Annotated in this window: 52 protein-coding genes, 1 pseudogene and 1 riboswitch (2 of these 54 only partly in view); of the genes and pseudogenes, 28 read left to right on the top strand and 25 right to left on the bottom strand. The window is 61.8% G+C overall.

What is annotated here, in order from left to right; translation table 11 throughout:
- On the bottom strand, positions 1-69 hold the 5' portion of the coding sequence (locus PYR71_RS08875) for an ABC transporter permease (protein WP_275619040.1). Its footprint begins 1,059 nt before the window's first position; 69 of the gene's 1,128 nt are visible here — the first part of the coding sequence; it begins with the start codon at positions 67-69; its stop codon lies off the left edge, out of view.
- A 20-nt stretch (positions 70-89) separates the two neighbouring features.
- Positions 90-1,217, bottom strand: coding sequence for a BMP family ABC transporter substrate-binding protein (locus tag PYR71_RS08870; protein WP_183916650.1), 1,128 nt, complete (start codon positions 1,215-1,217; stop codon positions 90-92).
- A gap of 313 nt (positions 1,218-1,530) precedes the next feature.
- Between PYR71_RS08870 and PYR71_RS08865 the strand changes: the two genes are divergently transcribed.
- On the top strand, positions 1,531-2,244 hold the full coding sequence (locus tag PYR71_RS08865) for a GntR family transcriptional regulator (protein ID WP_275619039.1): 714 nt from the start codon (positions 1,531-1,533) through the stop codon (positions 2,242-2,244).
- Between the two features lie 164 nt (positions 2,245-2,408).
- Here the strand turns inward: PYR71_RS08865 and atzF are convergent, their stop codons facing one another.
- The 9 genes from atzF to PYR71_RS08820 all read right to left on the bottom strand — a co-directional run bounded on the left by atzF (position 2,409) and on the right by PYR71_RS08820 (position 13,123).
- Positions 2,409-4,220, bottom strand: coding sequence for an allophanate hydrolase (gene atzF, locus PYR71_RS08860; RefSeq protein ID WP_275619038.1), 1,812 nt, complete (start codon positions 4,218-4,220; stop codon positions 2,409-2,411).
- Positions 4,220-7,759 (bottom strand): urea carboxylase, encoded by a 3,540-nt coding sequence (gene uca / locus PYR71_RS08855; protein ID WP_275619037.1) that lies wholly within the window; start codon positions 7,757-7,759, stop codon positions 4,220-4,222. Before uca ends, atzF begins: the two co-directional genes overlap by 1 nt.
- A gap of 2 nt (positions 7,760-7,761) precedes the next feature.
- Positions 7,762-8,412, bottom strand: coding sequence for an urea amidolyase associated protein UAAP2 (locus tag PYR71_RS08850; protein WP_275619036.1), 651 nt, complete (start codon positions 8,410-8,412; stop codon positions 7,762-7,764).
- 10 nt (positions 8,413-8,422) lie between these two features.
- A complete protein-coding gene (locus PYR71_RS08845) occupies positions 8,423-9,244 on the bottom strand; it encodes an urea amidolyase associated protein UAAP1 (protein ID WP_275619035.1) in 822 nt (273 codons plus the stop codon).
- Entirely contained in the window at positions 9,241-10,065 is an 825-nt protein-coding gene (locus PYR71_RS08840) for an ABC transporter ATP-binding protein (protein WP_275619034.1), read from the bottom strand. Before PYR71_RS08840 ends, PYR71_RS08845 begins: the two co-directional genes overlap by 4 nt.
- Positions 10,062-10,880: an ABC transporter permease gene (locus PYR71_RS08835; protein ID WP_275619033.1), complete on the bottom strand. Its 819-nt coding sequence runs from the start codon at positions 10,878-10,880 to the stop codon at positions 10,062-10,064. Before PYR71_RS08835 ends, PYR71_RS08840 begins: the two co-directional genes overlap by 4 nt.
- 56 nt (positions 10,881-10,936) lie before the next feature.
- On the bottom strand, positions 10,937-12,010 hold the full coding sequence (locus PYR71_RS08830; protein ID WP_275619032.1) for a putative urea ABC transporter substrate-binding protein: 1,074 nt from the start codon (positions 12,008-12,010) through the stop codon (positions 10,937-10,939).
- Between the two features lie 73 nt (positions 12,011-12,083).
- A riboswitch (guanidine-I (ykkC/yxkD leader) is annotated at positions 12,084-12,197 on the bottom strand.
- 156 nt (positions 12,198-12,353) lie between these two features.
- Positions 12,354-12,584, bottom strand: a complete 231-nt coding sequence (locus tag PYR71_RS08825; protein ID WP_275619031.1) for a hypothetical protein — start codon at positions 12,582-12,584, stop codon at positions 12,354-12,356.
- A gap of 80 nt (positions 12,585-12,664) precedes the next feature.
- Positions 12,665-13,123: a helix-turn-helix domain-containing protein gene (locus tag PYR71_RS08820; protein ID WP_275619074.1), complete on the bottom strand. Its 459-nt coding sequence runs from the start codon at positions 13,121-13,123 to the stop codon at positions 12,665-12,667.
- 350 nt (positions 13,124-13,473) lie between these two features.
- On the opposite strand from PYR71_RS08820, the gene PYR71_RS08815 reads away from it, so the two are divergent.
- The 5 genes from PYR71_RS08815 to scpA all read left to right on the top strand — a co-directional run bounded on the left by PYR71_RS08815 (position 13,474) and on the right by scpA (position 19,942).
- A complete protein-coding gene (locus PYR71_RS08815; RefSeq protein ID WP_183916672.1) occupies positions 13,474-14,676 on the top strand; it encodes an MFS transporter in 1,203 nt (400 codons plus the stop codon).
- Positions 14,677-15,020: 344 nt separating this feature from the next.
- A complete protein-coding gene (locus tag PYR71_RS08810) occupies positions 15,021-15,860 on the top strand; it encodes a MetQ/NlpA family lipoprotein (RefSeq protein WP_275619030.1) in 840 nt (279 codons plus the stop codon).
- Between the two features lie 90 nt (positions 15,861-15,950).
- Positions 15,951-17,039 (top strand): methionine ABC transporter ATP-binding protein, encoded by a 1,089-nt coding sequence (locus tag PYR71_RS08805; RefSeq protein ID WP_275619029.1) that lies wholly within the window; start codon positions 15,951-15,953, stop codon positions 17,037-17,039.
- A complete protein-coding gene (locus tag PYR71_RS08800; protein ID WP_183916678.1) occupies positions 17,020-17,673 on the top strand; it encodes a methionine ABC transporter permease in 654 nt (217 codons plus the stop codon). The genes PYR71_RS08805 and PYR71_RS08800 overlap by 20 nt, the downstream gene beginning before the upstream one ends.
- Before the next feature lie 130 nt (positions 17,674-17,803).
- On the top strand, positions 17,804-19,942 hold the full coding sequence (gene scpA, locus PYR71_RS08795) for a methylmalonyl-CoA mutase (protein ID WP_275619028.1): 2,139 nt from the start codon (positions 17,804-17,806) through the stop codon (positions 19,940-19,942).
- Here the strand turns inward: scpA and PYR71_RS08790 are convergent, their stop codons facing one another.
- Positions 19,943-21,103 carry a fumarylacetoacetate hydrolase family protein gene (locus PYR71_RS08790; RefSeq protein WP_275619027.1) on the bottom strand — a complete coding sequence of 387 codons (1,161 nt, stop codon included), beginning with the start codon at positions 21,101-21,103 and terminating at the stop codon, positions 19,943-19,945. It lies immediately after the preceding gene.
- A 365-nt stretch (positions 21,104-21,468) separates the two neighbouring features.
- Here PYR71_RS08790 and PYR71_RS08785 point away from each other — a divergent pair, with 365 nt between their 5' ends.
- Both PYR71_RS08785 and PYR71_RS08780 read left to right on the top strand, forming a co-directional pair.
- The gene (locus PYR71_RS08785; RefSeq protein WP_275619026.1) at positions 21,469-22,479 is read left to right on the top strand and encodes a Gfo/Idh/MocA family protein; all 1,011 of its coding nucleotides are present in this window, start codon (positions 21,469-21,471) and stop codon (positions 22,477-22,479) included.
- Positions 22,480-22,489: 10 nt separating this feature from the next.
- Entirely contained in the window at positions 22,490-23,584 is a 1,095-nt protein-coding gene (locus tag PYR71_RS08780; protein ID WP_275619025.1) for a Gfo/Idh/MocA family protein, read from the top strand.
- 66 nt (positions 23,585-23,650) lie between these two features.
- On the opposite strand, the gene PYR71_RS08775 is transcribed toward PYR71_RS08780, so the two are convergent.
- Positions 23,651-24,160, bottom strand: coding sequence for a GNAT family N-acetyltransferase (locus PYR71_RS08775; protein WP_275619024.1), 510 nt, complete (start codon positions 24,158-24,160; stop codon positions 23,651-23,653).
- 153 nt (positions 24,161-24,313) lie between these two features.
- On the opposite strand from PYR71_RS08775, the pseudogene PYR71_RS08770 reads away from it, so the two are divergent.
- Positions 24,314-24,474, top strand: a pseudogene (locus tag PYR71_RS08770) (VOC family protein); the annotation flags it as partial.
- Between the two features lie 8 nt (positions 24,475-24,482).
- On the opposite strand, the gene PYR71_RS08765 reads toward PYR71_RS08770, so the two are convergent.
- Complete coding sequence (locus PYR71_RS08765; RefSeq protein ID WP_275619023.1) at positions 24,483-25,403, bottom strand: helix-turn-helix domain-containing protein; 921 nt, start codon at positions 25,401-25,403, stop codon at positions 24,483-24,485.
- A gap of 86 nt (positions 25,404-25,489) precedes the next feature.
- Between PYR71_RS08765 and PYR71_RS08760 the strand changes: the two genes are divergently transcribed.
- From PYR71_RS08760 to PYR71_RS08740, 5 genes are all read left to right on the top strand, one after another.
- Positions 25,490-26,764, top strand: coding sequence for an extracellular solute-binding protein (locus PYR71_RS08760; protein WP_097599593.1), 1,275 nt, complete (start codon positions 25,490-25,492; stop codon positions 26,762-26,764).
- A gap of 86 nt (positions 26,765-26,850) precedes the next feature.
- Positions 26,851-27,711, top strand: a complete 861-nt coding sequence (locus PYR71_RS08755) for a carbohydrate ABC transporter permease (RefSeq protein ID WP_183916694.1) — start codon at positions 26,851-26,853, stop codon at positions 27,709-27,711.
- Positions 27,708-28,544 carry a carbohydrate ABC transporter permease gene (locus PYR71_RS08750; protein ID WP_183916696.1) on the top strand — a complete coding sequence of 279 codons (837 nt, stop codon included), beginning with the start codon at positions 27,708-27,710 and terminating at the stop codon, positions 28,542-28,544. The genes PYR71_RS08755 and PYR71_RS08750 overlap by 4 nt, the downstream gene beginning before the upstream one ends.
- A 13-nt stretch (positions 28,545-28,557) precedes the next feature.
- Positions 28,558-29,640, top strand: a complete 1,083-nt coding sequence (locus PYR71_RS08745) for an ABC transporter ATP-binding protein (RefSeq protein WP_275619022.1) — start codon at positions 28,558-28,560, stop codon at positions 29,638-29,640.
- Between the two features lie 35 nt (positions 29,641-29,675).
- Positions 29,676-31,679 carry an aldo/keto reductase gene (locus tag PYR71_RS08740; protein WP_275619021.1) on the top strand — a complete coding sequence of 668 codons (2,004 nt, stop codon included), beginning with the start codon at positions 29,676-29,678 and terminating at the stop codon, positions 31,677-31,679.
- Positions 31,680-31,783: 104 nt separating this feature from the next.
- Here PYR71_RS08740 and PYR71_RS08735 read toward each other — a convergent pair whose 3' ends face one another.
- A complete protein-coding gene (locus tag PYR71_RS08735) occupies positions 31,784-32,383 on the bottom strand; it encodes a HupE/UreJ family protein (protein ID WP_275619020.1) in 600 nt (199 codons plus the stop codon).
- Positions 32,384-32,677: 294 nt separating this feature from the next.
- Between PYR71_RS08735 and PYR71_RS08730 the strand changes: the two genes are divergently transcribed.
- Entirely contained in the window at positions 32,678-33,709 is a 1,032-nt protein-coding gene (locus PYR71_RS08730; RefSeq protein WP_275619019.1) for a hydroxyacid dehydrogenase, read from the top strand.
- 20 nt (positions 33,710-33,729) lie between these two features.
- On the opposite strand, the gene PYR71_RS08725 is transcribed toward PYR71_RS08730, so the two are convergent.
- Positions 33,730-34,743 carry a Tim44 domain-containing protein gene (locus tag PYR71_RS08725; RefSeq protein WP_275619018.1) on the bottom strand — a complete coding sequence of 338 codons (1,014 nt, stop codon included), beginning with the start codon at positions 34,741-34,743 and terminating at the stop codon, positions 33,730-33,732.
- Between the two features lie 74 nt (positions 34,744-34,817).
- On the bottom strand, positions 34,818-35,276 hold the full coding sequence (locus tag PYR71_RS08720) for a YbaK/EbsC family protein (RefSeq protein ID WP_183916707.1): 459 nt from the start codon (positions 35,274-35,276) through the stop codon (positions 34,818-34,820).
- A 248-nt stretch (positions 35,277-35,524) separates the two neighbouring features.
- Here PYR71_RS08720 and PYR71_RS08715 point away from each other — a divergent pair, with 248 nt between their 5' ends.
- From PYR71_RS08715 to PYR71_RS08685, 7 genes are all read left to right on the top strand, one after another.
- The gene (locus tag PYR71_RS08715; RefSeq protein WP_275619017.1) at positions 35,525-36,871 is read left to right on the top strand and encodes an extracellular solute-binding protein; all 1,347 of its coding nucleotides are present in this window, start codon (positions 35,525-35,527) and stop codon (positions 36,869-36,871) included.
- Between the two features lie 67 nt (positions 36,872-36,938).
- Positions 36,939-38,240 (top strand): carbohydrate ABC transporter permease, encoded by a 1,302-nt coding sequence (locus tag PYR71_RS08710; protein WP_275619016.1) that lies wholly within the window; start codon positions 36,939-36,941, stop codon positions 38,238-38,240.
- A 2-nt stretch (positions 38,241-38,242) separates the two neighbouring features.
- Positions 38,243-39,085 (top strand): carbohydrate ABC transporter permease, encoded by an 843-nt coding sequence (locus PYR71_RS08705; protein WP_183916713.1) that lies wholly within the window; start codon positions 38,243-38,245, stop codon positions 39,083-39,085.
- On the top strand, positions 39,085-40,140 hold the full coding sequence (locus PYR71_RS08700) for an ABC transporter ATP-binding protein (protein WP_275619015.1): 1,056 nt from the start codon (positions 39,085-39,087) through the stop codon (positions 40,138-40,140). The genes PYR71_RS08705 and PYR71_RS08700 overlap by 1 nt, the downstream gene beginning before the upstream one ends.
- Entirely contained in the window at positions 40,140-40,919 is a 780-nt protein-coding gene (locus PYR71_RS08695; protein ID WP_275619014.1) for a glycerophosphodiester phosphodiesterase, read from the top strand. The genes PYR71_RS08700 and PYR71_RS08695 overlap by 1 nt, the downstream gene beginning before the upstream one ends.
- Positions 40,903-41,907, top strand: a complete 1,005-nt coding sequence (locus PYR71_RS08690) for a LacI family DNA-binding transcriptional regulator (RefSeq protein WP_275619013.1) — start codon at positions 40,903-40,905, stop codon at positions 41,905-41,907. Before PYR71_RS08695 ends, PYR71_RS08690 begins: the two co-directional genes overlap by 17 nt.
- Positions 41,907-42,728, top strand: coding sequence for an inositol monophosphatase family protein (locus tag PYR71_RS08685; RefSeq protein WP_275619012.1), 822 nt, complete (start codon positions 41,907-41,909; stop codon positions 42,726-42,728). The genes PYR71_RS08690 and PYR71_RS08685 overlap by 1 nt, the downstream gene beginning before the upstream one ends.
- Positions 42,729-42,783: 55 nt before the next feature.
- On the opposite strand, the gene PYR71_RS08680 is transcribed toward PYR71_RS08685, so the two are convergent.
- The 8 genes from PYR71_RS08680 to PYR71_RS08645 form a co-directional block, all read right to left on the bottom strand.
- Positions 42,784-43,653 (bottom strand): glycerophosphodiester phosphodiesterase, encoded by an 870-nt coding sequence (locus PYR71_RS08680; RefSeq protein WP_275619011.1) that lies wholly within the window; start codon positions 43,651-43,653, stop codon positions 42,784-42,786.
- Positions 43,654-43,718: 65 nt separating this feature from the next.
- Entirely contained in the window at positions 43,719-44,813 is a 1,095-nt protein-coding gene (locus tag PYR71_RS08675; RefSeq protein ID WP_275619010.1) for an aminotransferase class V-fold PLP-dependent enzyme, read from the bottom strand.
- 11 nt (positions 44,814-44,824) lie between these two features.
- Entirely contained in the window at positions 44,825-45,604 is a 780-nt protein-coding gene (locus PYR71_RS08670; RefSeq protein ID WP_275619009.1) for an ABC transporter ATP-binding protein, read from the bottom strand.
- Complete coding sequence (locus PYR71_RS08665; RefSeq protein WP_275619008.1) at positions 45,601-46,395, bottom strand: ABC transporter ATP-binding protein; 795 nt, start codon at positions 46,393-46,395, stop codon at positions 45,601-45,603. Before PYR71_RS08665 ends, PYR71_RS08670 begins: the two co-directional genes overlap by 4 nt.
- The gene (locus PYR71_RS08660) at positions 46,392-47,225 is read right to left on the bottom strand and encodes an ABC transporter permease (protein ID WP_275619007.1); all 834 of its coding nucleotides are present in this window, start codon (positions 47,223-47,225) and stop codon (positions 46,392-46,394) included. Before PYR71_RS08660 ends, PYR71_RS08665 begins: the two co-directional genes overlap by 4 nt.
- Entirely contained in the window at positions 47,222-48,211 is a 990-nt protein-coding gene (locus tag PYR71_RS08655; RefSeq protein WP_275619006.1) for an ABC transporter permease, read from the bottom strand. Before PYR71_RS08655 ends, PYR71_RS08660 begins: the two co-directional genes overlap by 4 nt.
- A 40-nt stretch (positions 48,212-48,251) precedes the next feature.
- Entirely contained in the window at positions 48,252-49,862 is a 1,611-nt protein-coding gene (locus PYR71_RS08650) for an ABC transporter substrate-binding protein (RefSeq protein ID WP_275619005.1), read from the bottom strand.
- A 158-nt stretch (positions 49,863-50,020) separates the two neighbouring features.
- Entirely contained in the window at positions 50,021-51,061 is a 1,041-nt protein-coding gene (locus PYR71_RS08645; RefSeq protein ID WP_275619004.1) for a substrate-binding domain-containing protein, read from the bottom strand.
- Positions 51,062-51,198: 137 nt separating this feature from the next.
- On the opposite strand from PYR71_RS08645, the gene PYR71_RS08640 reads away from it, so the two are divergent.
- The 6 genes from PYR71_RS08640 to PYR71_RS08615 all read left to right on the top strand — a co-directional run.
- A complete protein-coding gene (locus PYR71_RS08640; RefSeq protein ID WP_275619003.1) occupies positions 51,199-52,230 on the top strand; it encodes a Gfo/Idh/MocA family protein in 1,032 nt (343 codons plus the stop codon).
- Between the two features lie 11 nt (positions 52,231-52,241).
- Entirely contained in the window at positions 52,242-53,141 is a 900-nt protein-coding gene (locus PYR71_RS08635; RefSeq protein WP_275619002.1) for a sugar phosphate isomerase/epimerase family protein, read from the top strand.
- Between the two features lie 103 nt (positions 53,142-53,244).
- A complete protein-coding gene (locus PYR71_RS08630; protein ID WP_275619001.1) occupies positions 53,245-54,507 on the top strand; it encodes an ABC transporter substrate-binding protein in 1,263 nt (420 codons plus the stop codon).
- Between the two features lie 66 nt (positions 54,508-54,573).
- The gene (locus PYR71_RS08625) at positions 54,574-55,482 is read left to right on the top strand and encodes a carbohydrate ABC transporter permease (RefSeq protein WP_183916745.1); all 909 of its coding nucleotides are present in this window, start codon (positions 54,574-54,576) and stop codon (positions 55,480-55,482) included.
- 3 nt (positions 55,483-55,485) lie between these two features.
- Positions 55,486-56,373 carry a carbohydrate ABC transporter permease gene (locus PYR71_RS08620; RefSeq protein ID WP_183916747.1) on the top strand — a complete coding sequence of 296 codons (888 nt, stop codon included), beginning with the start codon at positions 55,486-55,488 and terminating at the stop codon, positions 56,371-56,373.
- A 61-nt stretch (positions 56,374-56,434) separates the two neighbouring features.
- On the top strand, positions 56,435-57,004 hold the 5' portion of the coding sequence (locus tag PYR71_RS08615; protein WP_275619000.1) for an ABC transporter ATP-binding protein. 507 nt of this gene lie beyond the right edge of the window; only the first 570 of its 1,077 coding nucleotides appear in the window; the start codon lies at positions 56,435-56,437; its stop codon lies off the right edge, out of view.

The raw sequence follows: 57,004 nt of genomic DNA, 5'->3' as shown, positions 1-57,004 counted from the left end.
AAAAATGGGGCGCAGCGAAGCCGAGTTATTCGCGATGGGTATTGCGGGATCATTGGCCGGGACGGTCATGGCGCTTCTCCCTTCGCAGTTTACGCGGTGGACCCGACGACCCCCTCGACCAGGTAGTTCATGCTTTCGAGTTCGATCGCATCTTCGGCGTAGCTCTTGTCGGCGGTCACGGCCATGTTGCCCTTGTTGTCCTTGAGCGGGCCTTTGAAGACCGAGAAGCCGCCTTTCATCATTTCGGCACGGGTGACTTCGAAGGCCTTGCGCCCAGCCTCGGAGACGCCGGGGCCGAGGGCGCTCATCTTCACGAAGCCGTCCTTAAGGCCGCCGCGCACGAAATTGCCGAGCTTTTCCCCGGCCTGGGCCTTCTTTACGAAATCACTGTAGACATTGCCCCACGCCCATTCGGCGCCTGTCAGGTACTTCTCGGGTGCAAGCGGGCTTTGGTTGGCGTGATAGCCGCAGACGAAGGCGCCGCGGCCGGCGGCCGTCTCGACCACCACCTTCGGGCTGTCGACATGGCATGTGATGACATCCGCACCCTGGTCGATAAGCGCATTGGTGGCCTCGGCCTCTTTGACGGCGAGCGACCATTCACCGGTGAAGATGACCTGGCAGGTGATGGTCGGGTCAGCGGTGCGGGCGCCGAGGAGGAAAGCGTTGATATTCTGCAGCACCTGCGGGATCGGTTTCGCGGCGACAAAGCCGATCTTCTTACTTTTTGTTGCATGGCCGGCTGCGATGCCATTCAGGTACTGACCCTGAAAAATATAACCGAAATAGGAGCCTGTATTGGCCGGATGTTTGCCCGCCTGCCAAAGGCCGCCGCAATGGCGAAACTGCGTGTCGGGATATTTGGCAGCCATCGCAAGCATGTGCGGATCGAAATAGCCAAAGGAGGTTGGGAAGAGCAGCGTCGCGCCATCGAGGTTGATCATCGATTCCATCGTCTTCTGTACGTCGACCGTCTCGGGTACGTTTTCTTCTTCGACGACGGTGATGCCAGGCAGCGCCCTGACAACGGCCGCACCCTCGGCGTGCGCCTGGTTGTAGCCATAATCATCCTTCGGGCCGACGTAGATGAAGCCGACCGTGAGAGCGCTCTCGGCAAGAGCGCGCGAGGAGAGCAGGCCGGGTACTGCGCCGGCGATGCCGGCGGCCGCAGATGCCTGAAGAAAACTGCGGCGGTTCATGGAAAGGAATTTGGTCATCGGAATGCTCCCCTTCGGCGGTTCCGCCTGTTCATTGGTTACAGAAAAGTGTATGCAATGCGTGTGCCAGATGTTAAAGCATTGAAACATCAGGACTTAACTCAACGATCGCCCAGCAAATGAGATAGGTGCATGCAATTTAAAGGCCTTTCAGTATAAAATTTGTGCAAAGCCTCTAAAGGCATCCAACTCGGGCGTTGCGGAGCCATCGATTCTGTCTTCCGACTGTGGGGGCTTAGTAATTAGCTAAACGAAAACAAGCCGTTGATACCGCGTTTGACTTTGTTTTCCCGACAATGCATGTGTATGCAGCATGGCCCAGGACTACACATACCCATCGAAGCAGATCCGCCGCCGAGAGATTATCCGGGCAGGGACGACCGTCGAGCAGATGGTGCGGGCCATTGCCGATATGATCGTGACCGGGCAGATTCTACCGGGCGACAAGCTCGACGAAATTTCGTTGGCAGCCCGTTTCGAAGTGTCTCGCACCCCGGTGCGCGAGGCGCTCCGGGAACTTGGAGCAATGGGGCTTGTTGAGCGCGAGCCGAACCGCAGCGCGGTCGTCACCAATGTGACGGAGACCTATCTGCATTCGATGTTCGAGGCGATGGCGGAGCTGGAGGGTATTTGTGCACGGCTTGCCGCGCAGCGGATGACGATCGAGGAACGACGCCTGTTGGAAGTCGAGCATCGTGCCTCGGCCGGGCTCGTGCGTCAGGGCGCGGACGAGGAATATGCTGCCTACAATACCGAATTTCACAACCGCCTCTATCGCGGCGCGCACAACGAGCACATTTATGAACTTGTAACGCAGAGCCGGGCCAGACTTGCGCCTTTCCGTCGTGCGCAGTTCCGGTTGCCGGGCCGGTTGGCGAAATCCTACGACGAGCATGACGTAATCGTGACGGCGATCATGCGAGCAGATGGGCCGGCGGCCGCGCGGGCAGCCTATTCGCATGTGGAAATCGTCAGCGATGCAAGCGCCGTCTTTGCGACCGCTGCCGAGCGCGCACAGCGCGGGTAAAGTCACGCGGCGCCTGAGGTCGACTTCGGCGGCCGCTCCGGACGATTAATCCATTCGCCGGCACTGATCTTGCTTCGCCGCCGAAATTGCGCAGCTCCTGGCAATAAGGCCTCTTAGAAGGGGCTGCGTTGACTTCCAGAGAAGTTTTCGCATCCTATCTCCCGTCACGCCATTTGGGCCGATTGACGAACATAGTTGCGCCAGCCGCCGAACTCGGTGATCTCTCGGCCATCTGCGACTGCATGCGCTTCGCATAAGAAACCCGTGATGCAACTTGCGTCGTCGAGGGTGATCTTGCCGACGCCAAGCGGCGCCGGAATGCTTTGGACAAAGCGGGCAAATGCGGCCGGTGGCAGCGCCCAGACCTCGATCTCCACACCATCGCCGGCAAAGCCCGGATCTCGTACCAGCCCCGGCTTGGGCGGGATCGTGCCGTTGAGGGCGAAGAGGCGGTAGCTGCCATCCGTTCGTCCTGTTCTCAACCTGTATCCGCCCGTTCGCGTCAGTTCGTGGTTTAGCGGCATATCCGTCAGATGGGCACCGACGACGACGATCGGGACGAAGTCGTCGGCGGGGGGTAAAACGCGACTTGCCTCCGGCAGCGCGATGTTGCGGTCCTTGCCCATTCCGGCCTCCGCGGCGCGATGCAGAGCGTCGGCAAAGGGCGCCAGCGCGTCGTCGGTGAAGGCGGGTCCCACCAGCATCACGCCTGCGGGCAGATGACCGTCTGCATCAAAACCGGCGGGAATGGCGATCGCCGCGCAATCGAGCAGATTGGCGAAATTGGTATAGCGGCCGAAATGGCTGTTCTTGACGATCGGGTCCGCCTGCATTTCGCCGACGCTATAGCTGGTGGGGGACGTCGGCAGCATCAGGAAATCCACTTTCGCCCACTCGGCTCTTGTTTTCTGCCGCAATGCTTCCAGCTTGTAGCGGCCCTCGAAGGCGTCGACGGCATCATAGGCCTTTGCGCCCTCGATGATGGCCCGCACCGTCGGGTCGAAGTCGCCGCCATTCGTTGCCAGGAATTCCTTGACCGCCGCTAGCCGCTCGGCGACCCAGGGACCGTTGTAGAGCAGCTCGGCCGCTTGCCGGAATGGCGCGTAGTCGAAAGGCACGATCACCGCACCCAGCGAGCGGGCCCTTTCGATAGCCGCGTCATAGAGGGCTTCCACATCCCTGTTGCCGTAAAATTCCCGTTCCGCGCCGTCGAGTACGCCGATGCGCGGGCGCGTCGACGGCAGGCTTGCTGGAACAGCTTGCCGTGAAAACGGATCGCGGGCGTCGTAACCCTCCATGATCCGGCGAATTGCAACGCCGTCGCCGACCGTCGTGGCGAAGACGGTGACGACGTCGACGCTGCGGCATGCAGGCACCACGCCGACATTGGGTACCAGCCCCGGCGTCGGCTTGACGCCGACGAGATTGTTGAAAGCGGCCGGCACGCGGCCTGAACCGGCCGTGTCCGTGCCGAGCGAGAAGCTTGCCAGACCGGCCGCCACCGCGACGGCCGAGCCCGAGCTCGAGCCGCCGGAGACATAGTTGCGGTCAAACACCGAACGCGGAGCGCCATGCGGCGAACGCGTGCCGTTCAGCCCCGTTGCGAACTGGTCGAGATTGGTCTTGCCGATCACGATGGCGCCGGCAGCCCGTAATCGCGCGACGGTCGTGGCATCCGCCTGCGGGTGATAGGCGAAAGCCGGGCAGGCGGCCGTTGTCGGCAGGCCGGCGACGTCAATATTGTCCTTGACGGCAAAGGGAATGCCCCAGAGCGGCAGGCTGTTCGGTTCAGGCGCGCGGGCGACCAGCTCGCGGGCGGCGGCGCGCAATTCCTCTTCGGGCGTCATCGTGATGAAGATGGCCGGATCGTTGGACGAGCTGCGTCTCGTGATGATCTCCTCGATCAACTCGAGCGGGGAAAGTCCATTCGCATAGGCGGACCGCAGCGTGACAAGATCGAGAATGGTTGGGAGCATCAGATTTCCTCCAGAATGACCAGCACGTCGCCGGCTTTGACATTACGCCCGGGACCGGCGCGCAGATCGCGAACGCGTCCGCCGGCATGAGCGGTGACGTTTATTTCCATCTTCATGGATTCGATGATCGCCAATGTGTCGCCGGCGGCCACCGGCTGCCCCTCTTCGACCAGGATTTTCCAGACGTTGCCCGGCACGGCGCTTTCGACGCCGAAGCACCCTTGCGGGATGTCGCAGGAAAGTCCGGTACCGGCGTCTTCATCAACGGTAAAGCTATCGAGACCGAGTTCCTTCCAGCGTCGCCGCTCTGTTTCGAAGGCAGCCTGCTGCTTCGATTTGAAGGCGCCTATGGCGGCTGCCTCGCGGGCAAGCCCCTTGCCATAGGCGGCATAGGAGAACTCGCTTTCGTCTATCCTGACCGGATAGCCTCCGTGCGGGAACGCGGCGCGGGCTTCGGTCAGCTCTTCGTGGCTGACGGGGAAGAAGCGGATCTGATCGAAGAAGTCGAGCAGCCAAGGCTTGCCCTTGGCAAACACCGGCGTCTGCCGCCAGGTGTTCCAGACCTGGATGGTACGGCCGAAAAGCTGGTAACCGCCAGGACCTTCCATGCCGTAGATGCACATATAGGCCCCGCCGATACCGACGGCATTTTCCGGCGTCCAGGTGCGGGCCGGATTGTATTTTGTCGTCACCAGCCGATGGCGCGGATCGACCGGTGTCGCAACGGGTGCGCCGAGATAGACGTCACCGAGGCCAAGGACGAGATAGCTGGCATCGAACACGATATCGCGCACCGCCTGTTCATCCGGCAGGCCGTTGATGCGGCGGATGAACTCGATGTTATCAGGGCACCAGGGCGCGTTCGGCCGCACGAGTTCCTGGTATTTGCGCATGGCGAGCTCGGTATCCGGATCATTCCAGGAAAGCGGCAGATGGACAATACGGCTCGGGACCTTGACGTCTTGCGCCGCCGGCAGCCCCGCCTCGATCTCTGCCAGAAGGCCGAGCAGGCGCTTGCGGGTGAGTGCCGTACCGTCATAGTGGATCTGCAGCGAGCGGATGCCGGGCGTAAGGTCGATGATGCCAGGCAGACGCGCCCGCGACACGGCCTGCATCAGCAGGTGCACTCTCAGCCGTAGGCCGATGTCGAGCGTCATCGGTCCGTACTCGACGAGCAGATTGTCGTCGCCTTGGCGACGATACACGACGGAAACCGGGTCGTCGTCGCGCTTGCCAATGATCGGCGAGCCCAACGCTTCCTTCGCGCGATGCACAACCGGGCCGGCGATCGGATCTTCAGGCCGGGCGGCGGGATGAAAGCGGATACGGTCGCCAGGCTTGAACTGACCCATCTTCCATTGCTCGTCACGGGCAATCACGGCCGGGCAGACGAAGCCGCCAAGGCTCGGCCCGTCGGGACCAAGGATGATCGGCATGTCGCCCGTGAAGTCGATCGCGCCGATCGCGTAAGCGTTATCATGCAGGTTTGAGGGATGAAGGCCAGCCTCGCCACCATCGCTGCGCGCCCATTTCGGTGCGGGGCCTACGAGGCGCACCCCGGTACGGGCGCTGTTGAAGTGCACCTCGTAGCTGGCCGAGAACAGCGTCTCTATATCGCTGTCCTGAAAGAAATCGGGCGACCCATGCGGACCGTAGACGACGCCGACATCCCATTCGCGCGTCAGCTCCGCAGGGTCCGTTGCCGGCACCGGCGGCTTGGTCGCGACCTTGCGGGCAAGATGCAGAACGTGGCCGGTCTTCAGGGTGCCGGTGGCGTTGCCGCCGAATTGACCGAGGCCGAAAGTGGCGCGGGAGCCGAGGACAAGCGGGGCGGCAAAGCCGCCGGCGACTGCGAGATAGGCCCGCTGTCCCGGGCCGTCGATGCTGCCGACCGAGAGGATCTGGCCGGCCCTGATCATCACCGCCTCGCCATGCGGCAGTGTCTTTCCATCAATGCTCATCGGCATCCTTGCGCCGGCAAGAGCAACCAGCGCATCGGCATGAAATTTCAGGACCGGGCCGGACACCGTCAGCTCCAGCGCGGCGACCATATCATCATTGCCGACAAGGCGGTTGGCATGACGAAAGGAGCGCTCATCCATCGGGCCGCTCGGCGGTACGCCGACATGCCAGAGGCCAAGCCGACCCGGCAATTCCTGAATGCTTGACTGGGCGCCAGGCGCGATCACCTCGATGACATCAGGCACGAAGGAAAAGTCGCGCAGCGCCGTCGTCGCCACCTTGCCGCTGGCGAGGAGCTCGGAGCCGGCAATGGCGCTGAGATAATCGAGATTGGTCTCGATGCCGGTTATCGATGTTTCAGCAAGGGCCTTCCGCAGCTTTTCGATCGCCGCCGGGCGATCTTCGGCAGAGACGATCACCTTGGCGAGCATCGGATCGTAGAAGGGCGTTACTTCCGTGCCGGTTTCGATCCATCCGTCGATGCGCGCATTATGAGGAAAGACAACCTCCGTCAACAGGCCCGCGCTCGGGCGGAAGTCGGCATGCGGCATCTCTGCATAGACGCGCGCTTCAATGGCAGCACCTTTCGGCTCGAGGGCTGTTGCGCCCGAGAGCACGTCTTCACCCGCGGCCTGGCGGATCATCCATTCGACCAGGTCGATGCCGAACACGGCTTCGGTGACTGGATGCTCGACCTGAAGGCGAGTGTTGACCTCAAGGAAATAGAATTCCTCGCGCAGAGGATCGTAGATGAATTCGATCGTGCCTGCCGATTCATAGGAAACCGACGCGCCGAGATCGACGGCTGCCTTGTGCAGCCGGCCACGGGTTGCGGCTGCAAGGCCAGGGGCAGGGGTCTCCTCGACCACCTTCTGGTTTCGCCGCTGCAGCGAGCAGTCCCGCTCGCCGAGCGCAATGACATTGCCTCTGCCGTCGCCGAAGATCTGCACCTCGACATGCCGGGCATCCGCGACGAAACGCTCTATGTAGACGCGTGCGTCGCCGAAGCTTGCGCGCGCCGTACGCTGCACGCTCTCGAAGGAAGCCTTCAGGCTTTCCTGATCAGTGCAGAGCTGCATGCCGATGCCGCCGCCGCCGGCCGTACTTTTCAGCATCACGGGGTAGCCGATCGCTTCAGCTGCGGAAAGCGCTTCATCGGCGCTCGACAGCAGGCCCGTCCCTGGCAGAAGCGGTACGCCGCTCGCCTTGGCGAGTTCCCGAGCCGTGTGCTTCAAACCGAAGGCCGATAGATGCTCTGGTCGCGGGCCGATGAAGGCGATGCCTTCTGCTGCAAGCCGCTCGGCAAAACCGATATTTTCAGAAAGGAAGCCATAGCCGGGATGGACCGCATCCGCTCCCGTTGCCCTGCAGGCGGCGATGACGGCATCGACATTCAGGTAACTTTCGCTGGCCGGCGACGGGCCGACACGAACGGCTTCGTCGGCCATCATCACCGCTTTGGCGAAGCGGTCGGCATCGGAATAGACGGCGACCGAGGCAATGCCCATACCTCGTAGGGTCTTGATGACCCGCACGGCGATCTCACCGCGGTTGGCGATCAGAACTTTTCTGAACATGATCAATCCTCGCCGTCCCAGATCAGCACCCGGACCGGCGTCGGATCGAAGCCGTTGCACGGGTTGTTGATCTGCGGGCAATTGGAGATGACGCAGAGCACATCCATCTCGGCGAGAAGTTCGACATAGTCTCCCGCTGCGGAAATGCCGTCGACGATCGTCATCTCGCCATTGGGCTTGATCGGTACGTTCATGAAAAAGTTGATATTCGGCACGATATCGCGCTTGCTCATGCCGTGCTTGCTGACCTCGAGGATGAAGTTGTCGCGGCAGGCGTGCAGGTATTTCGTGCCATGGCCGAAACGCACCGTATTGCTCTCGCAGGAGCAGGCGCCGGCCGACGTGTCGTGGCGGCCGCAACTATCGGCCGTCATGGTCAGCATGACATTGCCTTCGCTCGATATGATCTTCGTGCCGATGCCGACATAGGCGCCACCCTGCATGCGCATCGTGTCCTGGTTGGAGTAGCGCTCCGAGAAATCATCGGCACGATAGAAGAGCGTGTCGATCGCCTGCTGGCCGTAGCTGTCTTCGATGCGGATGATCTGGCCCTTGCGCACGATCCCGGACCACGGCGTTTCGGCTGCAATGAAGTGGTCCTGAACGGCATTTTCCAAGGCGCGGGCAGCGGAGGTCTGGATGAAATCGGACATCGTCTTCTCCTCAGGCCTGCATCAGGGCGTTGTTTTCGAAACCGCGGATCGCTTCGGCCGTCCCCGTGCGGCAAAGATCGTCATCAGCGGGGACTGCCGGCTGATAGCGAGTGATGACAACAGGTTTCGGCTGGTAGATCGGATCCGGATCGAGCGGATGCGGGCAATTGGAAAAGCCGACCAGCATGTCCATCTCGGCACGAAGTTCGACGTAATCGCCGCTGTTGGAACGCTTCCCCTGCCAGCCGAAGCCGCCGGCCTCGGATAGGCGCACGGGCGCGAAGAGATTGAGGACGCCGGGAATATCGCGACGGGTAAGACCGAGCTTGCTGGCCACGAGGACCAGGTTATCGCGAGTGTTGCGCGTCTTTTCGCCCGGATATTTTGCTGCGTTCGAGGCCGCCGTCGAGCCGCCCATAAGGCAGTCATGGGCGCCGGAGCTGTCCTCGATCATCGAGAACATGACGCGGCCCATGTCGGAGAAGATCACGCGCCCTTTGCCGAGCGCCGTCGTCCACTGGACCTTGGCAGTATCGACGAGATTGATCCGTTCGCTGGTATCGGCGGCGCTCCAGGCGACGAGCGCCACGGTAGAATTGCCCTCCGCCTGATCGATGCGGATCGCCTCGCCGCGCGAGACTTTCGTCCACCAGTACCAGCCGCCGGGAATGGTTTCCTTGTGGATGATGGCGGCGGAGTCGATTGCCGGCGCCGGCAAGGGGCTGGGGCCGGGCAGTGCCTTTGGGGCGAATTCCAGCCCCTTCTTCTGATGTTCCTCGTAGCGCGCGCGGTTGGCGGCGATTTCTTCGGGTGAGCGTCCCACATGCATCATTGCATCTCTCCTGATGGTGCCAGGTCGTCCCGGCTGTGCCCCAGGGAAGCGACCGGGCCGTCCCGGTCGGGGCTGAAGATCGATGGCTGGCCGGCAAGGCGCGGCGGCCAGATGGAAATATCCTTGGTAATGGTGGCGCCGTAGCGCTCCCTTTCCTCCGGTCGGTTGCGACGGCGTTCGAAAGCCACGACGCGGTTCGCAAGCGTGAAGGCTTCGCGCATGTCATGCGTGACCATGACAACCGTCATCTGCGTCTCATGCCAGAGCCGCTTCATCAGCGTGTGAATCTCGGCGCGGATTCCCGGATCGAGCGCGCCGAAGGGTTCGTCGAGCAGCAGCACTTTCGGCTTCATGATCAGCGCTTGGGCCAGCGCAAGGCGCTGCTGCATGCCGCCAGAAAGCTGGGCCGGGTATTTGCCTTCGGAACCGGCAAGACCCACCTCGGCGATCAGCCGATGCGCCTCCTCGACAGCGTTGCGGCGGGCCGCGCCGAAGAGCTTGGACCGGTAGGGCGCGGCGGAGAATTCCCTGCCGATCAGCACATTGCCGAGCACGGTCAGATGCGGGAAGACGGAGTAGCGCTGGAAGACGACTCCGCGGTCCGGCCCCGGTTCCGGCGGCAGAGGCTCGCCGTCAAGAAGAAGCTTGCCCTTTGTCGGCTGCTCCTGGCCGAGCAGCATGCGCAGAAACGTGGACTTGCCGCAGCCGGAGGGCCCGACAAGCGCGACGAAGGCGCGCGAAGCGACGGTAAGCGACACGTCTTCCAGTACGATCTGGTCGCCATACTCCTTCCAGACCCGTTCGATCTTCAGTTCGCTCATGCCTGCTTCTCCAGGTCCGACCAGGGGAAGACGGCGATACGCAAGCGGTCGAGCATGGTGTTCATGACCACGGCAAGCAGCGTGATCCAGATGACATAGGGAAAGATGATGTCCATCGAGAGATAGCGGCGGACAAGGAAGATACGGTAGCCGAGGCCGGAATCGGACGAGATCGCTTCAGCGGCGATCAGGAACAGCCAGGCGGGGCCGAGCTGCAATCTGAGGCAGGTGATCAGCCGCGGCAGGATCTGGGGCAGCACAATACGCAAGGCAATCTGCCAGGAGGAGCCGCCAAGCGTTTCAGCTTTGACGATCTGTTCGCGGGGCAGCTCCAGTGCCTTCAATGCCAGGTCGCGGATCATCGTTGGCGCCACACCGATGACGATGAGGGCGATCTTCGAGGTTTCGCCGAGCCCCATGACGATGAAGAGGATCGGCAGAAGCGCGAGCGGCGGGACCATGGAGATCACGGTGATGAAGGGGGCAAGCAAGGCCCGCAGATAAGGCAGCATGCCGATCAGCATACCGATGAGCAGCGCGACCGCCGTCGAGATGCCGAGTCCGGAGAGCAGTCGGATCAGGCTGGCTCCGGTATCCGACCAGAGCAGATATTCACCCGTGCGCTGGTCGGCAACGAAGGCAAGACGGTTGATCGCATCGGCGAAGCCCGCGAGGCTCGGCAGAAGCTTGTCATTGGCATTTTCGGCCAGCCGCGCAGCCGAGCCGAAAGCATAGGCAAGGGCGAGCAGCACGAAGGGCAGCAGCGTCAAGGCAAGCTGCGCGCCCCGGCTTGGCCTCGTGTTGATCCAACGCATGGGAAATGCTCCGCTGGGAAAGGGAGGAGGAGCGGCGAACCGCACCCCTGTTGTGATCAGAACGAACCGTCGGCCGCTGCCTTCATGTAGGTCTCGGTGAAGCGCAGCTTCACATTGCCGGTATCGCCCAGTACCTTGCCGTCAGGCATTTCGATACCGATAACGTCGGCGGACGGCGCGCCATTGCCGAGCAGGCCCTTCTCGAAAAGGAAGCCGCGGACGAGATCCATGGTCTTCGGCAGGCTGGGCGAGGCGGTGAAGGCAACGGCGTCAGCCGGTTTGTCGAAGAGCTTGGTCGCGGCGAGCTGCGCCTCGAACCCTGCAAGGTCGGTGCCGGAAGCAGAGCCCATGGCTTCGCGGGCGGCTTTGCCCTCGGCGGTGTCGGCCCGCAGCAGCGCGGCGGTCTCGTACCAGATGCCGGCGAGAGCCTTGCCGAAATTCGGATTGTCCTTCAGCACGTCGGTATTGGCGACCATCAGGTCGATGATCTCGCCCGGGATCTGCGAGCTGTCGAAAACCTTCTTGGCACTGGGATCCTCCAGAATGGTGGAGACGAGCGGATTCCAGGTGACAACGGCGCTGACATCAGGGGTCTTGTAAGCCGCGACCATGTCGGCATCGGACGTATTGACCACCTTCACGTCGCGCTCGCTGAGCTTGATGCTTTCGAGCGCACGGGCGAGCAGATAATGCGAGACGGAAAATTCGACGAGATTGACGTTCTGGCCCTTGATGTCGCTGAGGCTCGCCTTGTCCTTCAGGATGACGGCGTCGTTGCCGTTCGAAAAATCGCCGACGATGACCGCCGTTGTGTCGACCCCGCCGGCGGCCGGGATCGAGAGGCCGTCCATGTTGGTGAGCGTCACGGCATCGAAGGCGCCCGCCGTGTATTGGTTCATCGACTCGACGTAATCGTTGAACTGGGTGACCTCGATGTTAATGCCGTATTTGTCGGCCCATTTTTTGACGATACCGTGGTCGGCGGCGTAGCCCCAAGGCATCCAGCCGACATAGATCGACCAGGCGACCTTGAAGCTGGTCTTCGGCGCCGCGCCGGCGGGAGAGCCGAACCCGAAAGCCAACGATGCCGAGACGGCCGCTACGGAAAGAATCTTCGAAAAAGTCTGCATAGAAATTCCCCTTTTTGCTTTTCAAAAAGGGATCGGCAAAGACCATCGCGCCGCCAATCCCTTGGCTTACGAGGTCTCCCGGGCTTTTGTCCCGCCGTGCATCCGGTGGGATTTCTCTCCCAGCCGGTGGTGGCTCTCGGACCAGCACGCTCCCGAAGGGAACGCCGGAACCCTAGCCACCAACTCACGAATATCGAAGCAAGCGGTGTGCCAGATTGTAACCTTTTGATTTGCCTCAAGGGGAGAATGCTGGCTTTCATTGGGAGTCCGCGAGTCATGCATTCTGCGCGAAATTTGTGCAATCTTTGCTGATATGACTGCTTGCCAGCCAGGCGTCCTCACCCTAGCGCAATGTGAAGCGCTCCTCCGGCCGCCAGATCTCAACCACATAAACCAGATGGCTGATCGAGCGCGCCGCACGATCAAGCCATACAAAGCGGAACTCGTTATAGGTGAGGACCGAGACGATGATCAGCGTCGACACGATGCCTGGCACAATGATTGGCACGACGATATGGACGAGAATCCGCAAAGCGGGAGCGGCGCCGCGTGCATATAGACTCGTCGCAGTCAACCGAGAGGTCTGACGCTCGGATCCAAATGATTTCGAGGACTGCGGTCGCGCCGTGCGAAAATTTCCGGTCCGGCCGTCGGTTATTCCGCGAGTGGATGCGGCATCTCGGCTATGGAGGTCGTCGCAGCCAACCCGCGGCTCTCCGCCTGGCCCATCGCCGTGACCAGTGCGATGATCGATTGGCGGATATCGGGATCGGCGATCTTCAGAAAGGCGCGATTGAGCACCAGTCCCTCTTTGGTTCGCAGGAATTCGGCAACCGGATCGGTATGGTCCGGTGCATCAAGCCCCCGCACCGCCAACGGCTGGGAGTCGCCCTGCTCGAAAAAGAAGCTCGGTGAGGCATGAAGCACCTCGGAGATCCGCTGCAAACGACTCGCGCCGATGCGGTTGATGCCCTTTTCATATTTCTGAACCTGCTGAAAGGTCACGCCGATCTGCTCGGCAAGCCGCTCCTGGCTCATTCCGAGCAGTTGCCGGCGCATTCTGATGCGCGCTCCGACATAACTGTCTATGGCATTCGGTGTCTTGACATTCATTGCGTATGGCCAGCCTCGATCGCATCTCAACCGGCGCAGCTGTAGTGCCCCTCTCAGCGGTTTTCCATGATTGTTTTCATATAGCATACCACATATGCGACGATCCCGGCTGACTGTGATATGAAAACCCCCATCGAAAAGACCGGCCGAGCGCTTGAACCAGCTCGACGGAAGGCAAATCGAACAAAAGCCGTACCAATCCCGGAGAAACCGGGCTGGCGATTGCTGCCAGGCGTGGGTTAAATGCTTCTCAGCGACCGTCGCTCGACAGTCTTGCCAGCCCGGATCGCCGCAAATCCATCGAAAACGACGCAGCACGGCACTGATCGTGCCCGTTCAGGAGAATATTGATGGCAACCGTTGCCGAAGGCGCGCCCCGTTTCGAAAAAACGACGATGTCTATTCTGATGGCGGTCAGCTTCTGCCATATGCTGAACGACATCATGCAGTCGCTGCTCGCCTCGCTCTATCCGCTGTTCAAGGCGAATTACGATCTGGACTTCGTGCAGATCGGCCTTCTTACCATGACATTTCAGGTCACCGCCTCTCTGCTGCAGCCGGCGGTCGGCATCGTCACTGATCGCTGGCCGATGCCCTATTCTCTGCCGGTCGGCATGGCGAGCACCTTTTGCGGGCTTATTCTGCTCGGCAACGCCGGCAGTTTCGCACTGCTGCTGTTGGCAGCAAGCCTGATCGGCTTCGGTTCGGCGGTCTTCCACCCGGAATCCTCGCGTGTTGCCCGTCTTGCCTCGGGCGGTCGTCACGGTTTCGCGCAATCCTTTTTCCAGGTCGGTGGCAATGCCGGGCAGGCGATCGGTCCGCTGCTCGCCGCCTTCATCGTGCTGCCCCTCGGCCAGCACAGCGTCTCCTGGTTTGCCGCCATCGCCATGGTCGGCATGATCGTGCTGAGTTGGGTGGGCAACTGGTACATGAGCCATAGGCGCCAGAACGCCAGCAGGCCGGCCGTCAGTCGAACCCTGCCGCTGCCACAGAATAGAGTCGTCTGGGCGCTGCTGATCCTCGTGCTGCTGACGGCAACGAAGAATGTCTACATGGCGAGCGTTTCCAGCTACTTCACCTTCTATGTCATCGACAAATTTGAACTCAGCGTGCAGCAGGCTCAGCTGATGCTCTTCCTGTTCCTCGGCTCGGTTGCCGTCGGCACTTTCCTCGGTGGGCCGATCGGCGATCGCTTCGGTGCCCGTTTCGTCATCTGGTTTTCGATCCTCGGCGTCATTCCCTTCGCATTGCTGCTGCCCTATGCGAATCTTCTCTGGACGGGCGTGCTCAGCGTCGTCATCGGCCTGATCTTCGCGTCGGCATTTTCGGCGATCGTCGTTTTTGCTCAGGAGCTGGTGCCCGGCCGCGTCGGCCTGATTGCCGGCGTCTTCTTCGGCTTCGCGTTCGGGGCAGGGGGGCTTGGTGCGGCGCTGCTCGGTGATTTTGCCGATACGCACGGCATCGACTTCGTTTACCGCATCTGCTCCTACCTGCCGTTGCTCGGCCTGCTGACGATCTTCCTGCCGCGTATCCCGAAGCAGAAACCGGCCTGAGGTTATATGGTCCGCAAGCAATGCGAAGATTTTCCTCCGCCTCTGGATGGGGAGGATTGGCATGGCTTTACCCTGATGTCGCCCACACTTGGACAGGCGCTGCGCCATCACGATCTCGGCGAGCGGCCCCTCAAGCGCCGCCTTCATTCTTTAGAACATGCTTAAGGGCCGCAATTAATCCATAAATTTGATGGAAATTTATCCTGCCGATATTGAAGGCAGGGCAAGAGTTTTTCAGGCTCTTCCTTCACATCAGACGTTCGTGCTTCGCCCCTGATCCGCGCATTTGCCATGCTCAGCCTGCTCAAGGCGTTCGGCCTCATTCAGTCAGACGGGATATAATAATGACCAACAACAAAAAACTTCACGGACTACAGCTTTCGCGCCGGGCGGTTGTTGCCGCCGCCGCCGTTTCCGCTGCCGCGCTTTTTACCTTTGCAGCACCCGCTCCCTCCTTCGCCGAGGACAAGTCGATCAAGGTCGGCATCATGGCCGGCGAAGAGGAGGACATCTGGCGTGTCGTGACGAGCGAGGCGGCCAAGAAAGGCCTTAAGATCGAGACCGTCGTCTTCAACGACTACACGCAGCCGAACGAAGCGCTGGAGCAGGGCGAGATCGACGCCAACGCCTTCCAGCATCAGCCCTATTTGGATAACCAGATCCAGCAGCACGGCTATCATATCGTCCGCGCCGGCTACACCGGGGTCTGGCCGATCGGCCTCTACAGCAAGAAATACAAGTCCGTCGCCGAAATCCCGGAAGGGGCGGTCGTCGGCGTCCCGAACGATCCCTCGAACGAAGGCCGGGCGTTGCGCGTTCTTCAGAGCGAAGGCCTAATCAAGCTGAAGGACGGCACGGGCATTCTCGCCACCGTCGCCGACGTCAGCGACAATCCGAAGAAAATCGAGATCAAGGAGCTCGATGCCGGCATCGTCGGCCGCTCGATCGATGATCTCGATGCCGGCGTCGTCAATACCGATTGGGCTTTGAAGAGCGGCCTTTCTCCGGCCGAACGTATCGCGCAGGAGCCGGTAGCCGATAATCCGTACCGCAATTTCATCGCCGTCAAGGACGAGAACAAGGATGCGGACTGGGTCAAGACGCTTGTGTCGTCTTATCAGAACGACACCGTCAAGGCCGAATTCGACAAGGTCTACAAGGGGACGGGTCTCAGCGCCTATTGATCCGAAACTCGGCTGGGGTTAAGGCCTGCCGAAAGGCGGTCCGGGCGTTTCACGCCGGGACCGCCTTTGGCGTTTGTAAGGAAAAAGCAGATGAATTCCTTTGTTTCTGCCACGACAATCGAGCCGCAGCCGCAAGCTGCAGCGGTCGAAGAGGTGGTAAGGCTTGTCGATGTGAAGCGGCGGTTCGGAACCACGGCGGCACTCGACGGTATTTCGCTAAGCGTGAAAAGGGGAGAGATCCTCGGCATCATCGGCCGCAGCGGTGCCGGCAAGTCGACGCTGATCCGCTGCCTGAACGGGCTGGAGCGCGCCGACAGTGGCGATATGGTTATTGAGGGCCGCGATATCACCGGGCTTCAAGAACAGGAACTGCAGCCGCTGCGCCGCCGCATCGGCATGATCTTCCAGCACTTCAACCTGCTTTCCTCCAAGACCGTCGAAGACAATGTCGCCCTGCCGCTGAAGATCGAGGGCGTTGCCAAGGCCGAGCGCCTGCGGCGGGCGCGTGAGCTGCTCGAGCTCGTCGGGCTTGCCGACAAGGCGAAGGCCTATCCCGCCTCGCTCTCCGGCGGTCAGAAACAACGCGTCGGCATCGCGCGCGCGCTCGCTGCACGCCCGGCGCTGCTGCTGTCCGACGAGGCGACGTCGGCGCTCGATCCCGAGACGACCCGGTCGATCCTGTCCTTGCTCAAAGATATCAACCGCAAACTCGGCCTGACCATTCTGCTTATCACGCATGAGATGGAAGTGGTGCGCGGGATTGCCGATCGTGTCGCGGTCATCGATGCCGGGCGGATCGTCGAGGAGGGCCAAGTCTGGTCGGTCTTTGCCAATCCGCAGGAAGCGATCACCCGGAGCCTGCTCGGCGGCATCCGACCGCAGCTTCCCGATCATATTGCCGGCCGGCTGTCTGCGACATCTGGCAGCGAGGTGATCCTCAGTGTCGATCTTGCCGGACCTGAAGCCCAAGGCGCGCTGTTTGCCGAGCTGTCGGCAGCGCTGCCGCACTCCTTCCGCCTCGTCCATGGCGGCATCGATCATATCCAGAACCAGCCGGTGGCGCGGTTCTTCATCGCCGTTCCCGCGCGCGACCCCGCGCTCGCCGGAAAGGTCGAACAATTCCTGACGGCCCGGTCCGCCCGGGTGGAGGTGCTTGGTTATGACGCCGATCATGCTTGAACTGCTTCTTCGCTCGCTTTGGGAGACGGTCCTGATGACCGTCGCCTCGGGAGTGATTTCGCTCGTCGCCGGCCTGCCGCTCGGCCTTGCCCTCGTCGTCACGGCGCGCGGCGGCATCGCCGAAAATCTCTGGATCAACCGCATGCTCGGCGCCGTTATCAACGGCTTCCGTTCGGTGCCCTTCATCATCCTGCTGGTGGCGTTGATCCCGCTAACGCGGCTGATCGTCGGCACGGCGCTTGGCACCTGGGCGGCCATCGTGCCGCTCGCCATCGCCGCCACGCCTTATTACGCCCGCATCGCCGAAGTGTCGTTGCGTGAGGTCGACCGTGGCCTGATCGATGCGGTGCGCGCCATGGGCGGCAATCGCTGGACCATCGTGCGCGAAGTGCTGGTGCCCGAGGCGCTGCCGGGTATTGTCGCCGGCTTCACCGTCACGCTGGTGACGCTGATCGGCGCCTCGGCCATGGCAGGTGCGATCGGCGCCGGCGGCCTCGGCGACCTCGCCATTCGCTACGGCTATCAGCGTTTCGAAACCAATGTGATGATCGCAGTCGTGGCAGTCCTTGTCATCCTCGTCTGCGGCATTCAGTGGCTCGGTGACCGGCTGGTCGCCAAGCTGGATCACAAATAGATGAGCCCGCGAACCCGCGGCGGATGAGTGGCAGGCGCGATCGATGCTTTGCTGCGTTCAACGTCCTAAGGCTTTATCGCATTGTGCGCCTATGAAATGATAAGGTGCAATGAAAGAGCCGGAGGAAGGCATGACGAAGAAGACGCTGTCGGATTGGGCGGAGCTTGCGCAGAAGGAGCTGGGTGCTTCGCCGGAAACGCTGACCTGGCAGACGCCGGAAGGTATTGCCGTGAAGCCGCTCTATACGGCCGAGGATCTCGAAGGCGCCGCCCACCTCGGCTCGCTTCCCGGCTTTGCGCCGTTTACCCGCGGCCCGCGCGCCACGATGTATGCCGGTCGGCCGTGGACAATCCGTCAATATGCCGGCTTCTCGACGGCAGAGGAATCGAACGCCTTCTACCGTCGCAATCTGGCCGCCGGCCAGAAGGGCCTGTCGGTCGCCTTCGATCTCGCCACCCATCGCGGTTATGACAGCGATCATCCGCGCGTCGAAGGCGATGTCGGCAAGGCGGGTGTGGCGATCGACAGCGTCGAGGACATGAAGATCCTGTTCGACGGCATTCCGCTCGGGGAAATGTCTGTGTCGATGACCATGAACGGTGCGGTCATCCCGATTCTCGCCTCCTTTATCGTCGCCGGCGAGGAGCAGGGGGTGGCGAGGGCCGACCTTTCAGGCACCATCCAGAACGATATCCTCAAGGAGTTCATGGTCCGCAACACCTATATCTATCCGCCGGAACCCTCGATGCGGATCGTTGCCGACATCATCGAATATACGGCAAGGGAGATGCCGAAATTCAACTCAATCTCGATCTCCGGCTATCACATGCAGGAGGCCGGCGCGACGCTGGTGCAGGAGCTCGCCTTCACGCTGGCCGACGGTCGCGAATATGTCAGGGCGGCGATCGCCAAGGGCCTCAACGTCGACGATTTTGCCGGAAGGCTCTCCTTCTTCTTCGCGATCGGCATGAACTTCTTCATGGAGGCGGCGAAGCTGCGCGCCGCCCGGCTGCTCTGGACCCGGATCATGGAGGAGTTCCAGCCGAAGAAGGCGGCCTCACTGATGCTGCGCACCCATTGCCAGACCTCCGGCGTCTCGCTGCAAGAGCAGGATCCCTATAACAACATCATCCGCACCGCCTTCGAGGCGATGTCGGCCGTGCTCGGCGGCACCCAATCGCTGCACACCAATTCCTTCGACGAGGCGATCGCGCTGCCGACGGAATTTTCCGCCCGCATCGCTCGCAACACCCAGCTCATCCTGAGCCACGAAACCGGCGTCACCAAGGTGATCGATCCGCTGGCCGGCTCCTACTATGTCGAGAGCCTGACGCAGGAGCTTGCCGATAAGGCCTGGGCGTTGATCGAGGAGGTGGAAGCCCTCGGCGGCATGACCAAAGCCGTCAATGACGGCCTGCCGAAGCGACTAATCGAGGAGGCGGCGGCGCGCCGTCAGGCGGCCGTCGACAAGGGCGAGGAGGTCATCGTCGGCGTCAACCGCTACAGGCTCGACAACGAGCAGCAGATCGACATTCTGAAGATCGACAACAGCGCGGTGCGCAATGCCCAGATCAAACGGATCGAGGAGACCAGGCGGCGGCGCGACGGCAATGCGGTGCGCGAGACATTGGCCACCCTTTCGGAAGTGGCGCGCAGCGGCAGGGGCAACCTGCTCGAAGCCGCGATCGAGGCGGCACGAGCCCGTGCCACCGTCGGCGAAATCTCCGATGCCATGCGCGATGCCTTCGGCGACTATGCCGCAACGCCCGAGGTCATCACGGGCGTTTATGGCGAGGCCTATGACAACGAGCCGGAACTCGCCGTCCTCAAGGAGCGCATGACGGAGGTCACCGAAGCGATGGGGCGCCGGCCGAAAATCATGGTCGCGAAACTCGGCCAGGACGGGCATGACCGGGGCGCCAAGGTGATCGCCTCGGCCTTCGGCGATATCGGCTTCGATGTGCTTGCCGGCCCGCTTTTCCAGACGCCGAACGAGGCAGTCGACATGGCGCTTGACGAAAAAGTCAATGTTGTCGGCGTGTCGTCGCTGGCAGCAGGCCACAGGACGCTGCTGCCGCAATTGATCGACAGGCTGAGAGCGCAGGGCGGTGACGATATCATCGTCGTTTGCGGCGGCGTGATCCCGCGGCAGGACTATGAGTTCCTGCACGAACACGGCGTTGCCGCCGTGTTCGGTCCGGGCACAAACGTCCTCGAGGCGGCAAACTCCGTCCTCGACCTACTGCAGGGCAGGCGGCGGAACCAGTAGTTACAGCAATCCGCGCTTCGCCAGGTTGCTCATCAGCGCCGCTATGCCGAAGGTCCAGGGCGGGCATTCGGTGGAGAGGCGGACGGTGTTGACGAGCGCGCCGAGCCCGGCCGAGGAGATCTCGACGACATCGCCGATCTTGTGCGTGAAACCCTGCTTCGGTGCGTCGCGATCCTGCGTCGGCGCAAACAGCGTGCCGAGAAAGAGCACGAAACCGTCGGGATACTGATGATGAGGCCCGAGCGTCTGTTTGACGAGATCGGTCGGATCGCGGCTGATCTGCGACATCGAACTTTTGCCGTTGAGCACGAAGCCATCGCGGCCGGTGACCTTGAGGTCGAGTTCCGCCTTGCGCACCTCATCCAGCCCGTAACCGGCATCGAACAGACGAATGAAGGGACCGATCGCACAGGAGGCGTTATTGTCCTTGGCCTTGCCGAGCAAGAGCGCCGAACGGCCTTCGACGTCACGCAGATTGACGTCATTGCCGAGTGCGGCCCCCTTGATCTCGCCGCGGCTATTGACCGCCAGCACGATTTCCGGCTCGGGATTGTTCCAGGTCGAGATCGGATGCAGGCCGACATCCGCACCCCAGCCGACCGAGGACAGCACTGGCGCCTTGGTAAAGACCTCGGCGTCGGGTCCGATACCGACCTCGAGATATTGCGACCACATGCCCTCATCGATCAGGGCCTGCTTGACCTTGGCGGCCTCCGGCGAACCGGCCTTCAGATTGGTGAGACTGCCGCCGATCAGCGTGCTGACGCGCTCGCGGATCGAGGCGGCGCGCTCCGGATTGCCGGCCGCCTTCTCCTCGATGACGCGCTCGATCATCGACTGGGCGAAGGTAACGCCGCAGGCCTTGACCGCCTGCAGGTCGACGGGAGCCAGCAGATAGGGACGCACCTTATCCGGCGTCCCCATGCTGTTGCCCGCGACTTCCTCCAAGGTACCGACCGCCTTGCCCTTTGCGGCGCGGACGAAGCCGGCGGCATCTTGTTTTTCAATCAGGGCGCTGAGCGTCGGCGCGTCGCGCGAGGTAATGTCGACCAGCATCCCATCGCGGAGCGTGACGATGCTCGGGCCGGAAGCCTCGGGGCTCCAGACGCGGCCGACAAAAAGACCCGCCGTAGCAGCGGCATCGAGAAGGGGATGAGACATGGTGATCCTCCGTCACAGGCAAGCGGGAGCGCTCTTTGAATATCTTCGAGGTCGTTGCCGCCCTCCAACCCGGCGGTGGCGGAAATCGATCACATTCACGCAGACTGGGCAAGACATGCTGGAGAAAAAGACTTTCGTCCAATCGGATCGAATAAGCGACCTATCGGCAAAACGGCGCAGGAAGCCAGTAAATAACTATTTAGATACAAAATAGCTATTTGATTTCAGCTATTTAGATATATCCGTACGCACTTTCAGCCTCGAACTCGCCTTGACAGGAAGCAAGTTTCGTTATCTGTTTTGCCCGACATGGAGAATGCCGGCCTCAGCCGGCGCTCAGAAAATTCGGGGAGGATATTGCAGCGATGTTGAGATTTGCCGTCGTCGGAATCGACCATGGGCATACATTCGATCATGTGAAGGGATTGCTTGCCGCAGGCGGCGAGTTCGCTGGCTATTGCCCGCAGACCTCGGTGCCGGCATTGCGCGAAGCCTTCGAAAAGACCTATCCCGATGCGCCGCAGATCGATCGCGAGAAGCTGTTCGACGATCCCTCGATCGACGTCATCTGCATTGCCGCGATCCCGCGCGACCGCGCCGGGCTTGCCCTCCGGGCGATGAAAGCGGGCAAGGACGTGATGACCGATAAGCCTGGCGTCACGACCTTCGCCCAACTCGAGGAGGTTAAGCGCACCGTTGCCGAAACCGGCAAGATTTTCTCGATCTGCTTTTCCGAGCGCCATTGCGTGCGCTCCGCCGTCAAGGCCGGCAAGCTCGTCGCCGACGGCGCGATCGGCAAGGTGATCCAGACGCTCGGCGTCGGCCCGCATCGGCTGCAGCTGCCGACCCGGCCGGACTGGTTCTTCGATCCGGAGGCCTTCGGGGGTATCATCGTCGACATCGCCTCGCATCAGGTCGACCAGTTCCTGTTCTATACCGGCTCGACGTCGGGCGAGGTCATCGCCAGCTCGATCGGCAATTTCGGCATGCCCGACAAGCCGGCCTTCCAGGATTTCGGTGAAGTGCTGCTGCGCTCCGACAGAGCGGCAGGTTATGTCCGGGTCGACTGGTTCACCCCGGAGGCGCTGCCGACCTGGGGCGACGGACGCCTCACCATCCTCGGCACCGAGGGTTATATCGAACTGCGCAAATATATCGATATTGCCGGCCGGCCGGGCAAGGATCATCTCTTCCTCGTCAACGGCAAGGAGATGACCCATATCGATTGCAGCGGCGAGAAACTCGATTATTTCGACGCTTTCACCGCCGATGTCACCAACCGCACGCAGACGGCGATGACGCAGGATCATGTGTTCGAAGTCTGCCGCCTTTCGCTCGAAGCCCAGACGAAAGCCGCGCGCATCGGCGCTCGCTGAGGAGGAAAACATGACCAGGAAATTGCGCGTCGGCGTCATCGGCGCAGGCATTGCCGCGCGGCATCTGACCGGCTTTGGCTGGAACAAGGATCTTTTTGAGGTTCCCGTGCTCTGCTCGCTCGATGAAGACCGCGGCAAAGCGCTGTGCGAGGAGTTCGGCATCGATGAATATACCCAGGATGCGGATTCGCTGTTTGCCCGCGACGATCTCGACATCATTGATATTTCGACGCCACCGAGCTCGCATTTCGAGCTTTGCCGCAAGGGCATTGAATCCGGCAAGCACGTGATCTGCGAGAAGCCGCTCTTCGGCTCGATTGCCGAGGTCGATGAGATGGAGCGCATCCTCGCCCGTTTCCCCGGCAGGAAGCTGATGCCGATCTTCCAGTATCGTTACGGCTCCGGCCTGCAGAAGCTGAAGCTGCTGATCGAAAGCGGTCTGGCCGGCAAGCCGTTCCTGACGACGATCGAGACCCATTGGTGGCGCGGCCCGGACTATTACGCCGTGCCGTGGCGCGGCAAATGGGCGACCGAGCTCGGCGGCGGTCTTCTCGGCCACGCGATCCACGCCCATGACATGCTGAATTACGTGCATGGCCCCTGTGCCGAGGTGTTTTCCTATGGCGCCACCCTGGTCAACCCGATCGAGGTCGAGGATACGGCAGCGCTTTCGGTGAAGATGCAGAACGGCTCGCTGGCGACGCTGTCGATGACGCTCGGCTCGCGCAAGGAGATCTCGCGGCTGCGTTTCTGCTTCAGCGATCTTGTCGCCGAAAGCATTCTCGAACCCTATACGATGGGCCGCGATCCCTGGGTCTTTACCGCCGGAACCGAGGAGCATCAGGCGCGGATCGACGCGGCGCTGGCCGCCTACGTGCCCGGCGAGGACGGCTATACCCGCCAGTTCGAGCTGTTCCACCGGGCGATCGTCGAGGACACGGATCCGCCGGTGACATTGCAGGATGCTCGCAATTCGCTGGAGCTGGTGACGGCCGCCTATTTCTCGCAGCGCACCGGCATGCCAACGCCGATGCCGATCGCCGCCGATCATCCGCTCTACCGCTCCTGGCTTCCGAAAGAACAGCGCGCGGCTGCCGGCCTGTGAGCAAAGCAGGAGAGGGGCGTTAAAAGGGCTACGGACGTGGAGCCTTCCGACGAGGCCTTCGAACGATCAAATGGGGAATGCCGGACTGGGCTTGGCATCCACCTTGAAACGTTTCTTGACCCGATCGACGGGCGTTCCATCCAGCAGCGGAACCTGGATGAGCCTGTCATAGGGCTCGAAGCCCATCTTTGCGTAATAAGCAAGACCGCCGACATTGTCGGCACGAATGGTCGCATTGATGAATTCGAGCCCGAGCTCTTCGGCTGCAGCCCGCGTCGCCGGGAAAAGGGCGCTGCCTGCGCCGGATATCCTCGGGCTCATGCGGGCAAATGTTGCGATATCGGCATAACCCTTCGGCGGATCGCCGTACACGCTCAACGACTGAAAGCCAACAAGCGACCGATCATGCTCGGCTACGTGGCAGACAAGGGGAAACTCGCCGTCGATGAACCAGTCTGCGAATTCCGCGACCGTAAGCGGTGTCTCGAGCGCGGTTGTTCCGCCGGCCAGGATGATCTCGTTCAGGAGACCGCACAGTTCCTCCGCTTCGGCGGGTACCGCTCTTCGAATATTCATGTTTTTGGTCGCTCCATCTCTCAATCGGCAGCGTAGCCGATGGCCGCGATGGAGCACAAGCCACCCGTCTGCCGCCTGCTGCAATCTTCGCTCATCCTTGAAATTCCAAGCCGTCGATGAAATTTCTCGCAATCGGAACAGAAAGAAGCACCCATGCTAAAATCTTTCGAGCGTGTCGCCTGACAGTCAGCGATATGGACCGCACGGTCGCAAGATGATGGCTGACGGCACTGAGGTCGCCTTTCTCGACGCTGGCGGCTGCATGCTTGAAATTGTTGCGCCCGGCGGGTGGTGCGGTAAGGGCGGTTGATATTCGGGTGATTTAATTGCGGAAGGCGCCGGCGGGCATCGTCGTCACCAGTCTGATATCGCGGCGGAAATCCGACGGCGACATGCCGGCGATGTGGCGGAAGGATTTGTTGAACGCGCTGATGGAACCGAAGCCGCTGTCCATTGCCACCTGCAGAACGTTGGCGCCTTCGCTCATCAGCATCGCCTGGGCGCGCGACAGCCTGAGCAGCGTCACATATTTGCTGAGCGTCATGCCAGTCGATCGCTTGAAAAGGTTCATGGCATATTTCGGATGCAGATCGGCGGCTCGAGCGATATCGACCGAATCGATGTCCTGCAGGAAATTGGCGGCGATGAAATCGCACATGCGCGCAACGCTGCGCGAGGAATTGGGATGCGGCTGATCGCCTTCCAGGCTGACGGTCGTCTTCGATGTCGTCATCGAATAGGGTTCGAGTGCGATACGCTCGATGCGTAGCAGCAATTCATCGACGGCGTGCTGGGCCTTGGCAGCGTCGCCGGACTTGGAATAGCGGAACCAGCGGGCGAAGTTCTCGCTGTCGGCGGCATCGGTTGCTGAGGTCAGCAGCGTCTCGCCCTTCATCAGCCGGCTGGAAATGCTGATCGGCAGACGCAGCCGGAAGAAATAGATGAGCGGCAGATGAGCGCCGGCATAGAGGGAATCATCCGACGATTCGTCCATTTGATGTGGCTGCCCACCCCAGAAGAGGCACATTTCGCCGGGGTTCAGGCGAAATTCGTGATCGCTCATCCGGTAATGGACAGTACCGCGCATGACATAGTTGACCTCGACCTGCGCATGCCAGTGCGGCATGGCCATGACGAGCGGATGGGCATGAAACATCTGCAGCGCCGTCGGCGAACCCTCAATGCCACCAGCGCCGGGCCGGTAGATTGCACTCGTGCCGATCTTACTTTCCGCCAAATCCATATTCCCTTTTTAGGAGACAGCCGCTCCCTTGCAGATAGTCTAACCGCGTTCGTGAAAGATCGGCAATTGAAAAGGGAGGATTTTCAATGCGCTTCAAACTTCTCGCTGCGACCGCAGCTGTCGCACTGCTTGCTTCCGGCTCCGCCTTCGCTGAGTCGGCCAATCTCACCATCTGGAGCTGGAATGTCGCCGCATCGGCGCTGAAATCCACGCTTCCGGGCTTCAATAAACAGTTCCCTGATATCAAAGTCACCGTTGAAGACCTTGGCAACAGCCAGGTCTTCGACAAGACGCTGGCTGCCTGCGCTGCCGGCGGTGACGGTTTGCCCGACATTGTCAGCATCGAGAATTTCGAGGCTGAAATCTTCTGGAGCCGTTTCCCGGATTGCTTCGCCAATCTGAAGGAGCTCGGCTACACGGCCGATATCCAGGCGAAGTTCCCCGACTTCAAGCGCACCGAACTTGAGGTCGGCGACGTCGCCTATGCCATGCCGTGGGATTCCGGTCCCGTCGCCGTCTTCTACCGCCGCGACATGTACGAAAAGGCCGGCGTCGATCCGAGCACGATCAGCACCTGGGACGATTTCATCGCCGCCGGCAAGAAGATTTCTGCAGCCAATCCCGGCGTCGTCATGGCTCAGGCCGATTTCAACGGCGACAGCGAATGGTTCCGCATGATCGCCAACGAGCAGGGCTGCGGCTATTTCTCGACCGATGGCCAGAACATCACCATCAACCAACCGGCTTGCGTCGCCGCGCTGCAAAAGGTGAAGGAGATGAAGGACGCCGGCACACTGACGGCGGCCAACTGGGACGAGAAAATCCAGGCTAATACTGCTGGCAAGGCGGCAAGCCAGCTCTATGGTGGCTGGTATGAAGGCACCGTGCGTTCGACCTCGCCCGATCTCAAGGGCAAGTGGGGCGTCTACAGAATGCCCAGCCTGACGGCCGACGGTCCGCACGCCGCCAATCTCGGCGGTTCGTCGCTCGCCATTTCGGCGACCTCGGCCAATAAGGAGGCCGCCTGGAAATTCGTCAACTACGCCCTCGGCACGAATGAAGGCCAGGTCACCATGCTGAAGGAATTCGGTCTGGTCCCGTCGCTGCTGTCTGCCGAGAAGGATCCCTTCGTCAACGAGCCGCAGCCCTATTGGGGCGGCCAGAAGGTTTGGGCCGACATCCTCGCGACATTGCCGAAGATCGTGCCGAGCCGCGGCACCGCCTTCCAAAGTGATGCCGAAGGCATCTTCAAGGCAACGCAGGCGAAATTCTTCGCCGGCGGCTATCCCGATGCGAAGGCGGCTCTCGACGATGCCGCCAAGCAGATCGCTTCCGCAACCGGACTTCCAATCGCGCAATGATGACGATGCCGGGCGCCTCCCGCGCCCGGCATTTCACCCGCTTGCAACGCGGCGCGTCATTCATTCGTTCGTGAGGAGGAGGCTCGATGCCGTTCAGAACCCGGAGCGCCTATGCGTTCCTCGCCCCCTATCTGCTTGTTTTCGCCACCTTCTGGGTCTGGCCGATCATCGATTCGTTCCTGATTTCCTTTCAGAACACGCGCATCAATCCGTGGAAATACAGTTTCCAGGCCAACTGGGGCCGGCTCTTCTACGACCCCGCCTTCTATAATGCTCTGTACAACACGCTGATCATCCTGGTGATCCAGGTGCCCGTCATGATCGCGCTGGCGACCGTCATGGCCGTGCTGCTCAATTCGCCGCTCCTGAAAGCGCGCCCGCTTTTTCGTTTCGCCTTCTTTGCCCCCGTCGTTGTCGGTGAAGTCGCTTATGCGGCCGTGTTCCGGCTGATGTTCAGCCTCGATTTCGGCATCATCAACAAGATGATTTCAGCGGTCGGCTTCAGCCCGATTTCCTGGTTCGACAACGCCACTGCTGCGATGGCAGTGATCATCCTCGCCGTCACATGGCGCTGGGCCGGCTATAACGCCATCATCATCCTGGCCGGCCTGCAGGCCATCCCCGATGATGTCTACGAGGCCGCGACGCTCGACCGTGTGAGCAAGACACAGCAATTCTTCCACATCACTCTGCCGCTCTTAAAACCGATCATCCTCTTCTGCGTCGTGCTCTCGGTGATCGGCACCATGCAGCTTTTTACCGAACCCTTCCTCATCACCAATCGCGGTGGTCCAGGCGGCGGCACGGAGACACTCGGCCTCTTCCTCTACCGCCAGGGTTTCACCTCGCTAAACTTCGGCTATGCCTCGGCGATCGCTTATACAATGGCCGCTCTGGCCGTGGTGATCTCCTTTTTCAATCTCTGGATCGGGAGGGACCCGAAATGAGATCCAAATCGCAGTCCCTTCTCATCCGTCAGATAGCCCTGCACGCCGCGCTGGCGCCGCTGGCACTGGTCTGGCTGTTTCCGCTGTGGATGATGTTCATCTTCTCGACGATGCCCGACAACGGCATCTTCAATCCCGAGATCGTGCTGTGGCCATCGACCAACTTCGTCGAGAATTTCAAAAATCTGCAGGCCGATACCGATTTCATCGGGGCAATGGTGATCTCCATCGGCGTGGCGCTTATCTATACCGTGCTCTCGGTGATGCTGACGTCGATGGCCGGATGGGCGCTGGCACGTTACCGTTTCGTCGGCCGTTCCGTTGTGATCGCCATCATCCTCGGCACGATCACGCTGCCGTTCTCCGTGGTCGTCATCCCGCAATTCATCATGGTGGCGCGCGAGTTCAAGCTGGCAAACACCTGGGTGGCTCTGATCGTGCCGCCGCTCTTCAACTCGCTCGGCGTCTTATTCATGCGGCAGTCCTTCTCGATGATGCCGGGCGAGCTCTTCGATGCGGCCCGCGTCGAGGGCGTCAAGGAATGGCAGATCTTCCTGCGCATTGCCCTGCCGCTGGCGCGCCCGACCATGGCGGCATTGGCGATCATTCTCTTCCTGCACTCGTGGAACAATTACCTCTGGCCGCTGCTCATCAATTCCAGACCGGGGATGATGACGGCGCCGGTGGCATTGGGAACGCTGATCGGCCTCACCAAAGTGTCCTGGGGTGGCATCATGGCCGGCGCGGTGCTGCTGACGGCACCAATCCTCGTCGTCTTCGTGGCGCTCCAGCGCCATTTCATCGCCGGCATCGCGGCCGGCGCAATCAAGTAATCGGGGAAGCCGAATGGCAGAGCTTTCACTTACCAACATCGTCAAACGCTTCGGCGGCTTTGAAATCATCCATGGCGCCAATCTGGAGGTGAAGGACGGCGAATTCGTCGTCTTCGTAGGCCCTTCCGGCTGCGGCAAGTCCACGCTGCTCAGGATGATCGCCGGCCTCGAGGATATTACATCGGGCGAGCTTCGGATAGGAGGCAAGGTCGTCAACGACGTCGAGCCGGCCGATCGCGGCATCGCCATGGTATTCCAGTCCTACGCGCTCTATCCACACCTGACGGTCGAGGAAAACTTGAGCTTCGGCTTGCGCATGAACGGCAACCCGAAGGCCGATACCGAGCGGCGCGTGAGCCATGTCGCCGATATCCTGCAGATCACCGAACTGATGAAGCGGCGGCCGAAGCAGCTTTCCGGCGGCCAGCGCCAGCGCGTCGCCATCGGCCGCGCCATCGTGCGCGAGCCCGAGGTCTTCCTGTTCGACGAACCGCTTTCGAATCTCGATGCCGAGTTGCGCGTGCAGATGCGCGTCGAAATCTCAAGGCTGCACAAGCAGCTCGGCACGACGATGATATACGTGACCCACGATCAGACGGAAGCAATGACGCTCGCCGACCGGATCGTCGTGCTGCGCGCCGGCAACATCGAGCAGATCGGCGCACCGCTCGACCTCTATGACGACCCGGCCAACCAGTTCGTCGCCGGTTTTGTCGGCTCACCGAAGATGAATTTCTTGAAAGCCGTGGTCGTCGAGGCGCAGCCGGGTAGGGCGGTGATCGCGCTGGAAAGCAACCCGGCGACACGCCTGCCGCTGCCTGTCGCCGACCCTGTCGAAACCGGCGCAAAGGTGACCCTCGGCATCCGTCCCGAACACTTCGTAGATGCCGGTGCTGGCGATGCCGATCTCACCGTTGCCATCGACGTCGCCGAACACCTCGGCAATACCAGCTACATCTATGCCGCGATCGGTGATGAACAGCTGATCATCGAGCGGCCGGAATCGCGCACATCAGGCAATCGCGAGACGCTGACGGTCGGTCTTCCCGCCAACCGCACATTTCTTTTTGACGACGCCGGCAAACGGCGCCGCTGAACCACTCCCAAGGCAGAAAGACGAAAGAGGATTCCATGACTTCCGATCAATCGATCCGCTGGGGCATCATCGGCCCCGGCACCATAGCCCGCACCTTTGCCGATGGCGTTGCCCATTCGCGCACCGGTAAACTGGCCGCGATCGCCACCCGCAATCCTTCCAAGCCGGGATTGCAGGAAAACTTCCCCGGTGCCCGCATCGTCGATGGTTACGAGGCGCTGCTTTCCGACCCCGAGGTCGATGCGGTCTATATTTCCGTGCCTCATACCGGCCATGCCGAATGGGCTATCAAGGCGGCGCGCGCCGGCAAGCATATCCTCGTCGAAAAGCCGATCGCGCTTTCGGCCTATGATGCTGAAGCCGTCTACTACGAAGCCAAGAAGGCCGGCGTCTTTGCCGGCGAGGCCTTCATGTATCGCCTGCATCCGCAGACGGAGAAGCTGGTCGAGCTCATTAAGAGCGGCGTCATCGGCACGATCCGCATTATCCGCTCGAGCTTCGGCTTCAACATGGGCAGCTATAAGCCGGAGCATCGACTTTTCGCCAATGATACCGCCGGCGGCGGCATTCTCGATGTCGGCGGCTATCCTGTTTCCATGGCGCGACTGATCGCTGGCGCCGCGGAAGGCAAAGCCTTCCTGGAGCCGGAAAAGGTGTCGGGCGTCGCCCATCTTGGAGAGAGCGGCGTCGACGAATGGGCGTCGGCCGTGCTCAAATTCCCGAACGAGATCATCGCCGAGGTCTCCTGCTCGATCTTGGCGCAGCAGGACAACGTGCTGCGCATTATCGGCTCCGAGGGCCGGATCGAAGTCGCAGACTTCTGGTTCGCCTCCGGCCACAGGGGCGGTGTCGGGAAGATCGAGGTCTTCAAGGGCGGCAAACAGGAGACGATCGAGGTCAGGGAAGAGCGCTGGCTCTATTCCTTCGAGGCAGACGCGGCGGGCGACGCCATCGGCGCCGGCAAGACCGAGTTCGGTTCTCCCGGAATGAGCTGGGCGGATTCGATCGGAAACCTGCGCGTGCTCGACCAGTGGCGCGCCTCGGTTGGTCTCGAATATGGCGTCGAGAAAGCCGTCAAGCGCACGTCCAATATTTCAGGCGGCGCGGTCAGGCGGGGCAGCAGCATTCCGCAGCGACAGATTCCTGGCATTTCCAAGCCCGCTTCGGTCGTGACCCTCGGCTTCGAGTTTTTCCCGAACTTCGCCGCCGCTTCACTGACGCTCGACGCCTTCTACGAGGCCGGCGGCAACACCTTCGATACGGCCTTTGTCTATGGCGCCGGCAAAACGGAGGCGATCTTCGGCGACTGGCACACCAGCCGCAAGGTGCCGCGCGAGGAGATCGTGCTGATCGGCAAGGGCGCGCATTCACCGCTCTGCTATCCAGATATGATCGCCAAGCAGCTCGACCAGTCGCTCGCCCGGCTGAAAACCGACTATGTCGACATCTATTTCATGCATCGCGACAATACCGACGTACCTGTCGGCGAGTTCGTCGATGCCATGGACGCCGAGGTCAAACGCGGCCGCATCCGCGGCATCTTCGGCGGTTCGAACTGGACGCGCGCACGTTTCGACGAGGCGATCGCCTATGCCGAAAAGACCGGCAAGACGGCCCCTGCAGCGCTTTCCAACAACTTCTCGCTCGCCGAAATGCTGGATCCGATCTGGGCCGGCTGCGTTGCCGCCTCCGATGACGACTGGAAGACGTGGCTGAACGAGAAGCAAATCCCGAACTTCGCCTGGTCCAGCCAAGGCCGCGGCTTCTTCACCGACCGCGCCGGCCGCGATAAGAAGGATGACGAGGAAATTGTACGCGTCTGGTATTCCGAGCGCAATTTCGGACGCCGCGACCGCGCCATCGAGCTTGCCAACAAGCTCGGCCGCAACCCCATCCATATCGCGCTCGCCTACGTGATCGCCCAACCTTTCCCGGTCATTCCACTGATCGGGCCGCGCACCATCGCCGAATTGGAGGACAGCCTCTCGGCCCTCGACATCAAGCTGACACCCGATCAGGTGAAGTGGCTGGAAGGCTGATGAACGGCGGGAGGGGCGCGGCTTTGCACCGCGCCCTTTCTATATCTGCTCGCTCATTTCGGACGCTTTCTTCCCGGCTGCGTCGTCCGGAGATTCCGTACAGATCAGATCAAACCGGCCAGGATGCCCAATCCGGATATGGCGGCAACGCCACCTGCCGCGCGCATGGCAAGAACGCCTTGCCGTTCGCCGACGCGGCCGATGACGTAGCCAAGAGCGAGGCCGGCGCCATGCAGCAGTCCGGTTGCCACGATGAAGCCGGCCGCATAGGCGGCGCCGGCAGCATCGTCTGGCATTTCGGCGCCGTGCGCATGGCCGTGAACGATGGCGAAGAGGCCGGCCATGCCGAGCGCCGCGGCGAGCGGCGCCCTGACATTGATTGCAATCATGCCTCCCAGAGTGACGACGGAAAGTGCAATGCCTGTCTCAACGAAGGGAAGATCAACGCCGGCAGCGCCGAGAACTCCGCCAAACGCCATCATCAAGATGAAGGTCACCGGCAGGAGCCAGATGGCGCGGCCGCCGAGCTGGAAAGCAACCACACCGACCATCACCATGGCAAGGACGTGATCGAGGCCGGACATGGGATGAGCAAAGCCATGGCTGAAGCCGGCGGCGTCACCAACGGCAGGATGGGCGGAAGCGACAGCCGGAAGCGCTGCGACAGCCACGGCAAGCAGGCTGCTCTTAAGTACTGACCTCATTGTTCGTTTCCTTTGCAATGCTGCGATTTTGCTGCGGGGGCGAGGCGCCCATGTTAGGTGCCTCAAGCTAATTCAAGCAATTCGGACCGTCAACATAGAAACCACGAATAGCAAGAGAATTCAATTGCTTATCTGATAGGCAAATGCCGCTTTCCATTGCTCCGGCCACTCTAACCAGCGCCGACCAAAGGTTCGCTCCCCAATTTCTCGTCCGCCAGCTGGAAACGGCTGAGGCCGGAGGGTATCAATTCTCCAGCCGAGGAAACGCAAGCCGCCGAGACGGAGGAGACGCCGATGACAAATGCCGAACGACCGCTGGCGATCAGCGCGCCCCAGCCGCGCACGCTCGATCTGATCTTCAGCGACAAGGCACGCGCCGAGCTGCACGCGAAATATGAAGTTGTCGAAGCCGATGCGGATACTGTCGCCGAACTTGGCGACAATATCCTCGGCAGGACCCGATACATCATCGGCCAGCCGCCGCTTTCGGCGGAAACATTGGCCAGAATGCCGGCCCTGCGCTCGATCCTCAATGTCGAAAGCAATCTCTTGAACAACATGCCCTATGAGGTGCTCTTCCAGCGGGGCATTCATGTCGTGACCACAGGCCAGGTCTTTGCGGAGCCGGTCGCCGAAATCGGCCTCGGCTTCGCCCTGGCCTTGGCACGCGGCATCGTCGATGCGGACGTTGCCTTTCGCGAAGGCAGCGAGCTGTGGGGCGGGGAGGGCAATGCGAGCGCGCGGCTCGTCGCCGGTTCCGAGATCGGCATTATCGGCTTCGGCGATCTCGGCAGGGCGCTGCGCCGCGTGCTGTCCGGCTTCAGGGCGCGCATCAGGGTGTTCGATCCCTGGCTGCCCCAATCGATCCTCGAGGAAAACGGCGTCGAACCGGCAAGCCTGGAGGATGTCCTGACGAAGAGCGATTTCGTCTTCGTCGTCGCCGCCGTCACCCGCGAAAACAAGGGATTTCTCGGCGCCGAGGCCTTCGCCGGCATGCGCAAGGGTGCAGCCTTCATCCTGCTCAGCCGGGCCGATGTCGTCGATTTCGATGCGTTGATGGCGGCCGTCTCGTCAGGCCATATCGTCGCGGCGAGCGACGTCTATCCGCAAGAACCGCTGCCGCCCGATCATCCGGTGCGCAGCCTGAAAGGCTTCATCCGCTCGGCGCATCGGGCCGGCGCCCTCGACAGCGCCTTCAAGAAGATGGGCGACATGGTGCTGGAAGATATGGACCTGGTGGACCGTGGCTTGCCGCCGATGCGCTGCAAGCGGGCGGAACGCGAGACGGTCTCCCGCATGCGCTCCAAACCGGTCGCGGTGAATTAAGCCAGGGTAAGCGCGCTACCTCAGGCAGCGCGCTGCTCGGTCCCCTGGATCGCGGCGAGCTTCCAGTCAGCGCCCGATTTGCGCACGAAGGTCCATACCTCCGTGCTCTCGCTCGGGTGACGGTCGTCACCGGAAACGACACGGCCGCTGTCGCGTTCGACGAGGGCGTCGATCGAAGAGTAACGCATGGCGAGCGTCGCATATTCCTGGCCGTCTTCGCGCCAGGCCTCGGCAATATCGCCCTGCAGCAGCTTGACGTCGGAGACGCGGTTGCGCACGCCGTTGGTGGCGTTTTCGCCGAGTTCCTCGGCAAGATAGGACATGGCCTCGGGCGTCGTCAGCCGACGCAGGGTGCCATAATCCTCAGCGCCGTAAGCAGTCTGAATGCTGGTCAGCAATTCCTCGAACTGATCGAGATCGGCCTGTGCCAGTCCGATCTCGTCACTCGGGCGGTTGCCGCGCGACTGTCCGCCGTAACCGGTGCCCGAGCCGATCGCCGGGATCTGGAACGACGAATTGTTCGTGGGCGCCATGTTGAAGGACTGGCCGTAGGACCGGCTCTGACCGCCTACGCCATAGGAAGGCTGGCGGCGATGGGCGAAATAGCGCATGGCGAGCATGATGGCGCCGCCGATCAGGGCAATCTGCAGCAGCATGCCGAGGAAGCCGAAGCCGCCGCCAAAACCGTGGCCGAGCAGCATGCCGAGGAGACCGCCGGCGATCAGGCCGCCGATCATCGAACGGCCGAAGCCGTTGAAGAAACCGGGGCGCTGCTGGGCGTAGCCGGACTGCTGCGTGCTATAGGGCGCTGTCGTTTGCGGGCGCGGCGTCATCGACCGTTCAATGGGGGCAGCCGGGGCAGGCGCCGTGCGGGTTACCGGAGGCGCGCTGAATGTACGGGTGCCGCGGCTTCCAAACCCGCCGAAGCCGCCGGCGCGGCGCGCATCGGCATCGCTGATCGTGGCAAAAACGGTAGCGCTCGTCAGTACGGCAATGGCCGCCATCTTGGCAAAACGCGAAACGGTACTCGGCATTCCTGGTCTCCTGTCATGCACAATCACGGCATGTCGGGATAGAATATAGGTCGTCTTTCCTCTGTTTGAAGATTTTATTGACAAACATCGACCCAGCTGGCGCCGATCAGCTCGGCAAGTCGTCCTGTGGCGATGCGGACAGCCGAATTGGTCGAGCCTGCCGCCGGAACGACTTCGTCGAAGCGTTTCAGCGAAATATCGCAATAGATCGGCAGCGGCGAGGGCAGGCCGAAGGGGCAGACACCGCCAACCGGATGGCTGGTGACCGCCACGACCTCTTCGGCATCGAGCATGCGCCCCTTGGCCCCGAACGTGTCCTTGAACTTGCGATTGTCGAGGCGGGCCGTCCCGCCGGCGACAACCAACATCATCTGCTCGCCGACGCGCAGGCAGATCGTCTTGGCGATCTGGGCGGGCTCGACGCCATGGGCCTCGGCGGCAAGGGCAACCGTCGAGGAACTCTCGGCGGTTTCGATGATGTCGATATCAGGGGCATGCGCACGGAGGAAGGCGCGGACGGATTCAAGGCTCATGACGTGATGCTAGCCCAGCATAAGCGCAATTTGAAGCGCAAAAGATGCCCGCTGAAAACCGTCGCTTGCAAGTCTTTCGGACATCGTCATAATAATTTTGCACACGTGCTCAATTTTGTCATTCGGCCGTTACGTTGAGCCCATAGAGCGGGACATGTCACGTTTTCGTGGGGTTTCGGAACGGCCGTCAAGCGACAGTGCTGACCCGTCAAGAGGCTTCACACTGCTCTTCCAGGGAGACGAAGAAAATGACCATTTTGCCGACGTTGAAATCCCTTACGATCGCGGCCGCCATCTTGGCCTCGACCTCCGCCTTTGCACTTGCCAAGGACGTTACTATCAGCGTCTGGGCCGGCGGCACCGGTCCGAACGACACCTATCGCCTCGACGCCATCGAGATCGCAGCCCAGCAGCTGCAGCGCGAAGCCGCGCTCAAGGGTGAAGACCTGAAGATCACCATCGAGAAGAAGTCCTATTCCGGCTGGGACGATTTCAAGCAGGCGCTGACGCTTGCCGCGGAGGCCAAGACCGCCCCGAACATCGTCGCCAGCGGTCATGAAGATATCGCACCCTGGTCGCAGGCCGGCCTTATCGTTCCGATCGAGGATCATGTTGATCTCGACGCCTGGCCGCTCAACGGCATCTACGAAAACCTGATGCAGATCGCCTCTTACAACGGCACCGTCTATGGCATTCCGCAGGATGCCGAATCCCGCCCGATGTTCTTCTGGAAGCCTTACATGAAGGCGATCGGTTATAGCGACGCCGATCTCGATGCACTGCCGCAGAACGTTCAGGACGGCAAGTACACGATGAAGAACCTGCTCGAAGACGCCAAGAAGATGCAGGACAAGGGTCTCGTCCAGCCCGGCTACGGTTTCTATCCGCGCCCCAGCAACGGTCCTGACTACTGGCAGTTCTACACGAGCTTCGGCGGCACGATGGAAGAAAACGGCAAGCTCGTCTTTGACAAGGCGGCCATGACCCGCACCTATCAGTTCATCTCCGATGCCGTTAAGGCAGGCGTCACCAAGAAGAACCATATTGGCATGCCGGGTGATCAGTGGTGGAAGGAAGTCGCCACCGGCAAGGCCGGCATCTGGGACGCCGGCACCTGGCACTATGCCCGTCTCGTCAACCAGGAAGGCCTGAAGGATTTCTTCGACAACATCGTCTTCACGCTGATCCCGGCCGGCGAGGGCGGCAAGGCCAACACGCTGACGCATCCGCTCGTCTACATGGTGACCGCAGGACACAGCGATGAAGATACGCAGATCGCCGCTCAGCTGATCACGATCGCCTCCGAACCGCGCATCAACGCGCTGCATGCGATCAAGTCCGCCCATCTCGGCATCTCGAAAGCTGAAGCCGAAGTGGACTTCTATGCGGACGACCGCTGGGCTCGCGAAGCCACCGAGCGCCTGCTGCCGCATGCCAATGCGATGCCGAATGATTCCGATTTCGGCAAATATTGGAACATCATGTGGAAGAACCTCGAAGCATCCTGGACCGGCGCCAAGACCGTCGACGCCGCCATCGGCGATGCCGAGAACGAGCTGAAGAGCACGCTCGGCGACAAGATCGTCATCCGCTAAAGTCGAAGCACTCTTCCGGGCGGCGGCGACCTCGCCGCCGCCCGGTCGGTCCTGCGAGGAGGCTTCCATGAAATCGTCCAGAACGCTTGGACTGGTGATGATCGCGCCTGCCGCGATCATGATCGTCCTGTTCTTCCTGATGCCGGTCGTTTTGACCGCGGTCTTCTCGATGACTAATATGACGACCGCAACCGGCATTTCCGGCGGCGTCTATCAGATCGCACCCAATTCCCTCATCGCACTGAAGTCGGCCATGCCCGACATTGCCGCCGAGATGGCCGAACCGCGCTACGCCGTCGACGAGGCGGGCCTCAAGGCCGTCGAGGGTCTCGGCCTTCCGCCTGGTATCGCCGCGGAGCTGCGCGCCAAACATGCCGGCGAGGTCTTCCCGACGCGCCGCGAAGCCGAGCGCATGATCAAGGAGCTCGCCGACCGGCCTTCGACGCGCGAGGTCAAACAGATCTCCGAACAGTTCAATCGCTCCGTCGTCAACACCCGTTTCGACAGCAAGGAACAGCTGTTTTCGGCGTTGGACAACCTAGATCTCAAGCTGACGCAGGAACAGAAGGAAACTGTGGCCGAGGCCACCTATACCGGCTGGACCTGGACGACCGACAATTTCTCCCGCATCGCCACCTCCCCTGATATGGCGCGGGTTCTCTTCAACACCGCGCTCTACGTCGCGCTGGTGCTGACGCTCTTCAATGTCGGCTATGCGCTGCTGCTCGCCATCTGGACGCATTATATGCCGCCGACGCCGGCCTCGATCTTTCGCGGCATCTGGCTTCTGCCGCGCATCACCCCCGTCGTCATCTATGTCCTGCTGTGGAAATGGCTCGCCTGGGATACCGGTTTCATTTCGATCCTGATGGGCAAGTTCGGCTATCCCCCGAAGAACTACCTGCTCGACAACGCTTATAATGCCTGGTTCTTCGTCGTGCTGATCAACGGCTTCATCGGCGCCTCGATGGGCATGCTGGTGTTCTCCTCGGCAATGAAGGCCATTCCGAAGAGCCAGTTCTATGCGAGCGAGGTCGACGGCGCCTCCCGCTGGCAGCAGATCCGCTACATCGTCCTGCCGCAGATGCGCTGGCCGATCCTCTTCGTCACCTGCTACCAGACGCTGTCGCTGCTCGCCTCCTTCAATGAAATCCTCCTCGCCACCAATGGCGGACCGGGCAACACGACCGAGGTCTGGGCGCTCTCCGCCTATCACACCGCGCTCAGGAATTATGCCGGCAATCTCGAATACGGGCTGGGCGCGGCCATGGCGCTGGTGCTCGTCGTCATCGGCGTGACCCTGTCACTCCTTTATCTGCGCGTCTTCAACTACGGCACGCTTGTCGCCAAGCCCCTGATCGAGGACTGACCATGGCCGAACAATCGCAGCCCTCGGCAAATTATCGCAGCTGGCCCGTCATAACGACGCTCACCGTCGTCAGCCTGCCGCTGCTCCTGATGTATGTCTATCTGTTCCTCGACACCGTGACCGTGAAGCAGCCGGATGCGCTGCTGCCCTCCGGCCTGACGCTCAATCACTGGCGTTTCCTGTGGCAGACGACGGGGGGCAAGGCGAATATCTGGCAGGTGACGGTGAATACGCTGCTGTTTTCGGCCTGCACCACCAGCCTCGTGCTCATCGTCTCGTCGATGGCCGGCTATGTGCTGTCGCGACTGAACGTGCCGGCGCGCGGTTTCTTCCTCGCCGGCGTCATGGTGCTGCATGCCTTCCCGTCGGTCACGCTGATCATCGCCATCTTCATCGTGCTGCAGATGATCGGCCTCTACAATTCGCTGATCGGTGTCATCCTAGTGAAGGCGGCGATCGACCTGCCGCTCGGCATCTGGCTGATGAAGGGCTTCTACGACACCGTGCCCTGGGAAATCGAAATGGCCGGCGTGGTCGACGGTGCCTCGCGCTTCCGCGTCTGGCGCAGCCTCGTACTGCCGCAGGTCAAACCCGGCATCATGGCGCTCGGCCTGTTCTCCTTCCTCGCCGGCTGGGGCGAATTCATCCTGCCGCAGGTGCTGGCGCCGGGCAATGACGTGCAGGTGCTGTCGGTCTATCTCGCCGGCTTCCTCGCCGACGACAACAATTACGATTTCAATATGTTCAAGGCTGTCGGCCTCTTCTACCTCATTCCGGTGCTGATCGCGTACGCGCTCTTCAACAAATATCTGATGAACATCTACGGCGGCGGGAGCAAAGGCTGATGCGCATCCTCCTCGACAATTTTTCGAAGAGCTTCGGTTCCACCAAGGTCATCGAGAACATGCAGCTCGAAGTCCGCGACGGCGAGATGTTGGCGCTGCTCGGGCCTTCCGGCTGCGGCAAATCGACGACGCTTTTCGCGGTCTGCGGTATCCACCGGCCGACCAGCGGACGCATCCTCTTCGGCGACCGCGACGTCACCGACCTGCCGAGCCAGGCCCGCAATGTCGGCGTTGTCTTCCAGTCCTATGCGCTCTATCCGCACATGACCGTTGCCGAAAACATCGGTTTTCCCCTCAAGGTGAAGGGCGTCAACGCCAGCGACATACGCAAGGAGGTCAATCGTATTTCCGGGCTCGTTCACATCAGCAATCTCATGGAACGCCGACCGGCGCAGCTTTCCGGCGGCCAGCAGCAGCGCGTGGCGCTGGCCCGCGCCCTGATCCGCAAGCCCGATGTGCTGCTGCTCGACGAACCGCTCGCCAATCTCGACGCCAAGCTGCGCCTCGAAATGCGCTCGGAAATCCGCCGGCTGCAGCGCGAGACCGGCATCACCGCCATTCTCGTCACCCATGACCAGGTGGAGGCGATGAGCATGTGCGACCGCATCGCCATCATGAAGGAAGGCGAGATCGTCCAGATCGCAACGCCCGCCGAAATGTACAATGACCCGAAAACCGCCTTCGTCGCGGGCTTCCTCGGCAATCCGCCGATCACCTTCCTGCGTGGCGTCATGAACAAAGGTGTCTTCATCATCCCCGAGAGTGAGATCCGCGTGCCGCTGCCAGGCACCGTCGGCGCCGCCGAGGGCAGCAAGCTGATGCTTGGCGTCAGGCCCGAGCATTTCACACCGGCAGGTGATACCCCCGTCACCGGCAAGGTCACCTTCGCCGAGACACAGGGCCGCGAAAACCTCTACGACGTTGCTCTTGCGGGTGGCCCGCTGCTGCGTTCGATTCAGCCGGTGCGTAATGATATCCATGTCGGCGACCATGTCACCTGGGCGATCGACAGCCGTGGCGTGTTCGTCTTCGACGAAAATGGCAGGAGGATTTGATGACTCGCGATTTTTCGGCTTTTTTCGAGCGCTATGGCTGGCCAGCGGCCATGGGCCGGTTTCCCTTCTGCATCGGCCATCGCGGCGCCAGCGGCCATGAACGCGAGAACACGCTCGCCGCCTTCCGCCGCGCTGCCGAACTCGGCGCTGAGATGTGGGAGCTCGACACGCAGCTGACCGGCGACGGCGTGGTCGTCGTCTCGCATGACGACCATCTCGAACGCGTCTTCGGCATCGACCGACGCATTTCCGAAATGACGGCCGCCGAGCTCGCCGCCCTTGACGGCGTCGACGTGCCGCGCTTTTCGGAGGTCGCCGCTCTCGCCCGTGAGACCGGAACGGGTCTCTATGTCGAACTGAAGGCGTCCGGGACCGGCCTGCTCTGTTGGCGCCATCTTGCCGAAATGAACCAGCGTTTTGCCTGCCTCGGCTCCTTCGATACGACACAGGTGCGCGAACTCAGGGATGCGGGCTGCGATTTCCCGCTTTCGGTGCTTATCCGCGTCGGCCACGATCCGCATGCGCTGGGCGACGAGGCGGGCGCCGATATTCTGCATCTCTGCTGGGAGAGAGCAGGCGAGCGTCCGCAGGACCTGATAACCGACGCACTGATGCGGCGTGCCTTCGAAGCGGGCCGCGAGATCGTGCTCTGGCACGAGGAGCGGCCGCCCATTCTCGACGACATCATGAAGCTTCCGGTTCTCGGCATCTGCACGGATCTGCCAGATCTGATGCGGCCGTCGGCAGAGAGGGAAAAAGCAGTTGCCAGACAGGGATAAGGGACCGCGCAAGGTAACCTCCTTCGATGTGGCGCGGGTGGCCGGCGTCTCGCGCGCCGCCGTCTCACGTGCCTTCACGCCGGATGCCAGCGTCTCGCCGAAGACCCGCGAAAAGGTCTATCAGGCTGCCAAGGAGCTCGGCTACCGGGTGAACTACCTCGCCCGAAGCCTCACCAACAAACGCTCCGATCTCGTCGGCGTCGTCGCCGCCGGCCTCGACAATCCGTTCCGCACATTGCAGATCGAGCATCTGGCGAGAGTGCTGCTTGCCCGCAATTTCCGCCCGATCCTGCTGCCGACCTCGCAGGAGGCGGATACGTCGACGGTTATCGGCCAGTTGCTGCACTACGCCGTCTCCGGCGTCATCGTCACCTCGGACGCACCGCCGACCACGATCTGCGAGCAATGTGCGGCCGAAGGCGTGCCGATCGTCCTGATCAACAAGGGCAATGACATTCCCTTTGTCGATCGCATCATCTCGGACGACCGCATGGCCGGCCATCTCGCCGCCACGCACTTGATCGAAAGCGGCGTGCGAAAGCCCGCCGTGATGGCCGCTCCCGCCATATCCTATACGGCGCGGCGGCGCAGCGAGGCCTTCATTGCCCGCTGCAAGCAGCTCGGCGCCGAGCCGCAATTTCTGCAGATCAGGATCAACGATTACCGGAGCGGCTATGATGCGGCCGGCGAACTTGCCGCATCCGGCATTGACGGCTTGTTCTGCGCCAACGACTTCATGGCCTGCGGCGTCCTCGACCGCATCATGCTGGGCCGTAGCCGCGACGACGTACCGCCGATCTCCGTTATCGGCCATGACGATATTCCGCAGGCGAGCTGGACCGCCTATGAGCTAACAACGATCCGCCAACCTTGCGATATCCAGGCCGAACAGACCGTCGATCTGCTGATGAGCCGGATAGCCGAGCCGGATCTGGCGGCGCGCGTCGAATTTACGCCGGTGACACTGATAAGAAGAAGGACTGCTTGATGAATTCCGCATTCGATGCCGCTGCCATCCGGGCCCGGGCGGAGGTCGCGATCGCCGTTGCCCTCGAGACCGGACGGGAAGCGGTCCGGTTTCGGCGCGACTCTGACCCCGGCATCCTCGCCGTCGAAAACAAGGGATTGCAGGATTTCGTCACGGTCGCCGACAAGAGGGCCGAACAGACGATCCGCCACGGGCTCCTCTCGCGCTTTCCGGATGATACGTTCATGGGAGAGGAAAGCGGCGGACTGTCGGACGGGGTCGGCACCTGGGTCGTCGATCCGATCGACGGCACGACCAATTACATCAGGGGCTTCCGGCATTGGGGCGTCTCGATCGCTTTCGTCGCCGGCGGCAGGACCGAGATCGGCGTGGTTTACGACGCTGCCGAGGACAAGGTCTTCCATGCTATGCGCGGCGGCGGCGCCTTTCAGGATGGGCTTGCCATTCGTGCCGCCGCAACCGACGATCCAGCCAATGCGCTGGTCATCCTCGGCCATTCCCGCAAAACGAGTTTCGACGATTATCTCGCACTCTCCAGAAGGCTGCACGAGCGCGGCATCGACTATCGCCGTATGGGCGCGGCTGCCATCGACCTGGTTCGCGTGGCCGAGGGCGTCGCCGACCTCTATTATGAACGCCATCTCAATGCCTGGGACATGCTTGCCGGCGCGCTGATCGCCGAAGAGGCCGGCGCTGTGGTGGCGATGCCGCCGATCGACAAGCTGCTTGCGGAAGGCGGGCCGGTCATCGCCCACGCGCCGGGGCTTGCCGGCGAATTCGCCTTCATCCTCGACATCGAGGGACTGTCAGTCGCCGGCTAAAAGCCGTTGCTTAAGGCATGCCATCATCCGGAACGGCTGCACATTTCCGGACAGGTTAGCCGGCCATCCGGCGGCTCCAGGCGCGTTCGGTCGCCGGCGCCTCGTCGGTGGTGATCTGATCCGGCTTCAGCGCCATCAGCGCCTGGAAGTTCCCCCATTCCGCTTCGCTGAAACCGGCCTCGGGATGCTTCAGGGTAAAGGTCCAGGCGTCGACGCGTTTGCCTGCGTCCTGGCAGAGCGCGATTATGTCGAGACCCTCATTGGCGGCATCAAGGATCAGCGGCCAGTGGAGATAGACCGTGTCCGGTTCGGTCGGACCGCGCAAATCGGCGCGCAGTTCGATCTCGACAGCCTTCCAGCCGTCGGCCTTCCTGATCCCGTAGAGCTTGTCCGTGGGATCGATGCCGCGCAGGAGATGAGGAAGCTTCTCCTTGACCGCGACGATGAGGTCGAAACTGCCGGCGCTGACGATCACCGAGGCGGCGATCTCCTGGAACTGCGCGGCAAGATGCGCGATGCCCTGCACGCCGATCGCCTCGTAGTCGTCCTTCATGTCGAATTGCAGCAGTGCGGCCGGGTGGGCCGCTTGCAGCATGGCGGCGAGGTCTTCGCTGAGGATGAGCGGCCGGTCGCCCCCCTGCATCCTGATATCGCGGAGGTCACTGAGGCGCTTTTCGGCGATCGGTCCATGACCGGTCGTTTCCCCTTCGAGGTCCTCGTCGTGCAGCACGACGAAACCGCCGTCGGCGCGCACGCGCAGATCGAGTTCCATCGAGGCGCCTGCGGCAAATCCCTCCGCCATCACGCCCGCGGAGAACAGCGGATCGGCAAAACGTTTGCGCAGCCGGTGCCATTTCAGACGGGTGCGATGCCCCTCGTGCAAAATCTCCAGGCCCTGCGCATCCAGCATTTTCGTCATCTGCATCCGGTCTCCGCGATGACACTCTCCTGCCTTGGACAGCCGCGATTATCAAGATCCGAACATAAGATTCAGCGACTGTAGGCTGCGGCTATCGCCTCTGCAGCGGCGGCGATATTGGCGGGACGGCCGGCCTGCGTGAGGGCTGCGCCGTAGCCCACGACATTTGAGAGCACTGTCTGGAATGCGGCGCGCGGGCCTGTGTGGTTCAGCCGCACGAGGCGGGCGGGCGCGGTTCCCACGGCTTCCGTCAGCTCGACTCCCAGCCGCCCCGCGGCCGCGATCACCGAAGCCGGTTCCAGTGCCTCCGGCAACGGCACCGCCGTCACCAGGTTCGACGCTTTTACCGTCGGCACCCAGGCCGGGGCGCCGAGTGCGGCGAGCCCGGCCGACGTCGCCGATGCCGCCAGCGCATGGCGGGCAATCACATTCTCCAGGCCCTCGACCTCGATGCGGTCGAGAGCCGCCTCCAGCGCAAAGAATTCCAGCGGCGCCGGCGTTCCGGGCAAGGTGCGCCGACCGTCGTCGATCCAGCGCTTCAGATCGGCCAGCGACAGGATCGAGTCGCGCGGCGCGCCGCCCTTGAGAACGAGATCCCAGGCACGCGGGCTGACGGAGAGCGCAGAGACACCCGCCGGACCGCCGAGCGCCTTTTGCGGGCCGATCACCGCAATGTCGATGCCGAGATCGTCGACCTCTAGCCGATGCCCGCCGACCGAGGCGACCGCATCGACGACGGTGACGATGCCGCGGGCGCGCGCAAGCGCGAGTATCTCTGGCAGCGGGTTGAGAATGCCGCTCGCAGATTCCGCGTGAACCACGGCGAGCACATCGATATGAGGGCCGGCATCGAGCGCTTTGGCGACGCCGTCGATCTCGATCGGCAAGCCCGGCTCGGCGACGAGATTCCGAACGGTTGCGCCGCCTCGCCGCAGCCATTGCCCGAACCAGCCACCATAGGGACTGGTGACGAGGTTGAGGGCCGAAAGGCCGGGACGCGCGAGACTGGCTGCCACCGCTTCCAGCGCCACCACCGCCTCTGCCTGCACCAGCACGACGTCACCCCGGCAGCGCAGAATGCGGCCGATTCCGTCAGCGAGCACGGCGTAGCGCTCCGCGGGGTACAAAGGCGCGCCGAGCAGGGGATTCCAACCGAGATCGAACATGGACGCCTCCTTCACAGCGGTTCGGTCACAAGACGAGGAACGGCTGCCACGAGCGCGCGGCCGGCAGCCGATTGCGGTGCGGCGACAACGGCCACGGCCGGACCGGTCTCGACGATCCGGCCGCCGTCCATGACGGCGATGCGGTGGGAAACAGCGCGCACCACGGCAAGATCGTGCGAAATGAACAGACAGGCAATTCCATGCTCCTTCTGGAACTCGACCAAAAGTTCGAGGATCCTGCCGCGCACCGTGACGTCAAGCGCCGAGACCGCCTCGTCGAGCACCAGCAGCGAGGGCCGTGTAGCGATCGCCCGGGCAATCGCCACACGCTGGCGCTGGCCGCCGGAGAGCGCGCGGACCGGCCGGCGGGCATAATCGGCAGGCAGGCCGACACGTTCGAGGAGCATGGCGATCTCGCCGGCACGCCGGTTTTTCGACACGACGCCGTGGATGCGCAAAGGGTCGTCAAGCACCGAACCGACCGTCACCAGCGGGTTGAAGGCGGCCAGCGGATCCTGGAACACCATCTGCATGCGCGCCCGCCTGCGGCGCAAGGCAGCGCCTCTCAGCGTCAGCCAATCCTCTCCCTCAAAACGGATCGCACCGGCATCACAGGGGAGAAGCCGCAGCAGGATACGCGACAGCGTCGATTTTCCGCTGCCGGAGGCGCCGACCAGACCGAGCGTTTCCCCGGCTGCGATCGTCAGCGAAACATTGTCGAGCGCGGCGACCCGGCGGTCCGCGGAAGAAAAGCGCTTCGAGATGTTTTCTATGGACAGCAGAGGATTCATGGCGCCAGCTCTTCGATCAGGGGTGGCGTCGCGAGGTCGCGATGGCTGGCGATGAGAGCGGCGGTATAGTTGCTCACGGGCGCCGAAAGCACCGAACGCACGGGACCGGCCTCGACGAGACGCGCATCGCGGAAGACGGCGATCCGGTCGACGAATCCGGAGGCGAGTGCGATGTCGTGGGTGATGAAAAGCAGCGTCATGCCGTCCTCGCGCACCAGCCCGTCGAGCAGGCGGACGATCTCGGCCTGGACCACCACGTCGAGCGCGCTCGTCGCCTCGTCGGCGATCAGCAGCGCGGGCCTTGCAGCGATCGCCGCAGCGATCGCCACACGCTGGCGCTGGCCGCCTGAAAGCTGATGCGGAAAGGCCCGCATCGTCTTGTCGGGCTGCGGCATCCGCACCCGCCCGAGCAGTTCCTCGGCTCGGATAGAGGCTTGTTTCCAGCCGAGGCCGAGGTGGCGCCTGGCGCCTTCGGCAATTTGCTCGCCGATCGTCAGGACGGGATTGAGGCTCGTGCCGGGATCCTGGAAGACGAAGCCGAAATCGCGGCCCGGGCGGGGCGGGTGGCCGAGGGCGGGCCAGAGCATCTCGCCGGTGACTTTCGTTCCCTCGGGCAGCAGACCGGCGAGCGCCCGGGCGAGCGTGCTCTTGCCGGAGCCGCTTTCGCCGATGATCGCCAGCCTCTCGCCGGCGGCAATATCGAGATCGATACGATCGAGCGCGGTCGCATTGTTCTTGCCGCGCCGATAGGTGACCGAAAGCTGCCGGAGGCTGCAGAAAATGCCGCTCATGCCGCCCTCCCGCCGTCATCGCCAAGCGCCTTGCCGAGACCTTCGCTGAAGAGATGAACGCCGAGCACAGTCACGGCAAGTGCTGCGCCCGGCAGGACGGAGAGATAGGCGGCCGAGCGCAGCACGCTGCGGCCTTCGGCGATCATCGAACCCCAGGTGGCGATATTCGGATTGCCGAGGCCAAGAAAGGAAAGCGCCGCCTCGGTGAGGATCGCGCCGGCGACGATCGTAGCGGAAAGCGCCAGCACCGGCGGCAGCGCGTTCGGCAGGATCTCGCGGAAGGCGATTTCTGCGGGATGCATGCCGATCACTCTTGCCGAGGCGACGTAATCCTGCTCGCGGATCGCCAGCACCTGGGCGCGCGTCAGCCGCGCCGGATCGGCCCAGGCGCCAAGCGCGATGGCAAGCACGACGATCGGGGTCGATACCCCGATGGTGCTGACGAAGGCGAGGGCAAGCAGGAAGCCCGGCACGATCTGGAAGGCGTCGACCACACGCATCAACGCCTCGTCGACGAACCCGCCGGAAAATCCGGCCGCCATGCCGACGCAGACGCCGAGGACCATCGCCGAAAAAGCTGCCGCGAGGCCGACGGCAATCGAGGTTCGCGCGCCATAGAGCAGGCCGGCGAGCACATCACGTCCGAGGCGATCCGTGCCAAGTGGAAAGGCCGCGTCGGTGAAGGGCGCAAGCAGCGCCCGCCCGGCGATCCTGAGCGGATCGCCGGGCGAAATGGCGGGGGCAAGCAGCCCGGCCGACAGCAGGATGACAAGGATCGCAAATCCGGCAATGCCTTCCCACGTGCCGAGCAAACGCTGGAGACGGCTCATGCGCCACCCTCCGAAGCGCCGATGCGCGGGTCGAGCGCGGCATAGATAAGATCGACGAGGAAATTGACCGAAATGACGAGAACAGCGCTGGTGACGACGATGCCCATCAACAGCGGCGCATCGCGGCCGTTGACCGCCTCCTGTGCCAGGCGCCCGAAACCTGGGATCGCAAAGACGCTCTCAATGACCACGCTGCCGCCGAGCATGGCCGCCGATTGCAGCCCGAGCATGGTGACGAGCGGCAGCAGCGCATTGCGCGCCACATGGCGCAGCACGATGCGGCTGCGCGACAGGCCCTTGGCGCGGGCGAAAAGGACGAAATCCAATTTCCAGGCCCCAGCCATGCCGGCCCGCATCACCCGCAGGAACAAGGCGAGATAGATCAGGGCAAGGGCGCCGACCGGCAGGACCAGGTGAGCTGATATGTCGAGGGCACGGGAAAACCCGGTCTTGCCCGAAGCAATCGTCTCGATTCCGGCGATCGGAAACCAGCGTAGCCTCACCGAAAAGGCAATGCTCAGGACCAGGCCGAGCCAGAAGCTCGGAATGGCATAGACGATCAGCGAGCCGATCGACAGCAGCCGGTCGCGCAAGCTTCCCGGCCGCGCCCCGGCGAGGATGCCGAGCGCGGAACCAAGGCCGAAAGAAAGCGCCGTCGCGCTGCCCATCAACAGCAGCGTATTGGGCAGGCGCTCGGCGATGAGCGCGCCGACCGGCCGGTCGAAGGCGACCGACCAGCCGAGATCGAGCTGCGCTAGCGAGGAAAGATAGAGCCAGAGCCGTGCCAGCACGGACCGGTCGAGGCCGTAGCTCTCGCGCAGCGTTTGCCTGAGTGCCGCATCGCCGCCGCCGATCGCGCCCAAATAGGCATCGACTGCATCGCCCGAGGCGGATTCAAGCAGGAAAAAGGTGAAGATCACCACGATCAGCAGCACTGGAAGGCTGCTGATCGCCCTACGCCGCAGGAGGAGGATTGCGCGTTTCACGCCGGATAAGACCTCCGGAAGAGAATTGCCGCCGATCCTATCACGATTGCAGCACGGTATCGCCCCAGTTCGAGACGGCCCAGCGCGGATTGTTCGCCACGTTGAGGACGGTGTCGCGGGCGACGGTGATGAAGCCCCATTCCGCAACGTTGATCAGCGGCAGATCGGCGACGACGAGCTGCTGGAACTTGCGGTAGAGATCGGTGCGCGTCGCCGTGTCGACTGTTTCGGAGGCCTGCTTGATGATCCTGTCGAGCTCGGGATTGGCATAACCGCCCTGGTTGGAGAAGGGAACGCCATCAGGGGTACCGGACTGAACGAGAATGGTGGTGGAGATCGCCGGATCGCCGCGGAACACCGGCGGGGCGACGGCGAGGTCGAAATCGTGGTCGGTATAAACAGCCTTCTGGTGCGCGGCCGCATCGGCATTGATAATTTCGGCATCGATGCCGATCGCGGCAAGCGCCTGGCGAAGGTAATCGCCGAACTGGCGGGTCTCGTTGAAATAGGGCGCGGGGCGGAGCTTCAGCTTGAAGCGGCTGCCGTCCGCCCCCTTGGCATAACCCGCCTTTTCGAGAATATCGTTGGCGGCCGCCGGATTGAAGTCATAGGTCGCGACATCGGACGTATAGAATTCCGGCGCATTCTTCGGCACCGGACCTGTGGCGGCGGCGGCATAACCGAGGAAGATCGTGTCGACCACGAATTTCTTGTCGATGGCGTGCGCGATCGCCTGGCGGACCCTGAGGTCGGCGAGCTCCTTGCGGCGGTGATTGATCTCGACGACGAGCTGGTAGGTCAAGGCCTCGTAGCCTTTCGAGATCACCTTGATGCCGTCGACCTTGGAGATGCGATCGAGATCGGCCAGCGGCACGGCCGAGAAGGCGGCCAGCTGGATTTCGCCGGCTTCGAGCGCCGCACCCGCCGACGCGCGGTCGGGCAGCACGCGGAAAACGATCTCATCGAGTTTCGGCTGGTCCTTGTCCCAATAATTCTCATTGCGCGTCAGCCGGTAGTATTCGCCGGGTTTGTGTTCGGCAAACTTGAACGGCCCGGTGCCGACGAGCTTGTTATTACCAGGATTGGCGGCGATATCGCTGCCGTCGAAGATGTGTTTGGCGACGACGCTGGTGACGACGGGCAGGGCATTGCGGATGAGCTGGAACGGTGTCGGCTTGGAGAAGCGGAAGATGGCGGTGTAGTCGTCGGGCGTATCGACGGCTTCGAGATTGGCGAAGACCAGGCGCCCGAGATTCTGCAGCGGCTTCCAGATGTTGAGGGCGGAGAAGGCGACATCGACCGAAGTAAACGGCTTGCCATCATGCCAGGTGACGCCGTCGCGCAGCTTGAAGGTGACGGAAAGGCCGTCGGCCGAGCCTTCCCAGGAGGTGGCAAGGCGCGGCGCAAGCCCGTCCTTGCCGTCGAACGAGGCTTCGGCCAGTGGTTCGATCACCTTGCTAGCGATGAAAAAGACACCGTTCGAAGCGACGATGGCAGGGTTGAGGTTCTTGGGCTCGGAATCGGCCGCAACAACCAGTCTCCCGCCGCCAGGCGCGGTCTGGGCGAGCGTCTGGCGGGCGAGCGCCGTCGAGGCTAGCAGCAGAGCAGTGCCCTTCATCAGCGTGCGCCGCGAGATAGATGACACTATCATGACCCCTCCTGATCGATCGAAACCAGCTACCATATTCGGCCCGAAATACCGGTTGGCATAGAGATTAAATTCGAATGATCGGGCTCCGCGAGACATTTTTTGTCACCCAGCCATTATATCCTCTGAGTACTCGCGCGGGAGGCCGAAGCCGGCAACCCTCAGGCATTCGTCAGCCGAAACGCGTCGCTTTCTCCTGCCACCAGTTCGAGTGGCCAGATTCTGTTGCCACCGGCATCGGAATAGAGGGCTCGATAGGCCGGCATGCGGGCGAGCAGCATTTGGCCGAGCGCAACGCCGAGATCGTAGAGCGACATCCGGAAGCAGCTGAGCGAGGGCTGCAGAAACCGGGCGCGCGGGGCATCGCGGAAGCCGATCACCGCAAGATCGCGGCCGGGCAGGACGCCCGATTCCATCAGGCGGCGGTATAAGCCGATCGCCATCAGCTCGTAGATCAGGATCACTGCGGTCGGCCGGTCCTCAAGCAGCAGCAGCTCACGGGCCGCCTGGTAGCCGCCCTGTTCGCTCGATTTGACGCGGATGACGAGCGACGGGTCGAAGGGAAGACCATACTGTTCGAGCGCACGGCGATAGCTCTCGACAAAGACGTAGCCGAGGTTGACCTCGCTCGACGGCGCCGTAATCGCGATCCGGCGGTGGCCGCGCGCGACCAGCCGTTCGACGGCGCGCTCGGCGACGCCTTCGAAGTCAAGGTCGATCCAGGGGAAGTTGCCGGCCGAAAGGCTGCGCCCGACGGCGATGAACGGGATCCTTGCCCGCGAGAGAAAATCGACACGGCGATCGACGCGCTGCATATTGGAGATGATCATCGCATCCACGACACGCCGCGCTACCATGCGCTTCAGATATTCGCACGCGTCTTCATCGCTCGGGCAGGGCAGCAGAAGAAGATCAAGCTTGTGGCGAGTAAAGACATGCTGCAGGCCGCTGGTGACGCCGAGGAAGAAATTGTCAGCGTTTTCGACCGCCTCCGCGCTCGATTCGATCATCAGGCCGATAACCTTCGTCTCTCCTTGTCTCAGGCTGCGCCCCGACTGATTGGCGACATAGCCGAGCGCCTCGGCCGCCGCCAGCACACGACGGCGCGTTTCCTCATTAACATCCGGCCTGCCGTTCAGGGCGCGGGACACCGTGCCGATCGAAATAGCCAGGTGTTCGGCAAGCTGGCGGATTCCCTTCATCGGCTGCGATTCCCTCCTGGGCCGTAAATTTCGCAGGTGGCCTCTATTGACACTGCAAAATGTTTTCGCCTACAGTCGTAAACGTTTACGGAGTGCGTGTCACGAGGAGAGTTGGCGCCATTCCCTCGGAGGAAATCGTGAAATTCAGTGCCATTCTGTGCGGGTGCGGAGCTATGTCCAAAGGTTGGTTGCGCGCCATCGCGTCCAACCCTGATCTCGCCGATACCATCACCATCGTCGGCCTCGTCGACCTCAACCGCAACACGGCGGAACAGCTCGCCGCCGAGTTCGGCCTCGACAGCGTCATCGGTTCGGATCTCTCCGAGGTCATCGCGGCGACGAGGGCCGATCTGGTCTTCGACATCGTCATTCCGTCCGCCCGTTACGATGTCGTGTCGACCGCACTTAAGGCCGGCTGCCATGTGCTCAGCGAAAAGCCGATGGCTGCCTCGCTCGCCGAGGGGACCGCGCTGATCGATCTCGCCGCAGAGACCGGCCGCATCCACGCCGTCATCCAGAACCGCCGCTTCATCTCCGGCATCCGGCGCCTTCGCCGTTTCGTCGACAGTGGCGCAATCGGCGATCTTACCGCCATCCATTGTGACTTCTTCCTTGCGCCGCACTTCGGCGGCTTCCGCGAGGAGATGGACAATGTGCTGCTTCTCGACATGGCGATCCACACCTTCGATGCCGCCCGCTATGTCGCCGACAGGAAGCCGCTCGCCGTTTATTGCGTCGAGCGCAATCCAAAGGGGTCATGGTACCGGCATGGCGCCTCGGCCAATGCCATCTTCGAATTTTCCGACGATATCGTCTTCACCTATCGCGGCTCCTGGTGCGCCGAAGGCGAGCGCACCAGCTGGGAAAGCCAGTGGCGCCTCGTCGGCTCGAAGGGAATGCTGACCTGGGATGGCGAGGAGAGTTTCAAGGCGGCCGTGGCCGACGGCGAGCCCGGCCTCCTGCGCGGAGCTGCCTCCGTAAACGTTCCCGGTCCGGAACACGATGCCGAAACGCACGGCCACGCCAGCGTCATCGCCGATTTCATTGCGGCGATCCGCAGCGGCGGGCAGCCCGAAACGGTCAATTCCGACAATATCAGAAGCCTCGCCATGGTCTTCGGCGCCATCGAAAGCGCCAAGACCGGCCGGCGCATCGAAATTTCAGCATAGGAAGACGTGACGTGAGCAACCCTGCAAAATCCATTCGCATCGGCACCATGGTCAGCGGCAACAAGGGCGATGCCGCCCAGCGCATCGGCCAGATCGCCGATCTGGGCTTCGAGAGCTTCGAGCCCTTCTTCTGGCAGACGACCAAGGGCCAGGACCTCGCCGAGCTCGGCAAACGCTGCCTCGACGCGATCGGCGACCGCGACATCACCATCTCGACGCTCGGCATGTTCGGCAATCCGCTCGAGGAGACTGACATCGATCTCGAAACGCTGCAGGGCTGGAAGGATTGCATCGACAATGCCCATCATTTCGGCGCCACCTGCGTTGCCGGCTTCACCGGCCGCGTCCGCGGCAAGCCGCTGACCGACAGCCTGCCCCGCTACAGAGAGATCTGGAGCGAGCTGGCCAAACGCGCTGCCGACAAGGGCATCAAGATTGCCTTCGAGAATTGCGCCATGGACGGCAACTGGGCAAGTGGCGACTGGAACATCGCCCATAATCCCGACGCCTGGGAACTGATCTTCAACGAGACGCCAGACGATCATATCGGACTCGAATGGGAACCCTGCCATCAGATGGTCTATCTGATCGACCCTCTGCCGCAGATCCGCAAATGGGCGCACAAGTTTTTCCACGTCCACGGCAAGGACGCGACCATCCGCTGGGAGGTCATCAAGGAACACGGCATCTTCGGCAAGGAGAAATTCGTCTTCATGCGCACGCCGGGCTTCGGCGACAGCAACTGGACCGACATCATTTCCGAGCTACGCCTTGCCGGCTGGTCCGGCTCGATCGACATCGAAGGCTGGCACGACCCGGTCTATCGCGACGAGCTCGAAATGACTGGCCAGGTTCACGGGCTCAACTATCTGAAGAAGTGCCGGGGCGGAGATTTCGTTGTTGATCCCTGATCGACCGCCTAAGGTAGGACGCCGTCGGGCTGGGAGGCCCAGCTGCGCCATGACTGACTAACTTGGCCTTTTCGCGGCGCAGCCGCTTTTTTGGGAGGAAAGCATGAAAAGAATTGCAAGACTTGCGCTAGCGCTCGGCACGGCGATGCTGATGACATCAATCGGCCATGCTGAACAGAAGACCTTCAAAATCTGGTGGTTCGAGGAGCCGACCACGGCTCAGGGCATTGTCTGGAAGAAAGCGCTCGAGGAGTTCAAGGCGAAACATCCGGATATCAACGTCAGCTTCGAGCAGAAGACCTTTCAGCAGTTGCAGGCCTCAGGCGGCATGATCCTCAATTCCGATCAGGCCCCCGACGTGCTCGAGTACAACAAGGGCAACGCCACCGCTGGCTTGGTTGCAAGCCAGGGATTGCTGACCAATCTGGACGCTTATGTGAAGAAGGAAGGCTGGGACAAGATCCTTAACGAAGGCGATTTTGTCCTAAGCCGTTATGACGAAAAGGGCATCTATGGCTCCGGTCCTGTTTGGGGCGTTTCTGTCTTCGGCGAATATGTTTCGTGCTTCTACAATATTGACATGTTCGAAAAGGCAGGCCTCAAGCCGCCGACGACGCTCGAAGAGTGGGTCGCCGGCATGGAAGCCTTCAAGCAGAAGGGTGTCACGCCTCTCGCGCTCGGCGCCATCGACACCAGTGGCCAGCACTTGCTTGCCTCTCTCGCCTATACGAAGGCCGACGACGCCTGGGTCCAGAATTATCAGGGTTTGAAGGCTCCCCTCGACGGCGCGCCCTATCTCTATGCGGCGCAGACATTGGTCGACTGGGTCGGCAAAGGCTACATCAGCAAGGACTCCACGGGCATGAAGGACCCGGACGCGGCTCTGCTCTTTACCTCCGGCAAAGCACCGATGTACGTCTCGGGCACGTGGAATCTCGGCACCTTCGCCTCGACCATCAAGGACTTCAAGTGGGGCCAGTTCGTAATTCCGACGCCGAAATATTCGGTCGGCTCGACAGGCAATCTCTGGGTCGTTCCCAAGGGTAGCAAGAATCCTGATCTCGCCGCCGAGTGGATCAGCTTGACCTTGTCGCCGAAGTACCAAGCCGAACTCGGCAATGCCGGCGGCGTGCCGATCGCCGCTGACCTTTCCGCCATCACCAACCCCATCGGCAAGAACGCCGCAGCGGTTTTCAAGCAGATCTCTGACAAAAACGGTCTCGGTTTCTATCCTGACTGGCCGGTCCCCGGCTACTACGACGTGCTCAATCAGAAAGACACGGGTCTTTTCCAGGGCAGTCTGACTGCAGAGCAGTTCGTCGAAGAAATCAAGCAGGTTTACGACGACGCGCAGGAAAATCAGTAGCGCGACCTTGAGCGCTGGGCTGCACCTCTCGCGCAGCCCAGCATGGGAGGCTGAAGGAAGAATGATATGGCCATATCCAGCCAGCGATCGAGCGACGGTTCACGAAGCTATAGCCTTTACCTCGTCCCGGGGGCGATCGGGTTCATTCTGATCGTGCTCATACCCCAGCTTGCTAATCTGGGGCTGAGTTTTACGGCATGGAAAGGCGTGGGCACACCGCGACCGGTCGGCCTGCAGAACTATCATCGTCTGCTCACGGACGATCAATTCTGGGGATCGATGTATCACACGCTGCTGTTCATCGTCTCGATGACCGTGATACCCGTGTGCATCGGCCTGGTGCTGGCCGCTCTGCTGTTCGATTATGTCAGGGACCAATTCGGGGAATGGGTCTCAAGCTTCTTCAGGGCGGGTTTTTACTTACCGCAGATTCTGCCCGTAACGGTTGCGGGCGTCCTCTGGGGCTGGATCCTCAATCCCGTCGGCGTCATCAACACCACGCTAAAGGCCATCGGCCTTGATAATCTCGCCCAGAACTGGATCGGCGATGCGACATACGCGCTTGCCGCCGTCTCGCTCGTCATTGTCTGGATACAAGTCGGCTATTGTCTCGTGGTCTTCATGGCCGGTCTATCGCGCATCGACCCTTCTCTCTACGAGGCTGCCGAGCTCGATGGAGCAAACTGGTGGAGCCGGCTGGTGACGATCACCATTCCGCTTCTGGCGCCGGAGATTTTCGTCGTTGTGCTGACCACGCTGATCGCAGCGCTTAAAGTCTTTGCGCCAATTTTTGTCATCACCGCCGGCGGCCCCGACAATGCCACTCTGGTGCCGTCCTATCTGACTTACTACCACTTCTTCACAACACAGCGCGTCGGCTATGCCGCAGCCATCGCGGTCGTGCAAACGACTCTGACGATCGGTTTGGCAGTGATTTTCCTGCGCTTCCAGAGCCAGCAGGAGGTGAAGGGATAGACCATGGCTTACTCAGTTCTCAGTGACGGTACGACCAAGGCAAAGGCGACGGCGGCATTCGGTCGCGCGCAACGCGACCCCATGCGGTGGGTGGTGCTGGCCATCCTTATTCTGCTCCTCGCCTTTACGCTCTTTCCCTTTTGCCTGGCGCTGCTCAACGCCGTCAAGGCGAGCGCCGAATACGCGGTCGGCGGACCGCTTTCGATTCCCCGGTCGATCGATCTCACGGCGATCGAGAAATTCTGGACGGTGTCCGATTTCAGCCGCAAGCTGCTCAACAGCGTGGTGATCAGTCTCTCAGTTTCGGTGTTGGGGGTGCTGATAAGCCTGTTCAACGCCTATGCGATTGGAGTCGGCAAGGTGCCGGGTTCGCGCGCGATTTTGGTGGTCTTTCTTCTGGGCATCATGGTGCCGCAGGAGTCGATCATTTACCCGCTTTACTACATGGCGAAAGCCAGCGGCCTCTACGATACGCAGCTTTCCGTGATCATCATTTTCGCGGTCCTGCAAAGCGCTTTCGGAACTTACCTGCTCTCGACGGTGCTGAGTACTTTTCCCAAGGAAATCCTCGAAGCGGCCGAGATGGATGGCTCGACCCACTGGAAAACGCTGTGGTTCGTAGTCGTACCCATGTTGCGGCCGACGCTCATGGTCCTCGGAACCTTCTTTTTCATCTGGACTTGGAACGAATTCTTGATCCCGCTCGTCATGCTGGTATCCAACAACAACCAGACAGTCTCGGTCGCCATGGGCCTCACCCGCGGTCAGAACATGTCGGACCCGGTGCTGCAGGCCTCGGCGGCTTTCCTGGGTATAATACCGACCGTGATCTTCTTCTTGATCTTCCAGCGCACGCTAACGCGCGGAATCGCCGCCGGAGCAGTCAAATGACGACGTTTTTCACCCTTGACCATCTCATCGGTCCCGGTTGGGGACCAGCAAGGTTTTCGGTATGAGCCAGGACATCCAAATCGAACTCTTGGGCGTCGAGAAGCACTACGGCGCCTTCCACGCGCTTAAGAACGTCAACCTTTCAATTCCCAAGGGCACGTTCGTGGCGCTGGTCGGTCCGTCCGGATGCGGAAAGTCCACGTTGCTCCGTTCGCTTGCGGGGCTGGAAAAAATTACCGGCGGCACGCTGAAGATTGCCGGTGAGGTGATGAACGACGTGCCGCCCCGCGCGCGCGATATCGCCATGGTTTTTCAGAGTTACGCCCTCTATCCGCATATGACGGTGGAACAGAACCTGACCTATTCGCTGAAAATGCACGGCGTCCCTAAGGCTGAGGCAAAGCGAAAAGCCGAGGAAGTCGCTGTCATCACCGGTCTTTCCCGGCTGCTCGACCGTTATCCGCGCCAGCTTTCCGGGGGCCAACGGCAGCGCGTCGCGATGGGCCGCGCCATTATCCGCAACCCTCAGGCCTTCCTGTTCGACGAGCCGCTTTCCAATCTTGATGCCGCGCTGCGTGTCTCGATGCGCAAGGAAATCCGCGCCCTGCACGACCGGCTGGGCGCCACCTTC

This window comes from Rhizobium mulingense (assembly GCF_029194105.1).
Taxonomy (GTDB): Bacteria; Pseudomonadota; Alphaproteobacteria; order Rhizobiales; family Rhizobiaceae; genus Rhizobium; species Rhizobium mulingense.
This window is presented reverse-complemented; position numbering and strand designations above follow the sequence as displayed.

Excerpts from the sequence above, each read along its gene's own strand:
- PYR71_RS08645 (WP_275619004.1), bottom strand. The coding sequence starts at position 51,061 with ATGAAGGGAATCCGCCAGCTTGCCGAACACCTGGCTATTTCGATCGGC.
- uca (WP_275619037.1), bottom strand. The coding sequence starts at position 7,759 with ATGTTCAGAAAAGTTCTGATCGCCAACCGCGGTGAGATCGCCGTGCGG.
- PYR71_RS08710 (WP_275619016.1), top strand. The coding sequence starts at position 36,939 with ATGAAATCGTCCAGAACGCTTGGACTGGTGATGATCGCGCCTGCCGCG.
- PYR71_RS08790 (WP_275619027.1), bottom strand. The coding sequence starts at position 21,103 with ATGTCTCATCCCCTTCTCGATGCCGCTGCTACGGCGGGTCTTTTTGTC.
- scpA (WP_275619028.1), top strand. The coding sequence starts at position 17,804 with ATGACGAAGAAGACGCTGTCGGATTGGGCGGAGCTTGCGCAGAAGGAG.
- PYR71_RS08830 (WP_275619032.1), bottom strand. The coding sequence starts at position 12,010 with ATGCAGACTTTTTCGAAGATTCTTTCCGTAGCGGCCGTCTCGGCATCG.
- PYR71_RS08660 (WP_275619007.1), bottom strand. The coding sequence starts at position 47,225 with ATGAGCCGTCTCCAGCGTTTGCTCGGCACGTGGGAAGGCATTGCCGGA.
- PYR71_RS08750 (WP_183916696.1), top strand. The coding sequence starts at position 27,708 with ATGAGATCCAAATCGCAGTCCCTTCTCATCCGTCAGATAGCCCTGCAC.
- PYR71_RS08870 (WP_183916650.1), bottom strand. The coding sequence starts at position 1,217 with ATGACCAAATTCCTTTCCATGAACCGCCGCAGTTTTCTTCAGGCATCT.
- PYR71_RS08775 (WP_275619024.1), bottom strand. The coding sequence starts at position 24,160 with ATGAATATTCGAAGAGCGGTACCCGCCGAAGCGGAGGAACTGTGCGGT.
- PYR71_RS08665 (WP_275619008.1), bottom strand. The coding sequence starts at position 46,395 with ATGAGCGGCATTTTCTGCAGCCTCCGGCAGCTTTCGGTCACCTATCGG.
- PYR71_RS08705 (WP_183916713.1), top strand. The coding sequence starts at position 38,243 with ATGGCCGAACAATCGCAGCCCTCGGCAAATTATCGCAGCTGGCCCGTC.
- PYR71_RS08820 (WP_275619074.1), bottom strand. The coding sequence starts at position 13,123 with ATGAATGTCAAGACACCGAATGCCATAGACAGTTATGTCGGAGCGCGC.
- PYR71_RS08810 (WP_275619030.1), top strand. The coding sequence starts at position 15,021 with ATGACCAACAACAAAAAACTTCACGGACTACAGCTTTCGCGCCGGGCG.
- PYR71_RS08735 (WP_275619020.1), bottom strand. The coding sequence starts at position 32,383 with ATGAGGTCAGTACTTAAGAGCAGCCTGCTTGCCGTGGCTGTCGCAGCG.
- PYR71_RS08715 (WP_275619017.1), top strand. The coding sequence starts at position 35,525 with ATGACCATTTTGCCGACGTTGAAATCCCTTACGATCGCGGCCGCCATC.
- PYR71_RS08740 (WP_275619021.1), top strand. The coding sequence starts at position 29,676 with ATGACTTCCGATCAATCGATCCGCTGGGGCATCATCGGCCCCGGCACC.
- PYR71_RS08760 (WP_097599593.1), top strand. The coding sequence starts at position 25,490 with ATGCGCTTCAAACTTCTCGCTGCGACCGCAGCTGTCGCACTGCTTGCT.
- PYR71_RS08815 (WP_183916672.1), top strand. The coding sequence starts at position 13,474 with ATGGCAACCGTTGCCGAAGGCGCGCCCCGTTTCGAAAAAACGACGATG.
- PYR71_RS08625 (WP_183916745.1), top strand. The coding sequence starts at position 54,574 with ATGGCCATATCCAGCCAGCGATCGAGCGACGGTTCACGAAGCTATAGC.
- PYR71_RS08835 (WP_275619033.1), bottom strand. The coding sequence starts at position 10,880 with ATGCGTTGGATCAACACGAGGCCAAGCCGGGGCGCGCAGCTTGCCTTG.
- PYR71_RS08755 (WP_183916694.1), top strand. The coding sequence starts at position 26,851 with ATGCCGTTCAGAACCCGGAGCGCCTATGCGTTCCTCGCCCCCTATCTG.
- PYR71_RS08800 (WP_183916678.1), top strand. The coding sequence starts at position 17,020 with ATGACGCCGATCATGCTTGAACTGCTTCTTCGCTCGCTTTGGGAGACG.
- PYR71_RS08620 (WP_183916747.1), top strand. The coding sequence starts at position 55,486 with ATGGCTTACTCAGTTCTCAGTGACGGTACGACCAAGGCAAAGGCGACG.
- PYR71_RS08725 (WP_275619018.1), bottom strand. The coding sequence starts at position 34,743 with ATGCCGAGTACCGTTTCGCGTTTTGCCAAGATGGCGGCCATTGCCGTA.
- PYR71_RS08720 (WP_183916707.1), bottom strand. The coding sequence starts at position 35,276 with ATGAGCCTTGAATCCGTCCGCGCCTTCCTCCGTGCGCATGCCCCTGAT.
- PYR71_RS08630 (WP_275619001.1), top strand. The coding sequence starts at position 53,245 with ATGAAAAGAATTGCAAGACTTGCGCTAGCGCTCGGCACGGCGATGCTG.
- PYR71_RS08840 (WP_275619034.1), bottom strand. The coding sequence starts at position 10,065 with ATGAGCGAACTGAAGATCGAACGGGTCTGGAAGGAGTATGGCGACCAG.
- PYR71_RS08700 (WP_275619015.1), top strand. The coding sequence starts at position 39,085 with ATGCGCATCCTCCTCGACAATTTTTCGAAGAGCTTCGGTTCCACCAAG.
- PYR71_RS08650 (WP_275619005.1), bottom strand. The coding sequence starts at position 49,862 with ATGATAGTGTCATCTATCTCGCGGCGCACGCTGATGAAGGGCACTGCT.
- PYR71_RS08805 (WP_275619029.1), top strand. The coding sequence starts at position 15,951 with ATGAATTCCTTTGTTTCTGCCACGACAATCGAGCCGCAGCCGCAAGCT.
- PYR71_RS08675 (WP_275619010.1), bottom strand. The coding sequence starts at position 44,813 with ATGTTCGATCTCGGTTGGAATCCCCTGCTCGGCGCGCCTTTGTACCCC.
- PYR71_RS08865 (WP_275619039.1), top strand. The coding sequence starts at position 1,531 with ATGGCCCAGGACTACACATACCCATCGAAGCAGATCCGCCGCCGAGAG.
- PYR71_RS08845 (WP_275619035.1), bottom strand. The coding sequence starts at position 9,244 with ATGATGCATGTGGGACGCTCACCCGAAGAAATCGCCGCCAACCGCGCG.
- PYR71_RS08685 (WP_275619012.1), top strand. The coding sequence starts at position 41,907 with ATGAATTCCGCATTCGATGCCGCTGCCATCCGGGCCCGGGCGGAGGTC.
- PYR71_RS08680 (WP_275619011.1), bottom strand. The coding sequence starts at position 43,653 with ATGCAGATGACGAAAATGCTGGATGCGCAGGGCCTGGAGATTTTGCAC.
- PYR71_RS08695 (WP_275619014.1), top strand. The coding sequence starts at position 40,140 with ATGACTCGCGATTTTTCGGCTTTTTTCGAGCGCTATGGCTGGCCAGCG.
- PYR71_RS08850 (WP_275619036.1), bottom strand. The coding sequence starts at position 8,412 with ATGTCCGATTTCATCCAGACCTCCGCTGCCCGCGCCTTGGAAAATGCC.
- PYR71_RS08785 (WP_275619026.1), top strand. The coding sequence starts at position 21,469 with ATGTTGAGATTTGCCGTCGTCGGAATCGACCATGGGCATACATTCGAT.
- atzF (WP_275619038.1), bottom strand. The coding sequence starts at position 4,220 with ATGCTCCCAACCATTCTCGATCTTGTCACGCTGCGGTCCGCCTATGCG.
- PYR71_RS08780 (WP_275619025.1), top strand. The coding sequence starts at position 22,490 with ATGACCAGGAAATTGCGCGTCGGCGTCATCGGCGCAGGCATTGCCGCG.
- PYR71_RS08745 (WP_275619022.1), top strand. The coding sequence starts at position 28,558 with ATGGCAGAGCTTTCACTTACCAACATCGTCAAACGCTTCGGCGGCTTT.
- PYR71_RS08670 (WP_275619009.1), bottom strand. The coding sequence starts at position 45,604 with ATGAATCCTCTGCTGTCCATAGAAAACATCTCGAAGCGCTTTTCTTCC.
- PYR71_RS08765 (WP_275619023.1), bottom strand. The coding sequence starts at position 25,403 with ATGGATTTGGCGGAAAGTAAGATCGGCACGAGTGCAATCTACCGGCCC.
- PYR71_RS08730 (WP_275619019.1), top strand. The coding sequence starts at position 32,678 with ATGACAAATGCCGAACGACCGCTGGCGATCAGCGCGCCCCAGCCGCGC.